The sequence below is a fragment of the Qipengyuania sp. HL-TH1 genome (assembly GCF_036365825.1).
Classification (GTDB): Bacteria; Pseudomonadota; Alphaproteobacteria; order Sphingomonadales; family Sphingomonadaceae; genus Qipengyuania; species Qipengyuania profunda.
Genome location: NZ_CP142675.1, coordinates 3,115,346 through 3,171,460, shown reverse-complemented (window position 1 = coordinate 3,171,460; position 56,115 = coordinate 3,115,346). Strand labels below are relative to the sequence as shown.

At 60.7% G+C, this 56,115-nt stretch carries 56 protein-coding genes (2 of these 56 only partly in view); 35 read left to right on the top strand and 21 right to left on the bottom strand.

The annotated features are described in order from the left end of the window. The 4 genes in view from trbE to trbB are tightly spaced (at most 3 nt apart) and all read right to left on the bottom strand, a layout consistent with a single transcriptional unit that may run on beyond the window. Positions 1 to 2,123, bottom strand: the 5' portion of a protein-coding gene (gene trbE, locus VWN43_RS16200) for a conjugal transfer protein TrbE (protein ID WP_050599506.1). 352 nt of this gene lie to the left of the window's left edge; only the first 2,123 of its 2,475 coding nucleotides appear in the window; its start codon is at positions 2,121 to 2,123; its stop codon lies beyond the left edge, outside the window. A 3-nt stretch (positions 2,124 to 2,126) separates the two neighbouring features. After that, on the bottom strand, positions 2,127 to 2,402 hold the full coding sequence (locus tag VWN43_RS16195; RefSeq protein ID WP_050599507.1) for a VirB3 family type IV secretion system protein: 276 nt from the start codon (positions 2,400 to 2,402) through the stop codon (positions 2,127 to 2,129). Further along, a complete protein-coding gene (locus VWN43_RS16190; RefSeq protein WP_442969035.1) occupies positions 2,402 to 2,731 on the bottom strand; it encodes a TrbC/VirB2 family type IV secretion system protein in 330 nt (109 codons plus the stop codon). The genes VWN43_RS16195 and VWN43_RS16190 overlap by 1 nt, the downstream gene beginning before the upstream one ends. Continuing rightward, positions 2,731 to 3,711 (bottom strand): P-type conjugative transfer ATPase TrbB, encoded by a 981-nt coding sequence (gene trbB / locus VWN43_RS16185; protein WP_050599509.1) that lies wholly within the window; start codon positions 3,709 to 3,711, stop codon positions 2,731 to 2,733. The genes VWN43_RS16190 and trbB overlap by 1 nt, the downstream gene beginning before the upstream one ends. Before the next feature lie 318 nt (positions 3,712 to 4,029). On the opposite strand from trbB, the gene VWN43_RS16180 reads away from it, so the two are divergent. The 4 genes from VWN43_RS16180 to VWN43_RS16165 all read left to right on the top strand — a co-directional run bounded on the left by VWN43_RS16180 (position 4,030) and on the right by VWN43_RS16165 (position 7,158). Next, positions 4,030 to 4,653, top strand: coding sequence for a type IV toxin-antitoxin system AbiEi family antitoxin domain-containing protein (locus VWN43_RS16180; RefSeq protein ID WP_063504975.1), 624 nt, complete (start codon positions 4,030 to 4,032; stop codon positions 4,651 to 4,653). Beyond that, entirely contained in the window at positions 4,646 to 5,512 is an 867-nt protein-coding gene (locus tag VWN43_RS16175) for a nucleotidyl transferase AbiEii/AbiGii toxin family protein (protein WP_050599511.1), read from the top strand. The genes VWN43_RS16180 and VWN43_RS16175 overlap by 8 nt, the downstream gene beginning before the upstream one ends. 276 nt (positions 5,513 to 5,788) lie before the next feature. Next, positions 5,789 to 6,511, top strand: a complete 723-nt coding sequence (locus VWN43_RS16170; RefSeq protein WP_063512440.1) for a cytochrome c oxidase assembly protein — start codon at positions 5,789 to 5,791, stop codon at positions 6,509 to 6,511. After that, entirely contained in the window at positions 6,508 to 7,158 is a 651-nt protein-coding gene (locus tag VWN43_RS16165) for a cytochrome b (RefSeq protein WP_050599076.1), read from the top strand. The genes VWN43_RS16170 and VWN43_RS16165 overlap by 4 nt, the downstream gene beginning before the upstream one ends. Here the strand turns inward: VWN43_RS16165 and VWN43_RS16160 are convergent. Then, a complete protein-coding gene (locus VWN43_RS16160) occupies positions 7,082 to 7,783 on the bottom strand; it encodes a c-type cytochrome (protein ID WP_320181088.1) in 702 nt (233 codons plus the stop codon). The genes VWN43_RS16165 and VWN43_RS16160 overlap by 77 nt on opposite strands. A gap of 251 nt (positions 7,784 to 8,034) precedes the next feature. On the opposite strand from VWN43_RS16160, the gene VWN43_RS16155 reads away from it, so the two are divergent. The 11 genes from VWN43_RS16155 to VWN43_RS16105 are packed head-to-tail and all read left to right on the top strand — an operon-like array spanning position 8,035 to position 17,649. Further along, a complete protein-coding gene (locus VWN43_RS16155; protein ID WP_197459409.1) occupies positions 8,035 to 8,229 on the top strand; it encodes a hypothetical protein in 195 nt (64 codons plus the stop codon). Continuing rightward, positions 8,222 to 9,268: a cytochrome c oxidase subunit II gene (locus tag VWN43_RS16150; protein WP_224801993.1), complete on the top strand. Its 1,047-nt coding sequence runs from the start codon at positions 8,222 to 8,224 to the stop codon at positions 9,266 to 9,268. The genes VWN43_RS16155 and VWN43_RS16150 overlap by 8 nt, the downstream gene beginning before the upstream one ends. Continuing rightward, positions 9,265 to 11,802: a cbb3-type cytochrome c oxidase subunit I gene (locus tag VWN43_RS16145; RefSeq protein ID WP_063535109.1), complete on the top strand. Its 2,538-nt coding sequence runs from the start codon at positions 9,265 to 9,267 to the stop codon at positions 11,800 to 11,802. Before VWN43_RS16150 ends, VWN43_RS16145 begins: the two co-directional genes overlap by 4 nt. Further along, the gene (locus VWN43_RS16140) at positions 11,795 to 12,097 is read left to right on the top strand and encodes a hypothetical protein (protein WP_063505649.1); all 303 of its coding nucleotides are present in this window, start codon (positions 11,795 to 11,797) and stop codon (positions 12,095 to 12,097) included. Before VWN43_RS16145 ends, VWN43_RS16140 begins: the two co-directional genes overlap by 8 nt. Before the next feature lie 35 nt (positions 12,098 to 12,132). Then, the gene (locus VWN43_RS16135; protein ID WP_063505650.1) at positions 12,133 to 12,567 is read left to right on the top strand and encodes a DUF2231 domain-containing protein; all 435 of its coding nucleotides are present in this window, start codon (positions 12,133 to 12,135) and stop codon (positions 12,565 to 12,567) included. Then, positions 12,564 to 13,940, top strand: a complete 1,377-nt coding sequence (locus VWN43_RS16130) for a PQQ-dependent sugar dehydrogenase (RefSeq protein ID WP_050599081.1) — start codon at positions 12,564 to 12,566, stop codon at positions 13,938 to 13,940. Before VWN43_RS16135 ends, VWN43_RS16130 begins: the two co-directional genes overlap by 4 nt. A gap of 37 nt (positions 13,941 to 13,977) precedes the next feature. After that, positions 13,978 to 15,132, top strand: coding sequence for a L,D-transpeptidase family protein (locus VWN43_RS16125; RefSeq protein WP_233996537.1), 1,155 nt, complete (start codon positions 13,978 to 13,980; stop codon positions 15,130 to 15,132). Beyond that, complete coding sequence (locus tag VWN43_RS16120) at positions 15,129 to 15,542, top strand: protein-L-isoaspartate O-methyltransferase family protein (protein WP_063505652.1); 414 nt, start codon at positions 15,129 to 15,131, stop codon at positions 15,540 to 15,542. The genes VWN43_RS16125 and VWN43_RS16120 overlap by 4 nt, the downstream gene beginning before the upstream one ends. Positions 15,543 to 15,554: 12 nt before the next feature. Further along, positions 15,555 to 16,298 carry a ZIP family metal transporter gene (locus VWN43_RS16115; protein ID WP_063505653.1) on the top strand — a complete coding sequence of 248 codons (744 nt, stop codon included), beginning with the start codon at positions 15,555 to 15,557 and terminating at the stop codon, positions 16,296 to 16,298. A 1-nt stretch (position 16,299) separates the two neighbouring features. Beyond that, on the top strand, positions 16,300 to 17,340 hold the full coding sequence (locus tag VWN43_RS16110; RefSeq protein WP_063505654.1) for a sodium:calcium antiporter: 1,041 nt from the start codon (positions 16,300 to 16,302) through the stop codon (positions 17,338 to 17,340). Between the two features lie 36 nt (positions 17,341 to 17,376). Continuing rightward, positions 17,377 to 17,649, top strand: a complete 273-nt coding sequence (locus tag VWN43_RS16105; RefSeq protein WP_082835581.1) for an SDR family oxidoreductase — start codon at positions 17,377 to 17,379, stop codon at positions 17,647 to 17,649. A gap of 134 nt (positions 17,650 to 17,783) precedes the next feature. On the opposite strand, the gene VWN43_RS16100 is transcribed toward VWN43_RS16105, so the two are convergent. Then, positions 17,784 to 18,149 carry a PRC-barrel domain-containing protein gene (locus VWN43_RS16100; protein WP_082850799.1) on the bottom strand — a complete coding sequence of 122 codons (366 nt, stop codon included), beginning with the start codon at positions 18,147 to 18,149 and terminating at the stop codon, positions 17,784 to 17,786. A 300-nt stretch (positions 18,150 to 18,449) separates the two neighbouring features. Between VWN43_RS16100 and VWN43_RS16095 the strand changes: the two genes are divergently transcribed. Continuing rightward, entirely contained in the window at positions 18,450 to 18,758 is a 309-nt protein-coding gene (locus VWN43_RS16095; RefSeq protein ID WP_156488983.1) for a hypothetical protein, read from the top strand. Positions 18,759 to 18,895: 137 nt separating this feature from the next. Here VWN43_RS16095 and VWN43_RS16090 read toward each other — a convergent pair whose 3' ends face one another. After that, the gene (locus VWN43_RS16090; protein WP_156491280.1) at positions 18,896 to 19,201 is read right to left on the bottom strand and encodes a hypothetical protein; all 306 of its coding nucleotides are present in this window, start codon (positions 19,199 to 19,201) and stop codon (positions 18,896 to 18,898) included. 196 nt (positions 19,202 to 19,397) lie between these two features. Here VWN43_RS16090 and VWN43_RS16085 point away from each other — a divergent pair, with 196 nt between their 5' ends. From VWN43_RS16085 to VWN43_RS16055, 7 genes are all read left to right on the top strand, one after another. Continuing rightward, positions 19,398 to 19,874 carry a hypothetical protein gene (locus VWN43_RS16085; protein ID WP_063505656.1) on the top strand — a complete coding sequence of 159 codons (477 nt, stop codon included), beginning with the start codon at positions 19,398 to 19,400 and terminating at the stop codon, positions 19,872 to 19,874. 43 nt (positions 19,875 to 19,917) lie between these two features. Further along, positions 19,918 to 21,156: an MFS transporter gene (locus tag VWN43_RS16080; RefSeq protein ID WP_050599275.1), complete on the top strand. Its 1,239-nt coding sequence runs from the start codon at positions 19,918 to 19,920 to the stop codon at positions 21,154 to 21,156. Positions 21,157 to 21,282: 126 nt separating this feature from the next. After that, on the top strand, positions 21,283 to 21,927 hold the full coding sequence (locus tag VWN43_RS16075) for an SRPBCC family protein (RefSeq protein ID WP_082835583.1): 645 nt from the start codon (positions 21,283 to 21,285) through the stop codon (positions 21,925 to 21,927). Next, a complete protein-coding gene (locus VWN43_RS16070) occupies positions 21,927 to 23,108 on the top strand; it encodes a zinc-dependent alcohol dehydrogenase (RefSeq protein WP_063512919.1) in 1,182 nt (393 codons plus the stop codon). The genes VWN43_RS16075 and VWN43_RS16070 overlap by 1 nt, the downstream gene beginning before the upstream one ends. 2 nt (positions 23,109 to 23,110) lie before the next feature. Continuing rightward, on the top strand, positions 23,111 to 23,905 hold the full coding sequence (locus VWN43_RS16065) for an SDR family NAD(P)-dependent oxidoreductase (RefSeq protein ID WP_063506041.1): 795 nt from the start codon (positions 23,111 to 23,113) through the stop codon (positions 23,903 to 23,905). A gap of 45 nt (positions 23,906 to 23,950) precedes the next feature. Next, positions 23,951 to 24,568 carry a flavodoxin family protein gene (locus VWN43_RS16060; RefSeq protein WP_063506042.1) on the top strand — a complete coding sequence of 206 codons (618 nt, stop codon included), beginning with the start codon at positions 23,951 to 23,953 and terminating at the stop codon, positions 24,566 to 24,568. A 43-nt stretch (positions 24,569 to 24,611) separates the two neighbouring features. Continuing rightward, positions 24,612 to 25,481, top strand: a complete 870-nt coding sequence (locus VWN43_RS16055) for an SDR family oxidoreductase (protein ID WP_063506043.1) — start codon at positions 24,612 to 24,614, stop codon at positions 25,479 to 25,481. Between the two features lie 87 nt (positions 25,482 to 25,568). Here the strand turns inward: VWN43_RS16055 and VWN43_RS16050 are convergent, their stop codons facing one another. Next, a complete protein-coding gene (locus tag VWN43_RS16050; RefSeq protein ID WP_050599070.1) occupies positions 25,569 to 26,066 on the bottom strand; it encodes an MgtC/SapB family protein in 498 nt (165 codons plus the stop codon). A 251-nt stretch (positions 26,067 to 26,317) separates the two neighbouring features. Here VWN43_RS16050 and VWN43_RS16045 point away from each other — a divergent pair, with 251 nt between their 5' ends. Together VWN43_RS16045 and VWN43_RS16040 are read left to right on the top strand one after the other, a co-directional pair. Continuing rightward, a complete protein-coding gene (locus VWN43_RS16045) occupies positions 26,318 to 26,539 on the top strand; it encodes a hypothetical protein (RefSeq protein ID WP_050600379.1) in 222 nt (73 codons plus the stop codon). Beyond that, a complete protein-coding gene (locus VWN43_RS16040; protein ID WP_050599068.1) occupies positions 26,539 to 26,748 on the top strand; it encodes a hypothetical protein in 210 nt (69 codons plus the stop codon). Before VWN43_RS16045 ends, VWN43_RS16040 begins: the two co-directional genes overlap by 1 nt. 363 nt (positions 26,749 to 27,111) lie before the next feature. On the opposite strand, the gene VWN43_RS16035 is transcribed toward VWN43_RS16040, so the two are convergent. From VWN43_RS16035 to VWN43_RS16010, 6 genes are all read right to left on the bottom strand, one after another. Continuing rightward, positions 27,112 to 28,830, bottom strand: coding sequence for a RyR domain-containing protein (locus VWN43_RS16035; protein ID WP_063506044.1), 1,719 nt, complete (start codon positions 28,828 to 28,830; stop codon positions 27,112 to 27,114). Between the two features lie 8 nt (positions 28,831 to 28,838). Continuing rightward, entirely contained in the window at positions 28,839 to 29,552 is a 714-nt protein-coding gene (locus tag VWN43_RS16030; RefSeq protein WP_063506045.1) for a hypothetical protein, read from the bottom strand. Further along, on the bottom strand, positions 29,552 to 35,362 hold the full coding sequence (locus VWN43_RS16025; protein ID WP_063535431.1) for a hypothetical protein: 5,811 nt from the start codon (positions 35,360 to 35,362) through the stop codon (positions 29,552 to 29,554). Before VWN43_RS16025 ends, VWN43_RS16030 begins: the two co-directional genes overlap by 1 nt. Positions 35,363 to 35,371: 9 nt before the next feature. Continuing rightward, on the bottom strand, positions 35,372 to 35,791 hold the full coding sequence (locus VWN43_RS16020) for an NYN domain-containing protein (protein WP_320181090.1): 420 nt from the start codon (positions 35,789 to 35,791) through the stop codon (positions 35,372 to 35,374). Next, entirely contained in the window at positions 35,788 to 35,973 is a 186-nt protein-coding gene (locus VWN43_RS16015; protein ID WP_320181091.1) for a hypothetical protein, read from the bottom strand. Before VWN43_RS16015 ends, VWN43_RS16020 begins: the two co-directional genes overlap by 4 nt. 62 nt (positions 35,974 to 36,035) lie before the next feature. Continuing rightward, positions 36,036 to 37,415: a type IV secretory system conjugative DNA transfer family protein gene (locus VWN43_RS16010; RefSeq protein ID WP_320181092.1), complete on the bottom strand. Its 1,380-nt coding sequence runs from the start codon at positions 37,413 to 37,415 to the stop codon at positions 36,036 to 36,038. Positions 37,416 to 38,161: 746 nt separating this feature from the next. Between VWN43_RS16010 and VWN43_RS16005 the strand changes: the two genes are divergently transcribed. The 9 genes from VWN43_RS16005 (at position 38,162) to VWN43_RS15965 (ending at position 47,336) form a co-directional block, all read left to right on the top strand. Beyond that, positions 38,162 to 40,276: a hypothetical protein gene (locus tag VWN43_RS16005; RefSeq protein WP_156488956.1), complete on the top strand. Its 2,115-nt coding sequence runs from the start codon at positions 38,162 to 38,164 to the stop codon at positions 40,274 to 40,276. A gap of 155 nt (positions 40,277 to 40,431) precedes the next feature. After that, the gene (locus tag VWN43_RS16000; protein ID WP_050600381.1) at positions 40,432 to 40,827 is read left to right on the top strand and encodes a YybH family protein; all 396 of its coding nucleotides are present in this window, start codon (positions 40,432 to 40,434) and stop codon (positions 40,825 to 40,827) included. Next, positions 40,824 to 41,315: a YybH family protein gene (locus tag VWN43_RS15995; protein WP_063512585.1), complete on the top strand. Its 492-nt coding sequence runs from the start codon at positions 40,824 to 40,826 to the stop codon at positions 41,313 to 41,315. The genes VWN43_RS16000 and VWN43_RS15995 overlap by 4 nt, the downstream gene beginning before the upstream one ends. After that, positions 41,315 to 41,899, top strand: coding sequence for a VOC family protein (locus tag VWN43_RS15990; RefSeq protein ID WP_050600383.1), 585 nt, complete (start codon positions 41,315 to 41,317; stop codon positions 41,897 to 41,899). Before VWN43_RS15995 ends, VWN43_RS15990 begins: the two co-directional genes overlap by 1 nt. A 99-nt stretch (positions 41,900 to 41,998) precedes the next feature. Continuing rightward, a complete protein-coding gene (locus tag VWN43_RS15985) occupies positions 41,999 to 42,997 on the top strand; it encodes a methyltransferase (protein ID WP_063505749.1) in 999 nt (332 codons plus the stop codon). Positions 42,998 to 43,093: 96 nt separating this feature from the next. Then, entirely contained in the window at positions 43,094 to 44,908 is a 1,815-nt protein-coding gene (locus VWN43_RS15980; RefSeq protein ID WP_063512584.1) for an SMP-30/gluconolactonase/LRE family protein, read from the top strand. A gap of 1 nt (position 44,909) precedes the next feature. Continuing rightward, positions 44,910 to 45,677, top strand: coding sequence for an SDR family NAD(P)-dependent oxidoreductase (locus VWN43_RS15975; protein ID WP_197458252.1), 768 nt, complete (start codon positions 44,910 to 44,912; stop codon positions 45,675 to 45,677). 10 nt (positions 45,678 to 45,687) lie between these two features. Further along, a complete protein-coding gene (locus VWN43_RS15970; protein ID WP_050600388.1) occupies positions 45,688 to 46,092 on the top strand; it encodes a nuclear transport factor 2 family protein in 405 nt (134 codons plus the stop codon). Continuing rightward, the gene (locus VWN43_RS15965) at positions 46,089 to 47,336 is read left to right on the top strand and encodes a DUF418 domain-containing protein (RefSeq protein ID WP_063507170.1); all 1,248 of its coding nucleotides are present in this window, start codon (positions 46,089 to 46,091) and stop codon (positions 47,334 to 47,336) included. Before VWN43_RS15970 ends, VWN43_RS15965 begins: the two co-directional genes overlap by 4 nt. 306 nt (positions 47,337 to 47,642) lie before the next feature. Here VWN43_RS15965 and VWN43_RS15960 read toward each other — a convergent pair whose 3' ends face one another. The 3 genes from VWN43_RS15960 to VWN43_RS15950 form a co-directional block, all read right to left on the bottom strand. Continuing rightward, a complete protein-coding gene (locus VWN43_RS15960; protein WP_050600390.1) occupies positions 47,643 to 48,566 on the bottom strand; it encodes a HEPN domain-containing protein in 924 nt (307 codons plus the stop codon). Positions 48,567 to 48,739: 173 nt separating this feature from the next. Continuing rightward, positions 48,740 to 49,180, bottom strand: coding sequence for a hypothetical protein (locus tag VWN43_RS15955; RefSeq protein WP_050600391.1), 441 nt, complete (start codon positions 49,178 to 49,180; stop codon positions 48,740 to 48,742). Further along, on the bottom strand, positions 49,177 to 51,168 hold the full coding sequence (locus VWN43_RS15950; protein WP_253520290.1) for a conjugal transfer protein TraG: 1,992 nt from the start codon (positions 51,166 to 51,168) through the stop codon (positions 49,177 to 49,179). The genes VWN43_RS15955 and VWN43_RS15950 overlap by 4 nt, the downstream gene beginning before the upstream one ends. 228 nt (positions 51,169 to 51,396) lie before the next feature. Here VWN43_RS15950 and VWN43_RS15945 point away from each other — a divergent pair, with 228 nt between their 5' ends. Continuing rightward, complete coding sequence (locus VWN43_RS15945; protein ID WP_320181093.1) at positions 51,397 to 52,314, top strand: DMT family transporter; 918 nt, start codon at positions 51,397 to 51,399, stop codon at positions 52,312 to 52,314. 55 nt (positions 52,315 to 52,369) lie between these two features. Here the strand turns inward: VWN43_RS15945 and VWN43_RS15940 are convergent, their stop codons facing one another. The 4 genes from VWN43_RS15940 to VWN43_RS15925 form a co-directional block, all read right to left on the bottom strand. After that, positions 52,370 to 53,098, bottom strand: a complete 729-nt coding sequence (locus tag VWN43_RS15940) for an RES family NAD+ phosphorylase (RefSeq protein WP_198143449.1) — start codon at positions 53,096 to 53,098, stop codon at positions 52,370 to 52,372. Further along, on the bottom strand, positions 53,073 to 53,504 hold the full coding sequence (locus VWN43_RS15935) for an antitoxin Xre-like helix-turn-helix domain-containing protein (protein ID WP_050600394.1): 432 nt from the start codon (positions 53,502 to 53,504) through the stop codon (positions 53,073 to 53,075). The genes VWN43_RS15940 and VWN43_RS15935 overlap by 26 nt, the downstream gene beginning before the upstream one ends. A gap of 72 nt (positions 53,505 to 53,576) precedes the next feature. Continuing rightward, positions 53,577 to 55,322 carry a relaxase/mobilization nuclease domain-containing protein gene (locus VWN43_RS15930; RefSeq protein WP_320181094.1) on the bottom strand — a complete coding sequence of 582 codons (1,746 nt, stop codon included), beginning with the start codon at positions 55,320 to 55,322 and terminating at the stop codon, positions 53,577 to 53,579. 240 nt (positions 55,323 to 55,562) lie between these two features. Then, positions 55,563 to 56,115 carry the 3' portion of a lytic transglycosylase domain-containing protein gene (locus VWN43_RS15925; protein ID WP_320181095.1) on the bottom strand. 128 nt of this gene lie beyond the right edge of the window, so 553 of the gene's 681 nt are visible here — the last part of the coding sequence; the start codon falls outside the window, past its right edge; it ends in the stop codon at positions 55,563 to 55,565.

Here is a 56,115-nt window from a genome sequence, read left to right as displayed (position 1 = left end):
GCCCGCTCATTGGGCAGAAATATGCGGGTCGGGCAGCTTTCGATAATGGCGGGCGCAATCGCCGATGTTTCGATATCGGCGAGGCTCTGGGTCGCGAAGACCACGCTCGCATTCTTCTTGCGCAGCGTCTTGAGCCATTCGCGCAGTTGCGCAGCGAAGGCAGGGCTGTCGAGCACCAGCCAGCCCTCATCGATGATGAGGAGGGTAGGCGATCCGTCGAGCCGCCCTTCGATCCGGTGAAAGAGATAGGAAAGGACCGCAGGCGCTGCCGCCGAGCCGGTCAGCCCTTCTGTCTCGAACGCCTGGAAGCGCGCTTCACCGAGCCGTTCGCTTTCGGCGTCGAGCAGCCGTCCGAACGGGCCGCCGATGCAATAGGGCGCGAGCGCCTGCTTCAATGCCTGCGACTGGAGCAGAACCGCAAGACCGGTAAGCGTCCGCTCCGCAACAGGCGCTGTGGCGAGCGACGTCAATGCAGTCCACAGATGATCCTTGGTGGCCGGATCGACCGCAACACCTTCCGAGGTAAGAATAGCCTGCAGCCATTCGGCGGCCCAGTTTCGTTCGGCCGGTTCGTCGATGCGCGCAAGCGGCTGCAGGAGGACGCCATTGTCGCTGTCCTGCGAAAGGCTTGAACCGAGATCCTGCCAATCGCCGCGGCAGGCAAGCGCTGCGGCGCGGATCGAGCCACCGAAGTCGAAAGCGAATATCTGAGCGCCGGCATAGCGGCGAAACTGCATCGCCATGAAGGCCAGCAGGACAGACTTGCCGGCGCCGGTTGGGCCGACCACCAGGCTGTGACCGACATCGCCGACATGAAGCGAGAAACGAAACGGGGTGGAGCCTTCGGTCTGCGCGTAGAACAATGGCGGCGCATCAAAATGCTCGTCGCGCTCCGGCCCAGCCCAGACTGCCGAAAGCGGCAGCATGTGCGCGAGGTTGAGCGTCGAGATCGGCGGCTGACGAACATTGGCGTAGACATGGCCCGGCAGGGAGCCAAGCCAGGCTTCGATCGCGTTCATGCCTTCTGTCACACAGGTGAAGTCGCGGCCCTGGATGACTTTTTCGGCGAGCCGCAGCTTTTCGGCTGCGAGTGATGCGTCTTCATCCCAGACAGTGACGGTTGCCGTGACCAATGCCAGCCCGACATGGTCCGACCCCAGTTCCTGCAGCGCTGCATCGGCATCTTCGGCCTTGTTGGCTGCATCGTTGTCGACAAGCACCGAGGCCTCATTGGTCATCACCTCCTTGAGGATCGCGGCGACCGACTTGCGCTTGGCGAACCATTGCCGCCTGATTTTTCCGAGCAGTTTGGCCGCGTCGCTCTTGTCGAGCATGATCGCACGGGTCGACCAGCGATAGGCGAAGCCCTGCGCGTTGAGGTCGTCGAGCAGTCCCGGAAATGTCGCGCTTGGAAACCCGACTACAGTCAGCGTGCGCAGATGCGCTGCGCCAAGCCGCGGTTCGAGCCCTCCGCAGAGCGGTTCATCGGCGAGCAGCGCATCGAGATGCATCGGCGTTTCGGGTACGCGAACTTGCTGCATGCGCGTGGAAATGCAGCTGTGAAGGTATGTCAGCGTTGCTCCATCATCGAGCCATTGGACTTCAGGAAAGAAGCCTTCGAACAGGCGCAGCAAACGGTCCGTCCGGTCGATGAAGCCATCGCGCAGTTCACGGGGATCGACGCCTTTCTGGGCCTTGCCTTCATACATCCAGCTTTCGGCGCGGGCGGCATCTTCGGCGGGCGGCATCCAGAGCAGCGTCAGAAAATAGCGGCTTTCGAAATGCGCGCCTTCTTCGGCAAACTGGGCCGCGCGTTCGCGCTCGACCAGCGCAGAAGCAGGATCGGGAAAATCGCATGCAGGATAGTCCTGCGCAGGTCGGCGCACTGCCTCCGCGAAGAGCGCCCAGCCCGAGCCAAGGCGGCGCAGCACACTGTTGAGCCGTGCGGTCGTTGCAACCAGCTCAGCAGGCGTTGCGCTATCGAGATCAGGTCCCCGGAAGCGCGCGGTGCGCTGGAAACTGCCATCCTTGTTGAGCAGCACGCCGGGACCGATCAGGGCCGCCCAGGGCAGGAAGTCCGCCAGCCGTTCGGCCTTGTTTCGATATTCACGCAAGCTCAGCATGGCTTAGACCTGCAGATGCGCGGGGAAGCGCAAGTGCCGCCGGGCGACATCCACGAATTGCGGGTCGCGCCGCGCCGCCCACATCGCGGCCATATGGCCCAGCGCGAGGAAGGCTATCCCTGCGATCCACAATTGCAGACCGAGCCCGATAGCTCCTGCAAGTGTCGCATTGGCAATCGCGAGCCCGCGCGGCGCACCGCCCAGCAGGATATGCTCGGTCAGTGCCCGGTGGACGGGAACGGCGAAGCCTGGCGGCAATCCAGTTGAACCGGCGCCCATCAGACGAGCGCTCCGCCGCCGAACGAAAAGAAGGAGAGGAAAAACGAGGAAGCTGCAAAGGCAATCGACAGGCCGAAGACAATCTGCACCAAGCGCCGGAAGCCGCCCGATGTATCGCCGAAAGCGAGAGCGAGACCGGTCGCAATGATGATGATCACCGCAACGATCTTGGCGACCGGCCCCTGGATCGATTCCAGGATCGCCTGCAGCGGCGCTTCCCATGGCATCGACGAGCCGGCGGCATGGGCCGGCGCGGCAAGCGTAAGTGCGACAACACCGGCAAGAGCGATAGCGGAAAGGCGCGATCGCGCCCGCGACAGAATAATCATCATGAAGGGTCTCCTTGGGTATGGGGAAGAGGGACGAGGACGTATTCGCCCGAAGCATCGAGAGCGCGGACCTTGGCCAGTTCGGCGAGCCGCCGTCCGGCGCCATCACGGACCAGCACAGCGATGACGTCGATGGTCTCGGCGATGAGCGCGCGCGGTACGGTCACCACGCTTTCCTGAATGAGCTGTTCGAGCCGCCGCAGCGTGCCGAGCGCAGAGCCTGCGTGGATTGTGCCGATCCCGCCTGGATGACCCGTTCCCCAGGCCTTGAGCAGATCGAGCGCTTCAGCGCCGCGCACTTCACCGATGGGAATGCGATCGGGTCGCAGACGCAGCGCCGAGCGGACCAGATCGGACAGAGTTGCAACGCCATCCTTGGTCCGCAGCGAGACGAGATTGGGCGCGGCACATTGCAGTTCGCGCGTGTCCTCGATCAAGACAACCCGGTCGGGACTCGATGAGATTTCGGCGAGTAAAGCATTGGTAAGCGTCGTCTTGCCGGTCGATGTGCCGCCCGCGACCAGGATGTTCTTTCGCTCCGCAACCGCAGCGCCAAGCGCCTCGGCCTGCCATGCATCCATGATTCCCGCCGAGACATAGTCGGCGAGCGTGAAGACGGCGACAGCAGGCTTGCGGATGGCAAAGCTCGGCGCGGCGACCACCGGTGGCAGAAGACCTTCAAAGCGTTCGCCGCCATCGGGAAGCTCTGCCGAGACGCGCGGAGCTCCAGTATGCACCTCGGCGCCGACATGATGGGCAACGAGCCGGATGATCCGCTCTCCGTCGGCGGCGCTCATCAGGCAGTCGGTCGCGGCAAGGCCTTCGCCCAGCCGGTCGACCCACAGACGACCATCGGGATTGAGCATCACTTCGATCACCGCAGGCTCTTCAAGCCAGCGTGCGATCTCGCAGCCAAGCGCCGTGCGCAGCATGCGCGCGCCGCGCGACAATGCCTCGGACCGGATCGGAATAACGCTCATGAATTGCCTCGAATTGCGGCAACCGACCACCGGCTGCACTCGCGAGGCAGATCAAAAGGACATCAAAATGCTGTCAGGCAACAGGAATTTGCGCGAAGCGTAGAGTAGAGTGAAATTGGCCGGAAAGGGCGGTGCGAATCCAGCAGGCACGGTTCTCGTGTCGATGCCGCCCTCGTTTGCTGGGTTGTGAATTTCTCGTGTTTGCCCCCAATGGCGCCTGCTCATGGTATCTTAGGCGTTCCCGATTTTCGGAGACCCTTCACCGTGACTTGTCACAAAACCTCTGATAGGGGCATGTCGAGTGCAAGGATTTGTGACATGAAGGCGGCGACCCAACCCACACAACGTGAGATCATGCGCGGGCTCTTTGCGCAGCAACCGATCCTGCGCGCGCGCGAGCTGCGCGAAGCGGGTGTCGATGGAAAAACCATAGCCCGGGCGGTCGACGATGGAGAGATCAACCGCATCTCGCGCGGGCTCTACCAGACCGCCGACGCAGACATCGATGCCGACCAATCGCTCGCTGAAATTGCAAAACGCATCCCCAATGGCGTGATCGCCATGTTCTCAGCGCTCGCCTTTCATGAACTGACCGATCAGATGCCGCGCAAAGTGTGGGTTGCTATCGGCAGCAGCGACTGGTCTCCCGCCCCCTCCTATCCCCCTACACGCACTGTTCGATTTAGCGATTCCTATCACCAGCAAGGGATCGAGCATCACAAGGTCTCCGGCGTATCCGTTCCGATATATTCTGTGCCGAAGACGCTTGCCGATATGTTTCGAAACCCAAAGCTCGTCGATCGATCAGTCGCAATTGAGGGACTGAGGGCCGCGCTTGAACAGCGCAAGGCCACACCGGCTGAAATCTCTCAGGCCGCGATTGAAGGCGGAGCCTGGAGCACGATGAAGCCTTATCTCGAGGCGCTGACCTCGAATGGGTGAGAAGCCCATCAATCTGGCAAAATCGGTCAAAGACCGGCTGCTCAACATCGCACGTGCGAACGGCCGGGTGTTTGAAGTTGTCCTCGTTCGCTTTGCGCTCGAACGCCTGCTTTATCGCCTGTCGCAGTCCGCCCATCGTGATCGATTCGTCCTCAAAGGCGGAATGCTGGTTACCGTCTGGCTGGAAAGCGAAAGCCGCGAAACCCGCGATGCCGACTTCCTGGGTCATGGCGATGAAGGCCCCAAGCAACTCGTTGCGGACTTTCGGGAGATCATGAGCATCGCGGTTGAGGATGGCATAGAATTCGATCTCGACGCTCTGAAAGCCAATCCCATCAGAGAAGAGATGGAATATGGTGGGACGAGGCTCAAGACCTTCGCCTATCTCGAGCGAACGAGGATCCCGGTCACCATCGACATCGGATTTGGTGACGCCCTTGCCCACCCATCCCATGAACTCACCTACCCGACATTGCTCGATCTTCCACCGCCCGACATTCGCGCCTATCCGCCTGCCACAGTGATAGCCGAGAAATTTCAGGCGATGGTTCAGCTGGGCATCGCGAACGGACGTATGAAGGATTATTACGACCTCTGGGCGATGCCCCAGGCCCTCGACGTCTCGGACGACGAGCTCGACGCTGCCATAGCGGCGACATTCGCACGCAGAGGAACTGAGATTCCAATCGATCGCCCGCCCGGCCTGTCGGAAGAGATGGCGCAGGATGGTACCAAGCAAGGCCAATGGGCCGCATACGCCGAGTCAATCGACCTGGAAAAAGTCAGCCTTGAGGAAGTGATCGAAACCATCTGGTCGATGGTCGGATCCGCTTGCAAGCGGATCGCGCAATCGAAGTAGCTTGTATGGTTTGTCCGCTGTTGGGCCGGTAGCGGACTGTCGGCTTCAGACGCGATTGTAGCCAAAGCCGACCTTCACCTGGCTCACGGGTATGATCAGAGCGAATGCGGTTCACCGATTATGGCCTACCTACATGCTCTCGGGACCCTAAATTCTGTCCGAGCGTCTTTCATCCTAGATTGCGATCGCTTTCTGCTCATTGCGTCGGTTTGCAGGACACCAATGACTGTTGTGAGCATGCAATTGCTGATCTAACCACACGCTCACGGGAGACGGATGCTGCACGATTGGTTGCCCTATTGCGGAAAAGCTCCAGATCCTGGGGGCTGGTTAACCAATTGGAATTTCGCACCCGAATTGGTCGCCTGCCTTCTGGTCGTGGTAGGGGGCGCATATTGGCAACGCGAAAGTCTGAGAGCCACGCCGACATACGCAATCCTGATCGTCTTCTGCCTTCTCTACATCAGCCCCTTCTGCGCGCTCGGATCCGCATTGTTCACAGTTCGCATCATCCACGATGTCATACTCGCAGCGGTCTTCGCCCCACTGCTCATTGCGGCCTTTCGGCTCGAGGACAAGAGCTTGCCCGGGACGTTGACCGTATGGACTGCGGTACATGCCATCACCTTCCTGGCCTGGCATGCACCTCCATTGTACGAACTCGCGATGCGTAGCGACGCGGTTTTCTGGCTCATGCAAATCAGCATTGTCGCCACGGCAGCAGCATGGTGGGTCAAGGTCATTCGATCGCCGTCTCCAGCTGCCGCGACAGGGCTGTTGGCGACGATGGTCGCAATGGGGGCACTTGGCGCGCTACTTACCTTTGCGCACCGTGCGTATTATGCCCCACATTGGCTAACGACCCGCTTGTGGGGTCTCTCGCCAATAGAGGATCAGCAGATTGCGGGTATCATTATGTGGGCCCCCGCGAGCCTGGTCTATCTAATCGCTGCATTGACGATACTCTATCGATCGCTTGGTAACAGAGCGGCTGCATGAGGCTTCATGACCTGATCCGAAGATGGGCGGTCAGTTATACCGAGCATGGAAAGTATTCTCCGGTCGGTGTCTGGTTTCACTGGATAATGGCAGGGTTGGTTCTCTTTCAGCTCGGCTCAGGCTGGATGATGTTGCGCTATCCCGTCGGGGCAAGCAAGCTTGCCACCTACGAATTGCATAGCGAGCTGGGGCTGACCATCCTGTTCCTCGCCATCTTAAGGTTTGGCTGGCGCCTTTTTGTCCCCGATCCGGTCAACGACGCCGATGCGCCAGGCTGGCAGAGCACGGCAGCACATATCACACAGTACCTTTTCTATGGCCTGTTCGCGCTACTTCCGCTGAGCGGATGGGCGATGTGGTCGGCGATACAGCCGGTGCAGCCTCTGCGGCTTGCCGGATTGGTCGCTATACCCCCGATGCCCTTTCATACACTCTCCCCAGCGTGGCAGTATCAGGTACTCGACTGGGCGGAGAGCCTTCATGTGCTAGGCGTTATCGGCCTCGCATTGCTGGTGCCGCTGCATGTCATTGCGGCATTGAAACACCATTTCTGGGATCGCGATGATACAGTCAGGGGCATTCTTCCGGAAATCCGAGACGACGAGACGGCTCCGGACCATACGCAATATACGCCGCGAGTGGGCTAATTTCGCTCTCTTGCAGCTTGCTGGCCGCATCGTGCATGACGTTTAGTGCATCGCCGTATCGCTCACCGTTGCGCCAGCGGCGCAATTGTTCGGCGTGGTACTCAGCGCTTTGACCGATCAGGGGTGGGTTGCCGCCACCCGAGCCCAGACCGGTTTCCCCATGGCAAGATGCGCAGGACGATAGAGCGCGTTCGGGTAAGCCTGCATGGTAGATCTCGTATGCTTTCGCAATTTCGCACGAGGGTTCAGTCAAAGTCGTGCTTCCCTCCATGCCCTCGGGAAAGTCCATGGCCGCGTAATAGGCTGACACAGCCAACCGCTCCTCGGAATTTAGACGGCCTGCAAGCCAAGTCATTTGGGGATGGCTACGTTGGCCGTCCGCGTAAAAGCCCAGCTGCCGCACAAGATATCCCGTATCCATGCCCGCTATTCTCGGCACCAACGCTCCGTCGCCGCCGCCGTCCAGCCCATGACAAGTGTGGCAAGCGGCCTGCGGACCCGCGTCCCCGCCTGATAAGGCAATCAATTCGCCGGTGTCGTCGAATGGATCGTCGATCGGGGCAGGAGTGCATGACGCCAGCGCCATAGCAAAGGCGGCGACGGACAGGTTAGAGCGGAAAAGCATCGTCTGGCGGGAACGAAGCATGCAATTGTCCGGTTCCCATGGGAATGGGGAGTGTGGAGCATCGGAATTGGAAAGCCATCGTGGCCGGCGTAGCCTTAGCCGCTTGTGCAGCGCTTGCCGCATGCAAGGACCCGGTCGAGACGCGGCGAGAGCCGGCTATCGGACCGAAGGATCGCGGCTTAATAGCAATCAAGCGCGCAGGCTGTGGATCTTGCCACGAAATTCCCGGGCTGGACTGGCCATCCGGGCGCTTGGGACCATCGCTTGATGGCTTCGACGATGTCGGCTTGATAGCTGGCCAATTGCCGAACCGGCCGGACGTATTGGCGGCCTTCATCCGCAACGCACCTTCCGTGAAGGAGGGCTCTTCCATGCCGCCAATGCCAATTAGCGAGGCTGAGGCGGCAGATATCGCAGCCTATTTGTATGGTCTCGACCATGATTGACGCACTTTGGGGTTGGCCACCTCCGGTACTCGACCCGGCAGGTCCGTATTCAGGCAAAGTTACAACCCTGGCCTGGTCGCTTTTCGGTTTGGGCGCTTTCGTCACATTGGTCGTGGTGTTTGCTCTTTGGGTCGCCATCAAGGGACCAGACAAGTGGAAAGCGAAGCTAGGAGGCGAACGCGCGATCTTGCTCGGCGGGGTGGCCTTTCCGGGCGTCGTATTGACCGCGCTACTGGTGTGGGGACTCACACTTACGGCCAGCCTGACAGAGCCGATCCACGGGGACGAGATGCGTATTCGCGTTACCGGTGAAATGTGGTGGTTCCGTGTGCAATATCTGGACCCATCGGGCGCGGTTGTGATGGAAGATGCGAATGAGATTCACATTCCCGTCGGACGTCCGGTGGTGCTCGAACTGGAATCCGCCGATGTGATTCACAGCTTTTGGGTGCCGCATCTATCGGGAAAGAAGGACATGATCCCCGGGCGACGCACACTGCTGCGGATCGAAGCCGATCGCCCAGGAGAATTCGGCGGGGTGTGCGCGGAGTATTGCGGGCGGCAACATGCGCTGATGGGCTTCGTTGCCGTAGCGCATGAGGACGACGATTTTCGAGAATGGTATGCCGAGCGGAATGAGCGCCTCGTTTCAGCGGGCCTCGACATAACGCGGCAAGTAGAATCATCGTCCGGATCAGGGACGCAGGGTTCGGAGCGATCAACAGTTACGCGTACGGGTGCGGGCGCTAACACAAATTCCGGTCAGCAGTCCGGAAGAACACTATTCATGCAGTCCGGGTGTGCTGCCTGCCATCGTGTCGCAGGGACTGAGGCAAACGGCCTCGCTGGCCCGGACCTCACCCATGTTGGGTCGCGCCGGACGCTGGGAGCGGGTATTTTGCCGAACAACCGCGGGACGCTGATTGGTTGGATCGGCGACAGCCAATCGCTCAAGCCTGGCAATCGCATGCCGAGCTATGACATGCTCAATGCCGACGAGCTCGAAGCTATCGCCATCTGGCTCGAGCAGCAGAAATGAGATCCGAGACGGGTTTCGATTATTCGCTCTATGAGCGCTTCCCCACCGAGAAGCGTCCCGATAGCGAAGTCGAAGAATTGAACCGCATCTGGCGCGCGCCCAAGGGGTGGGCACGTCTTACCGCGGTCAATAACAACTACGTTGGCTTCTGGTACGTCGTCACTGCTTTCGGCTTCTTCTTAGCAGCAGGAATTCTGGCGCTGGGCATGCGTGTGCAACTCGCCGCTCCGATGCAGGATTTCCTCGGCGTCGATACCTATAACCAGTTCTTCACCATGCACGGAACGGTGATGATGTTCCTGTTTGCCGTGCCAATGGTGGAGGCGATCGGGATCATGCTTTTGCCGCAGATGCTGGCGGCACGCGATCTACCGTTTCCCAGGCTGTCAGCATTCGCCTTCTGGGCCTATTTCGTAGGCGGAACGATGTTTTTTCTCTCGCTGTTCGTGGGGTTGGCGCCCGACGGCGGCTGGTTCATGTATCCCCCGCTGACGAGCATCGCCTTCAGTCCCGGTATCAATACAGACTTCTGGTTGCTCGGCATCGGCTTCATCGAGATCTCGGCCATTGCCGGAGCGATCGAGATCATCGTGGGTGTGCTGCGCACCCGCGCGCCGGGGATGACCCTCGACAAGATGCCGATGTTTGCGTGGGCCATGCTGGTGTTCGCGGTAATGATCGTGGTCGCTTTCCCCAGTGTGATCCTGTGCACGATGCTGCTGGAGATCGAACGAGCTTTCAATTGGCCTTTCTTCGATGCGCTACGCGGCGGCGATCCCATGCTGTGGCAACACCTCTTCTGGTTTTTCGGCCATCCAGAAGTCTACATTATCTTTATCCCAGCCGCGGGTCTGATGAGCATGATGGTGGCCGCAGTCGCCAAGGTGCCGCTCGTTGGGTACCGCCTCAACGTTCTGGCGCTGGTCGCTACCGGCTTCATCAGCTTCGGCGTCTGGGCGCATCACATGTTCACTACCGACATGCCGCGCGTCTCGGCAGGCTATTTCTCCGCCGCCAGCATGGCGGTCAGCCTGCCGGCCGGCATCCAGGTGTTCTGCTGGATTGCGACGCTTGCCAGCGGCAAGATAAGATGGACCACGCCTGCGCTATTCGTAGTCGGCAGCGTAGTGATTTTCACGATGGGTGGGTTGACCGGCGTTATGGTGGGCATGGTGCCCTTCGACTGGCAGGCGCATGACACCTATTTCATCGTCGCCCACCTCCATTACGTGCTGATGGGCGGCATGGTTTTCCCGATGTTCGCCGCGTTCTACCACTGGCACGGCATGACTAGCAGCCGGGCGCTATCTGAGCGTGTCGGGAAGTGGGTCTTCGGGCTGATGTTCGCGGGTCTTCACATCACTTTCTTCCCCATGCACCTGACCGGCTTGATGGGTATGCCGCGCAGGGTCTATACCTATTTGCCCGGGCGCGATCTCGATCTGCTCAATCTGGTGTCCACCATCGGCGCTTTCGTGATGGCCGCTGGGATACTCCTTTTCCTGTTCGATCTCGCGCGCCGCTTTCGTTTCACGGTTCATGACGATGCAGGCAATATCTACGGGGGCGGTACGCTCGAATGGCTTCCCACCGGTTTGTACTCCACTCGCTCGATCCCGCTGGTTACGTCTCGCGAGCCTTTATGGGATCGCCCCCAAATCTCGAAGGAAGTCGAAGAAGGGCGCTATTTCCTCCCGAACTCTGCCACTGGTCAGCGCGAGACGTTGATCACCTCGACCGTGATGGCTGAACCACAGTACGTTCAACTCATGCCCGGCCCGTCGCCATGGCCATTGTCAGCAGCTGTGTTCACCGCTCTCTTTTTCCTCTCGCTGACGGTGCAGGGCTACGCCTTTGCAGTGTTTTGCGGGATTGTAGCAGTGCTAAGTACGCTTCGATGGCTTTGGGAAACCGACCGTCCCATCAAACAGGAAAGCGCCGACATCGGCGGCGGTATCGAAGTTCCGATCGCCATCACCGGGCCGAAAAGCCACGGCTGGTGGGCGTTGAACACTTTGATGGTCGTAATCGGCATGATCGGCTTCATGGCCGTGTTCGCCTACCTCTATCTCTATGGCATCAATCCCGAAGTCTGGAGTGCGCCTCCGCCGCTCGGCGCAACTGCAATCATTGTCGGGATAGAAGCGGCGGCGCTTCTTGCGGCCTGGGGCGGGCGTCGGTTTCTCGCATCGAAAGAAGGGCGGCTTGCCGAAGACCTGCCCTGGATGCTGGAGGCACTTGCTGCGACCCTGCTGGTCGGAGCCTTATACCTCGATGTGACTGGATGGCTCGCGACGGGTCTTGAACCCACCGCGAATGGGATGGGTGCGACTGTTTTTATGCTTTCGGTGCTTCAGGGACAGGTGGTCGTGGTCGCTGTCATCATGGCCACCTATCTCGCTTTTCGCGAAGCGCGGGGAATCATGACCACTCCGACAAACGTCACCATGGATATTGTCGCACGTTTCATAATGTTCTGCGCGCTGCAGGGCATGGTCTTTACTCTCTTGCCGAGGGTGTTCCCCGGTGTCTGAAGCAAAGAACAGCGAGATTGGCGAGCCCATCGACCGTCCTTCGATCTATCGCACGCTTCTGATCGCCTTCGTGATCTGGTCGGCGCATTTCGCTATCAGCTACACCGGAGTGCTGGTTTTCCCCGATGACGGGATCGCGCGGATCATCGCGATAGGAGCTGGTCTCATCGCAATCGCCGCATTGCTGGGACAAGTCCTGAGGCTACGTGCTCCACGCTCGCCGCTCGCTCTCGGCGCCCTCGGTCTGGCTGGGGCGGGTGTAATCTTCGGCACCTTCCCCGCGATTGTTGGTTAGTCAGAGTGGCAAAGCCGGAAGAGGAGATTGCCCGCATGGATCGCACAGTCACTAATTCTCGTTCTTTTGCAAATCCCTTGCACGCGATACTGCTCGCCTTTCCCGTGGCGCTTTATCCTGCCGCTCTACTTACCGATATAACCTATCTGAATACGGCGGAGATCCAGTGGTCCAACTTCTCGTCCTGGCTCATTGCCGGGGCAGACCTGTTCGCTGGCCTGGTCCTCGCCTCGGCACTGCTCGCCCTCTTCTTCGGACGAGCTCGACACGCGAAAGGTCGCGGTACGCTCTATCTGATTGTCATCGCCGCAATGTTCGGTCTCGGTGTGCTGAATGCTTTCCAGCATGCTCGTGATGGCTGGCATTCCGTCGGCACTTTGGGCCTCGTGCTTTCGATACTGTGCTCGATCCTGGCCTTGATCGCAGCGTTTGTCGCCTACAGCACCCAGACGGTGGAGAAACGTGCATGAACCGCCTAGCCTATCTCGTCTTGCCGCTTACTTTCGCGCTTGCCGCGTGCCAGGTCAGCAGCGATCCCGATCTCGATCAGACTGGCGAGCGTCCCGAGCTTCCCGAACAGAACGATGCTCTCGTGCCGGCGATGGAAATTCCGACGCCGGAAGGATGGGGGGACGAACTACCCATCGTACCCGAGGGGTACACTGTTTCCGCCATTGCACAGGATCTGAAGATTCCACGGCAGACGCTCGTGCTGCCCAATGGGGACATTCTGGTCGCCGAGGGTTCTGGCGGCAAGGCGCCAAAGTTGAGGCCCAAGGATGTTATCGCAGGCTGGATAAAGAAGCGCGGCAAAAGCCCGGTCGAAGGCGGAGACCGGATAACGCTGCTGCGCGATGAGGACGGAGATGGGCAGACCGATCTCCAGACTACTTTTATCGAGGGTCTCGATGCACCCTACGGCTTAGCTTTCGTTGATGGCACGCTCTACGTAGCCAATCAGGGAAATCTGGTAAGCTTTGAATATTCCGAGGGAGCGACCAGTATCGCGGGATCTGGCACCGAAGTTACAAAGCTCCCTGCCAAGATCAATCACCATTGGACGAAGGCGATGACCGCCAGCCCCGATGGCTCGAAGTTATATGTAGGCATTGGCTCGAACAGTAATGTCGGCGAACGCGGCATGGATGTGGAAGAGGACCGTGCGGTCATATGGGAAATAGACCGCGAAACGGGCGCCAGCCGGATTTTTGCCTCCGGCATCCGCAACCCCACAGCACTCGCTTTTGACCCGTGGAACGAGCAGCTTTGGGCGGTCGTCAACGAGCGTGACGAACTTGGACCGCAACTCGTGCCTGATTACCTGACTTCCGTGCGCGACGGTGCCTTTTATGGCTGGCCCTACAGTTACTACGGTCAAAACGTCGATCCGAGGATCAAGCCGGCGAGGCCCGACCTGGTCAAAAAGGCCGTAGTGCCTGACTACGCGCTGGGCTCACATGTTGCCGCACTTGGTGTCGATTTCACAACCGACGGTGGCTTGGGTGGCCGGTTCGGCGAAGGTGCTTTCGTCGGGATGCACGGAAGCTGGAACCGCGCCGATCCGTCGGGCTACAAGGTCGTCTTTGTGCCCTTCCGTGGTGGACGCCCGGATGGGCGGCCGATCGACCTGCTCACAGGTTTCTTGAAAGACGGGCATGCGAGGGGGCGTCCGGTGGGCGTGACATACGACGAGGCGCGTGGCGTATTATATGTCGCGGATGATGTGTCGAACACCGTTTGGCGTATCGCCCCACGCGGTGCAGTACGCCGCGCTTCCCCGCAGGACAGGACCCAGGTGCTTGGCGGGGCACGGCCGCCGTCCACAACGTCCACCACGAGGTAATCCGGTTTAGTAGCGCCGCCTGAAATCGGGATGCTGCTTGTGTACGTCGGATGCGCGTCCTTGGTTTAAATGTCAGATCGTACGCTCAACAGCTTTCTCGGAATTGACCAGATCGGAACATCCGCGCGGACAGCCCAGTTACTTAACCATGCTTGGATTTCTTCGCATTGACCGAAATTTGGTGGTGTTGATCGCCACCGCGCTTCTCTGTGTTCCCTCGGTATCGCCGGCCCAGTCAACAACCGATACCGAAGCGGGTATCGAGACGACACAAAGCGAAAGTCTTGATCTGAAAATCCCACCCTCGGTGCCGGAAACGGCATTTTCTGGCGCTCGTTCGCGCGTAGTGCTTGCCGCGCAGGTTATGCTCGATCGAAGCCGCCATTCGCCCGGCGTGATCGATGGTTACATGGGCGGCAACACGATGCGGGCGATCCAGCATTTCCGACGCGCCCGCGGGCTTCCTGCTGAGGGAGGCCTCGATCCGCAGCTGATGCGATCACTGATAAAGTCGCAGAGCGGTGAGATTTTCCAGACCTACACGATCACGCGCGACGACGTGGACGGACCGTTCTTTCGTGTTCCCGACGCTATGTCGGCAATGGCAGCGCTGGAACGTGTTGGCTGGACCTCGCCGCAGGAGCTGATCGCAGACCGGTTCCATATGGATCAGGACCTGCTTCGGGCGCTCAATCCCGAGGCCGATTTCAGCCGCGTGGGGACGCGGATCACTATTGTTGCGCATCGAGAGGAAACACTTCCTTCGCAGGTCGCCCGGATTGAGGTCCGCAAGTCGGACAATTCGGTCGTCGCTTTCGACGAGCGGGGCAATATCCTTGCCAGTTATCCCGCGACGGTGGGCAGCGCGCAATTTCCCAGCCCCTCCGGTTCGATGGAGGTGGTCGCGGTAGCGCCCGATGCAAACTATACCTTCGATCCGAGCGGGCGCGAATGGGGTCCCGACGAAACGCTGATCGTCCCGCCCGGGCCGAACAATCCGGTGGGCGGCATTTGGATCGATCTGAGCAAACCCGGATATGGCATCCACGGATCGCCCGACCCGCAACTGATCGGCAAGACCGCCAGCCATGGCTGCGTAAGGCTTACCAACTGGGATGCGAAGGAACTGGCGGATGCGGTGCGCCAGGGGACGCGCGTGGTGTTCGCCAACCAGGCTGGAGGTGCATCGTGAGCGGCACCGACTATGCTGACCGGCGCCAGTTGATCAACCGCAACCAGATTGCCGCGCGCGGCTTTCGCGACGAGGCGTTTCTGTCCGCCTTTGCCAAAGCCCCGCGCGAGACCTACGTCGATCACCGGATGGATGCGGGGGAAGTCGGGGCAGACGACCGATTGCTCGAGGTCGGGGCGGTAACGGGTTATGCCGCAGCCGTCCTCTCCCGCCCTGCTGGGCAGGTCCATGCGATCAAGTGGCACGAGGCGCTGGCAAGGCAGGCGGCGGCGCGGATTAGGGAGTTGGCCTACGACGATTGCGAGATCATTACGGGAGATGGTCTGAAGGGTCTGCCGAACGAGGCGCCCTTCGACGCGATTTTGGTGGCGGTGCGGTTCGATAGCGTGCCGGACGCGCTCAAGCGGTGATCCGCTGACAGTATGGAGTCTTCTGGCCTTCTTGCGGTACTCGCTCTCGCGCTGCTGCCTTCGCTGGGTAATCTTCTTGGCGTTGCGCTGGCCGAGTGGCGCAAGCCGCCCGAATGGCTGGTCGGCGGCGCGCTCCATGCCGCTGCTGGGATCGCCACCGCGGTTGCCGCAATTGAGCTCATCCCGCGTTCGCAGGAGCGGATCGAGACCTGGCTGTTGGTCGTGGCGCTGATCGTCGGGGCAATCTGCTCCGCAAGTATCGCCAAAGCCACACGAAAGATCCGCGACCGAATTGGTAGCGCCGCAGGCCGTGCGACCACTTGGGGGGCCTATGCCGCAGTGGGCGTTGACTTGCTGACCGATGGACTGATGACCGGCGGCGGGGGAGCGGTGGCGCGCGAACTGGGGCTGCTGCTGGCCCTGTCTCAAGTGGCGGGCAACTTGCCGGGTGGCTTCGCCATCGCTGCGAATTTCCGCTCGGCAAAGATTACGCGCAGGCACCGGCTAAGCGCGCTGGCGATCTATCCGCTGCTTCCGGTGATCGGTGCGTTCGCGGGGTATACCGTGTTGGCCGGAGCGGGGGATGTGCTGACGGGCTTCGTGCTCGCTGTGTTCGCGGGCCTGCTACTGACCGCGACGATCGAGGATATCGTGCCCGAAGCCGACCAGCCCAAGGCTAAGCGCCGTATATCGAGCCCGTCCTTCGCACTGGGCTTCGGAGCACTCCTGTTGACCTCGGCTTATCTTGGACAGTGACATGAGCCTTGCTGGCTTGTCTCTGTTCGCGCTCGTCCCGCTGTTCCTGACCGGAGCCGTGCTCGTCTGGTTCGCCGGAGCACGGCTGGCGGGCTATGCCGACACGATATCGCAGCGGAGTGGCATCGGACAGGCGACTATCGGCGTCATCTTGCTGGGCGCGGTGACTTCGTTGCCCGAAATCACCACCACCAGCGTTGCGGTAATCTCCGACAATCCGCGCATGGCGGTCAATAATCTCGTCGGCGGGGTCGCCTTTCAGGTGGTCGTCATCGCGCTGGCTGATCTGTTCGTGGGCAAAAATGCGCTGACCAGTATGGTGCCGGGGCCGCGCGTTATGCTCAACGCGGCAGTCAGCATCGTGCTTCTGGTGCTCGTGGCGCTGGGCGTGATGGTGGGCGACTGGGAATTATGGGGTATCGGGGTCGGCTTCTTCCCGGTGCTGATCGCCACAATCTATCTTTTGTGCCTCTGGCGGTTAGGGAGGAGCGTCTCTTCGAGAGGCTGGACGCCGGAAGCCTTGCCGGAGGTGGATCGACAAGAAGAAGCTCCTTCCGAGCTTTCCAATATCCGACTTGTCGGCGTCACCGTGACAGCAGCCGTGCTGATTTGTGCAGGCGGCACACTCGTGACATTGGCGGCGGAGGGGATGGCCGAACAAACGGGTACCGATACCGGAGTGATGGGCCTGACCCTACTCGCCTTCGCCACGTCACTGCCCGAACTCAGCACGGCAATTGCCGCGGTTCGCATCCGCCGTGTGGAATTGGCTATTGGCGATATATTGGGCGGAAACATGTTCGATGTGACGCTGATCCTGCTGATCGATATCTTGGCGGCGGGTCCGCTCGTACTCAATCAGGTCGATCGCAGCGCGATGGTGGCCGCGCTCCTCGGCATATTGCTGACCATGCTGGTCCTGATCGGCCTGCTCGAACGGCGGGACAAGGCCATGCTCCGCATGGGCTACGATTCAATCGCCGTGCTTGTCGCCTATTGTGCGGGAATGGCGGCGATCCTGGGCGGCGCCTTTGCCGAATGACTTTCCGACGATTATGGGGTAGAGACCTGCTGTCCAATCCCGTGGCGGAGAAGGCGATGCCAAAGATGTCGATCGACAGCCACGAGGCCGCTACGGGTGAACTGCATCGCGTCCGGGCCGGTTTGGAGACCGCTTATTCCCTCGACGATGCCGGAAGAGGATGTTGCTGAATTCGGCAAGGATTATCCGCTTGGCCGCCCCGCGCAGCCCGCCGAACTTGCGCCGCCATACGTCATGCTGGCGAGCGATGACGCAAGCTACATTTCGGGAGCTACAATCACCGTTACGAGCGGCAAACCAATGATGTGATCATTCGACTCTCTGATATCCGGAATGGGGGCAAGAACTGAGCCTCCGCTAAAGGGCTGTAACCGCGGTCGCGGCCGGAATGACAGTTGCAAAAGGGCCCGACAGTCAAGCCGGGCCCCCCAATGCTCATAGTGCTAAGCTACCTGCGCTGTTTCATAGTATTTGTGAACGCCAGACCGGAAATTATCGTCGTAGGCCTTGTGTCGTTCCTCGGAAGTGAAGCGCGGCCCTTCGCGAAGGGCATCTTCGTCGATGTTAAGGTGGTAGCCACCAAGGTCGGTATCGTAATCGAGCTTCGACCAAGGGACGCAGTGCTTCTCATCACCCATTCCCAGGAAACCGCCGACCGACAAAACTGCCTCTGTTGCCTGTCCACCGCGCTTCTCGATCAATACGTAATCTACGTGGCCGATGTTTTTCCCGCCGCGATCAAAGACGGCTGTACCTTCGACGCGATCACTCGAAATAACAGCGGAATTTTTTTCTGCTTCAGTATGCATTTTGCCACTCCTTTGCTGAAACACACCAGACTACCCGAAAGCACATCGAGAACGGGCCGGTGCTACGGCAAAAAATGCCTTCGATTGAATCTTGATCCGGAACTCGTGGACCCTGTCAGACAGGACGTTCAACAAGTGGGCTAAGAGGGGTACTGTGTGTTTACTTGCGGCTCGCTCTTGATCATGTGCGACCAATGGTTCCCGTCATGCGACCGTTTAACAGCCATTGCCGTTGCCGTAGTGAGTGCAGATGATATTCTAAGCTCGGCCGTTGAGGCGGGGAAACGGTGCGCCAGGGGCGTGGATTTCGTTTCGTCGCCGGAAAGCGGATATTTAAAAGGCAAGGACGGGGACCGGAAATCAATTTCAGAAGTGAGGTTGCTTATGAGTCACTACGTTCTGCATTCTTGGGACCAACGTTCTGCGGCACGCGAAGAGATCGCTTTCGATAGCGTTTCAATTGCTGGGGCGCTGGACAAGGCGAAGAAGGTTGCGCGCGGGACCAAGGCCGACCTTTACGAAAACGGAAGACCTGTCTGCTCTATGGAACTGGTCGGCAAAACGGGGGTCTGGCTGATAGGTAAGCCAAACGAAAGCACGGAAGATTAATCAGGAAGCACTGAGCGCATCGCTGTGATCGGGCTCATATGCGCGTACTTTTCGCCTAGCCGATAAGCGTCGAAAGCGTGCGCCCATAAAATATCTTTTGGTGCCTGTCGGACCATGATTCTTTAGACGCTTTGTCGTCATGCAATATCTGCAGTTTGATCGGACGCTACGATTGAGGAACGGTAGATGACCCCCGAGTTCGCTAAGCTATCCTCCTTGCGGACCAGAGCCAGCATCTGCTTAACGCCCGTATCGGCAATGCGGCGCGCGGCGTTGTGCGAATTGATGATCGCCTCCACCTCGATCCCGTTCATCAGGATCACGCGGCATCTCGTATAGGGATGGACCTCGCGGGTGTCGAAAGGTTTGCTCGTCAATTCCGACCAATTGCGGAACTGACGGTCGATCGGAATGCCTTTTTCTGTAAGTGGATTGAAAGACAAGGGCATCTCCTGAACCTAGTGTTGCAGGTTCGGACGAATGCAGAATCAATTTCAATTAGATCGATAGGTTCCGCCCAAGCTCTGCTTTTGACGATAAGAAATGTTATCTAACACGCTCACATTATTATGAAAAGTCGAGAAACCCGCGGAACAAGGGAAGGCTGGAACAAACTCGAACGTCCGGCGCTCACGGAGTATGACCACGACGAACTTCAGCCAATTGCTACTAGTGGCGCTTGATGACCTGCGGGAGGGCCGTCGCTCACTTGCGTGCAGGATGCAGAAAGTTGCTGTCGCAACAAACGATGCCGTTACGAGAGAGACCTTCCGTACTTTGATTACTCGGTCCAATGAAGAAGCAAACATCCTCGGCCAGATGCTGGGTGATCCTGATGGGAAACCTAATCTCTGGGCAAATGGCATAATGGACGATGCATTGCGCGACGTAGCGTCGACAGCGCAGGGACGGGTGCGAGACGTCGCCGTAATTGGAGCGATCCGCAAATTTCTGGCTGCTGACATCGTGTCGCTGGAAACGGCCATTGCGCTCGATCAGTACGAAGGGGCCGCGAAAAACCAAGCGTTAAATGCGTTTCGCCAGCAAGCTCGGGATACGGACCATCTGCTCCGTGAGCGCTTGGCGGAATTAACCCGGTCGCTTGCTGGGGAATGAGGTAAAGCCTCTTGGCATCTTCACCGAAACCATGCTCTAGCTCGTGCAGCACTGCAGGACAAAGAACGCGTTGAACTCGGCCGAGCGTCTCACGATCGCTGGATTTCTCGCCACTGCAATCGGCTTCGGTCCCGCGAGAGTCGGTCTAGGTCTCTTCATGCCCCAGTTCGCCGATGAGTTCGGCCTTTCGGTGGCCGATGGCGGGCATATCGCGAGTATCGCATTTTCCGCCTTTATGGTGGCTTTGCCAATAACTGCTATCTTTGTTTTTCGGCTCGGACCTCGCACTCCTGTCATTCTGGCCTGCCTGATGGCGTGCGCGGGATCAGTGCTGGTAGCTACTGCATCGAATGCGACAATGCTGACCGCAGGGATAGTCATCGCGGGATCCAGCGCAGGCCTGTGTTGGACCCCGTTCAACGATGCCGCGCGCCACAGTTTAACCGAAGATCGGCGAAATACGGCCCTCTCGATAATCGCGACAGGAACGGCCACCGGCGTAGTAATTGCAGGCGTTCTCTCATTATTTACAGGGATGGGCGCAATCCACTGGCGACACGCTTGGTGGGCCTTCGCCGGCATCGCCCTCTTAGCGGCAATCGTGGCGTGGTTCGGGACCCCGAAGCTCGAACAGAGGCAATCGATGAAGGGGTTCGCCCTTTCGCATTTCTATGGCCGCAAGGCTTGGCCGCTCCACACCCTCGCTTTGGTTTTCGGCGCGACTAACGCGGTCTTCATTACCTTCGCGGCGAAGCGCATAGCCGATACGGGAGGGCTGCCTAGCCTGGTATCGGACGGCGCTTCGGCCGTGGTCTTCATCAGTTACGGTATCCTGGGCTTAGTCGGCGTAGCGGCGGGGCGTCTGGTAGACCGGTTCGGTCTGAGCGGCGTGCTGCGCGTGATTTTCGCGGCTGCCGCCCTCTCGATGGTCCTCATCGCGTTCGCACCCAATGACTGGATCACCGTGATAACCGCAAGCGCATTTCACGGAGCAGCGCTCATGGTCGTCAGCGCGGTGATCTCTTTCTGGAGCCTGAGATTGTTCCCCGGATGGAGCACGACCGGATTCACTGCGGCCCTCATGGCGCTAGCGATCGGGAGCTTGATCGGACCGACTCTCGTGAGCGGAATAGCCGAAAAAATGGGAGGACAGGCGATGTTCGCCATCGCGGCGGTTCCGTCAGTCGTGATTGCTCTTTGGCCCGGGCGTTTGCCCGCCTTGCCGACCATCCGTTCAAGCCCGGCAGGCGATTGCGACCTCGCAACTGCGTCTGACAGATAAACCCGGCCTGAAATTTCACCGAAGAAAGCTCGGTAAAATTGGTCGCAACCCACCAACGCCTCGCCGAGAACGTCCGGAACGGTTTGAGAGGGAATTCGCTGCGTCATCATGTCGCGGAGAAAATCTATGTCTCAAAATTCGAAAATCGGCGCCGGATTGGGCGGCGTCGTTCTTACTGCCGGAGCGATCGCATTCGGAGCGTTCCTGTCCAACAGGCACCAAAATCGCGGATATGGCGATGCCGCCAACCATACCAAACGCCAGCCTGAAGGCGACACCGCGCAGGTCGGCCGATCAGTAACCATCCGCAAGCCGCGAGCCGAAATGTTCGCGTTCTGGTCGGACTTCTCCAACCTGCCGCAATTCATGGAGAATGTGGAAGCGATCGAAGCCGGCGCAGACGGGGTTTCAACCTGGCGGATCAAGGCCCCCGCGGGCCAGACGGTCGCGGTGAAAACCGAAATCGCCAGCAAGAAGCAGGACGAGGTGATCGCCTGGCGCTCGGTCGAGGATTCCGAGATCGAGACCAGCGGCGAGGTTCGCTTCGAGGATGCACCGGGCGAGCGCGGAACCAGGGTCAGCCTGGTGATGGCCTACGACCCGCCCGCAGGCGCGCTCGGCCGAGCGGTGGCGAAGCTGTTCCTGCGCGAGCCGCAGGTTCAGGCCCGGCATGATCTGAAGCGTTTCAAGATGCTCATGGAAACCGGAGAAATAGCGACATCGGCGCGAACGCGGGACGAAACCCGTGCAGCCAAGCAGGAGAACGGATGATGCGAGCACTTACCTGGCATGGAACCAACGACGTTCGCGTGGACACGGTCAGCGATCCGGAAATTATCAATCCCCGCGATGCGATCATCAAGATCACCAGCACGGCCATCTGCGGGTCCGACCTTCACCTATACGATGGCGTCATTCCCGGCGTGGCGCCGGGCGATGTGCTGGGCCATGAATTCATGGGCGAAGTCGTCGAGACGGGGTCTGCGAGCGATCTGAAGAAAGGGCAGCGCGTCGTCGTGCCCTTCACGATCAGCTGCGGCGGCTGTTTCCATTGCAAGCAGCAGCAATATTCGGCCTGCGACAATTCCAACCCGGCTGAAAAGCAGGATATGTCGGCGACGCTCTACGGCCAGCCGATGGCCGCGCTGTTCGGCTATTCGCACCTGACCGGCGGCTATTCCGGCGGACAGGCCGAATACGCCCGCGTGCCCTTTTCCGATGTCGGCCCGATCGTCGTTCCCGACCATCTGGAGGACGACCAGGTGCTGTTCCTCTCGGACATCCTCCCGACCGGCTGGATGGCGGCGGAAAATGCCGACATCCAGCCCGACGATACGGTTGCGGTGTGGGGCTGCGGCCCGGTCGGATTGTTCGCGATCCAGTCGGCCATCGTGATGGGCGCATCCAGGGTGATTGCGATCGACCACTATCCGAACCGTCTCGCACTGGCGAAGCAGCTGGGCGCGGAGATCATCGACTTCCGCGAGACCGATGTGCGCGAAGCCCTGATGGAAATGTCCGGCGGGATCGGCGTGGATGCCGTGATCGACGCGGTCGGCATGGAGTCGCACGGCTTCGCTATCGACAACATGTTCGACGTCGTGAAGCAGAAGGTCGGCATGGGCGCCGACCGCGCGAGCGCGCTGAAGCAGGCGATTCTCGCGGTCCGGTTCGGCGGCAAGGTCTCGATCCCCGGCGTCTATGGCGGGATGACCGACAAGTGGCCGCTTGGGGCAATGATGGAGAAGGGCCTGCAAATCCGCGGCGGCCAGACCCATGTCCAGAAATATACCAAGCCGCTGCTCGAGAAGATCGAGGATGGCACGCTCGACACCACGTTCCTGATCAGCCACCGGCTGCCGCTCGAACAGGCGGCCGAGGGCTACAAGAATTTCAAGGAGCAGCAGAATGAATGGACCAAGGTCATTCTGAAGCCCGGGATGGAGAACTGATCATGGCCGGGAAAATCGACAAGCTGTCCGGGCCGTGCGTAATCACCGGTGCTTCGAGCGGCATCGGGCTCGAGCTCACGAAGCTGGCGGCCCGCGATGGCTGCGACCTGATCCTCGCCGCCGACCGCGATCTTGGCGCGGCCGAAGCCACCGCGCGGCAGTGCGGTGCCGCAGGCGTCGAGACGGTCGAAGCCGATCTCGCCACCCCCAAAGGCCTCCAGGCCCTCGTGACGGCGATCGGCGATCGCACGCCCGAAGTCCTGCTTGCCAATGCCGGCCACGGGCTGGGCGAAGCGTTCCTCGATCAGGAGTGGAAGGACATCGCCCATGTCATCCATACCAATGTGACCGGCACGACATGGCTCCTGCACCATATCGGACGGAAAATGCGGGCGAAGAATGCCGGTCGCATCCTTGTGACCGGTTCGATCGCGGGGCACATCCCGGGCGCTTTCCAGCTCGTTTACAATAGCACCAAGAGCTACGTCGACTACTTCTGCTTCGGGCTGCGCAACGAGCTTAAGGATACCGACGTGGTTGTTTCGTGCCTGATGCCGGGGCCGACCGATACCGATTTCTTCGACCGCGCCGGGATGGAGAACACCGATGTCGGCAAATCGGACAGCAAGGACGATCCCGCAATGGTCGCCGAGGCGGGCTACAAGGCCCTTCTCGAAGGCGACGCCCACACGGTCAGCGGCTTCATGAACAAGATCCAGGATATGTTCGCCGGCGTGATCCCCGACACCGTGCTTGCCCAGATGCACCGCCGCATGGCCGAACCCGACGACCGCTGAGGCCGCACGCCTTCGCGAATCTGCAAGAAACCGAGGAGAACACCTATGCCTCTCACCGCCATCGCCCTGAACTGCTCGCTCAAGAAATCCTCGGGCGAAGCAAGCTCGACCGACGCCATGATCGCCGTGCTGAAAGAGCATTTGGCCAAGCAGGACGTCGAACTGTCCGAAACCATCCGCATCGCCGACCACAACGTCCCGCCAGGCGTGACGTCGGACGAGGGCGAAGGTGATGACTGGCCAGGTATTCGCGAAAAGATCCTGAGCCACGACATTCTGGTCTTCGGCGGGCCGATCTGGATGGGGCAGATTGGATCGGTCGCCAAACGCGTGCTCGAACGCATGGACTCCTTTACCGGCGAGACCGACGATCAGGGCCGGATGCCGAGCTTCGGCAAGGTGGCGATTGCCGCGATCGTCGGCAATGAAGATGGCGCGCACTGGAGCTCGGCGCAGCTGTTCCAGTCGCTCAACGACACCGGATGGACGATCCCGGCGGGCGCGGCCTGCTATTGGGTTGGCGAGGCAATGGGCAGCACAGACTTCATGGAGCTGGAGGAGACGCCCGATGCGGTGACCGAGACCGCGCAGATGTGCGCGATCAATGCCGCGCATCTCGCCAAACTGCTCACAGGCGACACCTACCCCGGGACGAAAGCCTGACGGCACGGAACGCTCACACTCCGAAATCTCTTGGGAGATCATTATGCGACAAGGAACCACCAACCAGATCGAGCCGCCCCTGCCTGAACAGCAACAGCGTGTTCCGGGCGCGACCGAGTCAATGCACCCCAAGCCCGATCACGGCGAAGAAAGCTACGAGGGCTCCGGCCGTCTCGAAGGGAAGAGGGTCGTCATCACCGGCGGTGACAGCGGGATCGGTCGCGCGGTCGCAATCGCCTTTGCGCGCGAAGGCGCGGATGTGCTGATAGCCTATCTCTGCGAGGATCGCGACGCGCAGGAAACGAAGAAATGGGTCGAAAAGGCTGGACGCAAATGCGCCTTGATGCGCGGCGATATCAGCGATGCGGCGCATTGCCGGACGATAATCGACGAGGCTGTCCGCACCTTCGGCGGCATCGATGTGCTGGTAAACAACGCTGCGCACCAGATGACTTTCGAGACATTGGAGGACATTCCCGACGAGGAATGGGAGGGGACCTTTGCCACCAACATCCACGCGATGTTCTATCTCGCCAAAGCCGCTTTGCCCCACATGCGTAAGGGCAGTTCGATCATCAATTCGGCATCGATTAATTCCGACCAACCCAATCCTACCCTGCTGCCCTACGCGACCACGAAGGGGGCGATCCAGAATTACACGGCAGGCCTCGCGCAACTGCTGGCAGATCGGAAAATCCGGGTGAACTGCGTCGCGCCCGGGCCGGTCTGGACACCGCTTATCCCCTCTACGATGCCCGAAGAGGACGTCGCCGAATTCGGGAAAGATTATCCGCTTGGCCGCCCGGCGCAGCCCGCCGAACTCGCGCCGCCATACGTCATGCTGGCGAGCGATGAAGCGAGCTACATCTCGGGAGCCAGAATCGCCGTTACCGGCGGCAAACCGATGATGTGATCTGCCGGCTGCCTGAGTAAGGGGGCGATACAGCGCAGCTGACCAGTTTGGGCTGCTCCGACGAATACGCGGATCTGAGGCGGACGCCTATTCGTCGGGCGACCTTCCGATCGAGCGCGCGATGTTGCGATCCTCCTTGCCGAACTTGTCTTCGGCAACCCGCAGGACTGTGATCATGATCAGGCTGACTACGGTCAGTATTGCCACCAGGGGCCATTGCGCGGCACCGCAGGCGATGCCCACCATGGTCGCTAGCCACAGATGGGCCGCCGTCGTCAGATTGTGGAGCTGGCCCTTGCTGAAGACGATCAGACCGGCCCCGATTATCCCGATGAACGCTCCGGCTGCCTCGAACAGTCGCAGGGGGTCCATCCGCGGGCCGTCGAGCTGATGGTACAGGGCCATGATCGACACCACCATGGCCGCAGCCGAAACACAAATCAGGCCATGCGTTCGCATGCCGGCGGCATGGCCGCGCCATTCGCGATCAAGCCCCAGCACCAGACCGAGAATCGCAGCCACGCCAAGCCGGCTGATGATATCCCAATCGAGCCATTCGAGGGATGTGACAGGGTTGAGTTCCATGATTGGCTGCTCCGCTTTCTGCCCGGATCCCGGGATGGGTCTTTCCGCTCGCCGCAAGCTGATAGGACAATCAACCCGAGTGCTGCAATTGCTGGGTTGGCTGCTCTCTCCCGCCGACAGCCGGCCAGGCCCCTACGATAACCCGTTGCAAACGTGAGACAATATCTTCCTGGGACCCTTGCCCCATACGGGGTCGCTCATATATTTTCTTAGCGCGGACGGGTACTCGACACGAAATGAGGAGAAACGTGATGGCGAAGGGAGACAAGGACAAATACACCGACAAGCAGAAGCGCAAGGCCGAGCACATCGAAGTGAGCTACGAGGACCGCGGCGTCTCGCAGGAAGAAGCCGAACGCCGCGCCTGGGCGACCGTCAACAAGGAAAGCGGCGGCGGCAACAAGTCCGGCTCCGGCCGGGGCGGCCAAGGCGGCAAAAAGAGTTCCAGCGAATACGGAGCGGAAAGCAAGTGATGCATAGCTACAAGCTGCGCGCCCGCGACGATCACAACTCAGTGATTGAAGAGATCGACTTCGAATGTCTCTCGATTGCCGGAGCGCTGGATAAGGCCAAGGCCATGGTCAAAGCCGGCCACGCCGATCTCTACGAGGATGGCATGCCGATCTGTTCGATGGAACTGGTGGCAGAAACAGGCGTGTGGCTGGTTGGTAAGCCGCGGTGATCTGAACGCTTAACGAAATTATAGCCGAGCGCCCCTTAAATCGCGCGCAGTTCCAGCTCTGCGTCTGCTTTTCGAATGCGTCGCGCGCGGCAGCTAAAAGGGGATTCGAAAGCAGCGGTGTACGTCCGGAATTGGGGCGCATAGCAGCCGTTGCACGCGGCGCAATCGACGGCGACGCAATCAAGAGCAGGTTGGATACGGCTACACCGCCTGTCCGGAAGCCTGTGGATAGGCCGATCGAATGACAGAAAAGGGGCCGGAAGCGGAACGTCCGCTTTAGTTCCACTTCAACCGGAAAGCAGACATTCCATTCGTGGCAGCTGACGCGGTTTCCTACGCGGTCAGATGTGAAGTCTAGATTTCTTAACTCTCGTCCTTGCGCGTCTGCGCGATCAGGGCATCAACCTGCGCGGCATCTTTCTCTTTGTCCGAGGCCTCTAATTCTTCCCAAGGCACGAGATCGCGGTGAACCAGCTGCTTTGGGTCAGTGGCGGCCCGGTCGGCCGTGGGGAGCCAGCCGTCCAGCAGGCGCTCGACCGACCAGCGTTCATGCTCGTTGCGGCGCATTTTCTCCTGCGCCGCCGGTGAATCGCTCAGCCGCGCCAGATCCGATTTCTTGATGGGATCATGCTCGGCCGCCGCGCGACTAGCGTGCACATAGGTCTCGTCGAGATGACGCCAGGGCTTGTTGGCCGGCAGGTCCGCCACGTCCGGAAGGCCTTCTTCATAGGTAAGGTGCTTGCGCGCCGCAGCTCGGTCGCGCTGGCGCGACATGAGCGAGCCGGCATGGCGTTGCAGCGCCAGAGAGATGGGTTCCTCGAAATTCATCTCGCCCTCGCGATAAAGCGCACGGACCGAATGGGTCGACCGGGTCACCGGCTGGATCGAGTAGTGTAGCGCCGCCGCGCGCCAGAGATGGAGGCCGATCCGGAACACCGCCTCGACCGTTGCCCCATCGTCTTCGAGATCGATGATGATTCTCGTCAGCGTGGGATCGTTGATCAGCGTGTCGTGGCCGCTGGCAAGGGACACGGGTTCGGCATCCTTACCGAGCACTTGCGGGAAAGCATCGAACGCCTGTCGATGCAGTTCGAACCATCCCTCCCAGCGCAGGGCATAGGCCGGGTCGATGGTGATGCGGGGAGGAGCAAGGCCGACAGACCAATTATGCCGCAGGACGAAGGTCGCGACCTCTTCCAGCAGTCGCGAATGGCCGATGATGCCGACATGTACCCCTTCCTGTTCGAAGTGATGTGCGGCATCAGTCAGGTCCGCATCGGCGAGGACTTCGCGCACGGCTGCCTGGTAGAGCGAGAGGGGGCGCAGCCGCGCGTCGTCCCGTGTCAGGATCGTCCGCGACAGGCGCATCGCACGGTGCATCTGCGCGCTCTCAATCCGGACGAGGATGTCTTCGTGGCGCGAAGTTAGCAGCTCGCCGATCTTGAGCGCCCTCGCGAGATTGTCGGCATCATCCGCGCCCCACACGACGAGCCGCGACGCTTTCTCGGCATTGGACTGGCGCAGGGCCGTCGGCAATTTGGCGTCGATCAGGATGATCCCGAGATTGCCCATAGCCTCGATCCGCTCGGGGCTCGGTTCCCTTTCCGCCTGGATGACGACCTCACCGTCGCTGGTGAGGCGGCGCGCGATACCGTCGCCTTCGCCGGGTTCGGAAAAGAGGATCACGTGGCCGCGGGCCAGCGGGAGCAGCGCATGCGCCATGCGCCGCCGTCCCCAGGCGATGGCGGCCCAGACGATCGCGTAGACCGGTATCGCGGCGCCGAAGAAGCGACCGAACCAAAGCAGCGGGTCGGTGAGGAGCGCGCTTTCCGTCTGGTTGAGATAGCTATCCTGGGGCGCGAGGAAGGTGAAGGGAGCGTAGAGCGCGTCGGCGAGGCGGCGGCCGACATCGGGCTCGGGGCTGGCCTGCCACGCACCAAGACTGGTCAGCGAGAACCAGCAGAGGATGAGCAGCAGGAAGATGACCGGCTTGCCGATCGTGCTGCCATGGCCGCGCTTCGTCGCCCAGACGGCCATACGTGCGGCGAGGTTGGGCGGTGGCAATTGTTCGTCCGTATCCATGCGTTTTCTTACTCCCCGGCCCGCGCGGCGGCCAATTCTTCTCGCCGATCAAATTGCCGCAAAGTCATGCAGACAAACTCGCGTGACAGCGCCTGAAGGTCATCCGTCTTGCCAGCCATCGCTCCGTCTCCCCGAACCTCGCCGTCTGGCGTGACAAGCAGAACCGGAAGCGCCCGCTCGCAAGCCAACTCGACGACATGCCCGGTTCCGCCTTCGCCGCGTGGTTCCTCGCCGTCCCAATAAGCGAGCAGGCCGTCGGCTGCAGTCACCATCCAGCGGGCAAGCTCAGCATAGGATAATGAGGTGGGCGGTTCCGAGGTGTCACAGATAACTGTCTGCCTTGTCGCCCCGTCTGTCGCCCGGTGATAGCGTGCCCGAAGCCCAGCGGTAGCATCGGGCCGCACTTCGAGACCGTCGAACAATGTCGCTTCAAAGAGTGCCGGTGAACAAGGCAGAACATGCCAGTCTTTCGCGGCTGGGAAATCCCGCTTGCGTGTCTCCGCAAAGAGCAGGTCGGCACCAGCCGCCAGTCCGTTGGCGATCAGGGGCGGCGCTTCGTTCCGACCGCACGCCGACCATTCCTGCCCAAGCGTGCGCCACAAGCGGCCAAGCACCTCTTCGAGCGTGGTTTCGGCCCGCGCCGACAAGCGGCGATGCCCCGACACCGCGATGACGGGGGTATCGGGAAGACCGTCTTGCGCGGGCGGAAAGCCCATCGACATCAGCCGTCGCCTTTCAGCCGCTGCAGCAGCGCAAGTGCTCGCGGATTGCCGTTGCGGACCTCCAGTTTGAGGATCGCCAATGCTTCCTGCTTTTCCCTCTGGTCAGCAGATGAATCGGTCAGCGTGGCGACGATATAAGACATGGCCGCAGTGCGATCCCCATTGTCCAGCGCCAGCTTCGACCAGCGTCGCGCTCCGGCCAGATCCTGCGGGCCGCCTTCGCCTTGCATCAGCATGTTCGCAAGATTGGTGCGGGCCTTATCAAGTCCGCCCTCTGCAGCCATGGTCAGGTACTTGCGCTCACTTTCCTTGGATGGAGAAGAAGCGCGACCGGCATGATGCATTATGCATAACGACCAGGCAGACTCTGCAAAGCCCGCCTTCGCAAGCTCCTCGAATATCGCCTCCGCTTCCGCGCATCGACCCTGTTCATCAAGCAAGATGGCCTCATCGTGTCGCCGTGCCATGTCCGTTTTTGATAGGTCCATGAATTCTTGCTCCCTTGTGCTGCTATTAGCCCGATTTGATGGCTCTGATGGCGAGGGCGGATTTTCGATAAGATGGAAGAGATCTGAAAGCTCTCGCTGCGACGACGTATCCACCCCGGCAGCCTCGATCTGGGTGCGGATGGCGTAGTTTTTCGCCCGAACCTTTGTTGCGACATCCGGTTGAGTGAGAACTGCGCTGATGATCGCATCCAGCCAAGGCTTTACCAACACCTCCGCATCTTCCGTCGAAGAACTGACGAAGCGTTCCCGGCGATACGCTTCGAAATCCAGCTCACCGCTAAGCACTTGGTGGAGCGCTGCCAGCCTGTGGGCCAAACCGGCACTCGTTGCGTGCGAATTGTCACTCGCGGCACCACTGATCAGGGCTTCGAGCAGGAACATGTCCTTTTCCGCTTCCTTGATCTTCCCGGTCATGAGATTGGTTTCGATAATCTCGGGCAATTCGCGGCGTTGGTGGGCTGTTTCCTTTTTCTTTGAGAACACCATGCCATGTCCTGCTTCGGGAGGCGACATACCCGCGACCTTGTCGACGAGCCCCAACCGGCGAAGCGCGCGCCGCTCTGGCGCTCCGTGTCGATAGGGGAGTTGTTCGGGGACGATCTCGGCAGAGCCACAATGCAATAACTGTTGCACGCCTTCGCTGCGGATGAGGATCATGAGCATCCCCGCATGGTAGACCGCATCGAGCAGGTCGTATCCGGCGGGGAAGAAGAAGGGCCGCTGGCCATCTCCGTCGCGCATGGTGATTCGGTGGTGATCGAGTGTGGCGGAAAGCCTGCCATGCGAGAGCGTGAAGGTGAGGTCGTCGGGGACCGGCATTTCCCAATAGGTTCCGCCATCGTTCGGTCCGTGAATTTCCTCCATTCGCTCGCGTAACGGCAATGGCAGGGCGATGGCTCCCTCGACAGGCTCTATGGAAATGTTGCCATTCGCCGCGTCGCAGGTGAGATGCTGGAACTGCCCCTTTTCGTCGCGGTAGGCAAAGCCGCGTGTCGTCAGCACGAGGCCTTCGGGGGCGACAATGAACTTGGCTCCGCGAACGCCTTTCTGCGAATCGAAGCTCTGGAACAGGCGCGCTTCGGATCCCTTGCCCCGGTAATGATCCTGTATCGCGGTTAGCCCGATACCAAGGCGCGCGAACCAGGCGGTCGCTTCGAAATGCGCATTGGGCTGGTCGAACATGAGAACCTTGCCGTCGAGCAAAGTCGTGCGCTCGAAGTCCGTCAACAGGCTGTTTCTTGGCACGAGTTTCTCGATCGAACGCCGTCGCAGCAGCAGGATGCCATCAGGAGTCGCCATAATGCGCTTCACGCGGGAGAGGCTTGCAAGCGCCTCCACCTCAGGTTTGTCGTCGCTGGCAATGGGGAAAATGGACGAAGCGATTCCGCCGTTGAGACCTGTAACCAGATGATCGCCGCGGATGGCGAGGTAGGCGACGTTGGGATGGCGTTGTCCGATAACGGGATCGCGTGCAGTGACCATGCAGTCGATGCGTCCCTTGCCGGCTGCCGCGACTTCGCCCAGCGGGCCCGAGGTATTCGCGACGACGAGACCGGGCTCGTTGCCGTTCTGGCCGAACAGAAATGTGCCCAGCGTCGCAAATCGGCTGAAGCCGGCGTTTCGGGAGCGGTCCCGGCGAACAATCTCGCCATTGGCGAGGAGCAGCGACTGACCCGTCAGCCGCGCCGCCGCGGGATTGTTGCTGTCATTGTCCTCTGTGATCCAGCGGATGGTGGCGTCGGCGTCCCAGAGAACGGCGCGTTGATCCTCGAGCGTCAACAGCGCCCGCCCTTCCCCGAGATCGGTACACGTAGCGATGTCCGACACCAAAGGCTCTAGATCGAGTGATTGGCCATCGGCGAACAGCAGTTGGGGACTGCCATTGTTGATCAATATCGCCGCATTGCCGGGCAGATGCGGGCCCGAGATCAGCGAGAGGGCCATCTCGCGCAATGAAATTTGCGCTATCTCGCCGCTCGCATGATCGAGCAGGAAATGACCTTCCGCACTCCATGCCAACAAGAGCGGTCCAAGCGGTGTGACGCCACGCGTCATGAACGATGTCGCGTGCCGAAAAAATCCCTGATCGGCAATGTTAGGCCAATTCTGTTGCTCGATGACCTGGAGCGTGGCCGGGTGGACGATTTCGGTCGCGATTGTCCCATCGTCTTGCTGACGGAACACCAACAGACGCTCATCGTCGATACGCTCCACCCCGCCGACAGCCCGCGCGGGCTTCTCGATCACCATGCTGATGGCTGCAGGATCGAGACGCGCTAGGCCGCCCCCTCTCGACAGGACGAGGATATCGTTACCATCGCGCCGCACCTGCCAAGGCACCCACTTGTCGTTCTCGATCTGGTTGGCGCTGAACAGCACCTTGCCGTGTCGAACCGACCACACAACCAGCAATTGCAAGCCGTAGATCGCGACTAGTCCTTCGCCCAGATTGGCGATGTCGGCTTGCTGGTCGAAGTGCATGTGGCCGCGGCGTCCCATCAATGCCGATGCGAGTTTCTCGGGCCTGAAGCGCCACGCTTCCTCGAGTCCGTCATTCGTGATCTTCACCGATGGCCCCGTCTCGAGATCGAACGGATCGCTTCCCAGCGCATCGCCGCTCGCATCGAAGCGGTGTACCGCGAGGGGGCTGCCGCCGACGACCAGCCAGCCTCCGTCCTCGGTCGGTACGGCGCCGAGGACAGGGCCCGATCCGATGTCGAAACGGTGCAATTCGCGCGCCGCGCTGACGCTCGACAAAGCGAGATCGCCGCGTGGGCCCCAGGTGAGGATGCGCCCGCTTTCCGGGACGATCACCATGCCCTTGATCTCGCCGTGGCCGGGCAGGGTCGCACGGAGGTTTCCGTACTGCCCTTCAACAATGCTGATCGACCCGTCCTTCTGGCCGATCGCCAAGTCTCGCCCAACGGGCTGGATGAAGCTCACATGACGCGGCGAAACGGCGTCCGCCACCCGCACACCCGGAATGCGCGGAGATTGGAAGCATAGCCGCGCGACGCTCTCGTCCTCGCGGAAATGGCCGCGCAGCGGGTTCGAAGCGAAATCGCGCCCGACGCGCTGGCGCAGGTAGAGGGCTCGTTCGCTGGCATCCTCGAGCCGAACAAGATTATGCCGTTCCTCGCCGATCATCTCGGCATATTGGCGGATTACGGGCGAGCCGAGCCAGTCGGCGGCGCGCAAGGCATCGAGTTCGGCCAGCGTATCGGCGAGCATCGCCCGCCCCGTCTTGGCCGCCATGAAGTGCGGATCAAGCAATTGTTTTTCGAGTCTTTCACGCGACGGCGTGCCGAGGGCGGCGGCCTGGAATACGATTTCGGAAAGGCTGTAGGGTTCCTCGTATCCTTCTGTTCTCGACAGTTCGATCCGGTCGGCGGCGAGGTTGAAAAGCCGCTCGTGAGCCCACTGACCGCACGATTCACCAACGCGCTCCCAGACGGCCCGCTTCAGCGCCTGGTGCACGAACGCGTAATGCAGTTCGCCGCCCCGCTCGGTCATCTCCAGCAGCGGAGAAAGCGATCCGACCAGCCTGCTAAACGCGGTTCTCGGTAGCGTGTCCAGCGCGATTCCGTCGGGGAAGGATCGGCGCAACCAATCCATGATCGCGGCATCGTCGCGGACCGCCTCGAACAGCGTTGCTTCGGCAACGCTTCGGCGCGCCGCCGCCAACAATGCGAGAACCGTCTCGGCAAGTCGCCGCCCGTGGCCCTCGCGATCGACGAGATGCTCAATCCAGCTGGCGACCCATGCCTCCAGCCGCGCATCGGTCGGCTGGAGCAGATCCTCGTCGGAGAGCGAGCGCGCGATTGTCGAGGCGATGCGTGTCGCGACGGCCTTGGCGGGCATGTCTCCCAGGCCTTCGAACAGGGTCGCAAATTGCCCCGGCTGCAGTTGCCGCCCGTCGGCTCCCAAAAAGCTCTCGATCGCCTGCCGCGTTTCCTCCTCGTCGAATTCGGCGAGCGGGATCACGGCGTCGTGCGGGAAAATGTCGGCAAAGGCGTCGCGAATACCCTCGTCGCTGGTTGTGATGGCGAGGGTGAGACGCTCGCCCGGTTCGGCCGGGATCCACGAAACGGCTTCGCCGACATCGCGCCAGTCGCATTCGTCGAGCCCGTCGACGACCAGTAGCACATTGCTCGAGAAAGGTCGCTCGAGCCGCCGCCGCAGTGCCGCCAAAGCCTCTTCGCCGCTTTGGTCGACGCCGTCGCCGACAGCGCTGCCCATCAGCCGGGCGAAGCCATCGCCGTCGAGCCGTTGCCTTTCGCGACCCGGACGCAAGACGATGGCGTCCGGCATTCGCTCGACGAGCTGATCGACGACGATGCTCTTGCCACAGCCGCTGGACCCGAACACCAGCAATGGCTGTGCGGCCGTTTGGCCGAGACGCTCAGCCAGTGGCGCTACGCATTTACGCTCGATGAGCGCCGCCGGTCCCGCAGTCGGATCAACTGCGCTCTCGGCGGCATCGTGTCCGCTGGCGGCATGCAGCAGAACCTTGCGCGCCCATTGTTCGAACGCGGCGCGATAGGCTTTGTCGCCGTCGCCCGAGCGCTCAAGATTCTCGATGCGCGCGCCCTTGTCGGCGAACATGCGCTCGACGCGCTGGCGCCAGCGGCCGTAGTGCGGAGACTTCGCCTTAGCCATGCGTCCGAACAGCGAGCTTTTTTCGCTTCGCCACATCGCGCCGATCCGTTCGGCATCCCCGTCGACGAGACTGAGCCCGAGCGCGAGTTCCTGCATCGTGACCGGCGTCGACAGGCGTTGCGCCAGGTCGGGCGACAGGCGATCGAGATGCGCATCGATTACGCTGCGGATGCGCTCCTCCGCCTGCGTCCAGTTGAGGCCCTGCATATCCTCGAAAGTCTCGCGATTACGCAGGATGCGGGTGGGCTGGATGAAATTGGCGTCGGCGCGGTAGAGCTCATCGAACAGCCTGACGGCCTCGTCATCCTCTTCGCCGAGGATTGAGAGGATGGCGCTATGATCCGCTTCGCCGAGCAGGCGGGGCAGGGGGATCCAGCCGGGCCGGTCGCTGCCGAGATAGAGGAAATAGGGTCGTGCGCCCGACGTGCGACTGCGGCGGATCTCGGCCATGCAGATATCGACCGCATGATTATCTAGGCCGGCATCGCGCGACACGCCCCAGCGCAGGTCCAGCAGGTCAATCTCCCGTCCCTCACTCCGCAACTCCTCGTTCAGTGCCGGCACCAGCTCGGTGTTGAGGAACTCGCGTTCCCAAGCGAAGTCGAGGAAGGTCGAACTGAGGAAGATACGATCAACTTGCATGTTTTCTCCTCACTGTGGTCCGTCAGTCAGACAGGCCCGCCTCGCCATCCGCACAAGGTCGAGCGCGATGCGGATATCGATCCCCTTTTCCTCTGCCTGAACCATGAATTCGACATCGCCGTCGTCATCGAAGATGCTTCGTTTGCGGTAGCGCAGGGGGCGCGTAGTCACATTCACGCCGATGCGCTCCATCGCCTGCGTCTTGTTGCGCCAGAAGGCGTGCCAGCGGGGCTGGCGCCGCGCCGACGGCATGCCGGTGTAGAACCGCACCGCTCCGGGCACGAAACCCGCGACTTCGCAGATCTCGCGATGGAGCGTGAACGGATCGAAATTGGGTGTGCGATAGCCGAACAGACGCTTCGCCTGCATGAAAAGGTTCTGTCCGTCGATAAAGCCCACCGCGACCGGGTTCTCTTCCTCGTCGATCAAGGTTTCGCACCATCGCTGGCATCGTCGTCCGGGGCACCGCGCTTCCCGTCGTCCTCCCCGATGCGATCATCATCATCGGTGCCATTATGGGGACCGTCATCGTCCGGCATGGCGAAGGGGTCAGGGATGTCTTCCGGGGGCGTGAATTCTGGGCCTGACAGGTCGAATTTGGCGTCCAGCACCTCGCTTGCGGAAGGCTGTCGCCCCTGCGCCGCTTCGGCCTTCTCGCGAGCCCGTTGCCGCTTCAGCTCAGCCAGGCTTCCACGTTTCGCGGGCTGGGTGGGCGCCCTCGTCTCCCGCCGGTCCTGCGGGTCTTGCTGTAGAACAGGTTATCGTCGAACTGGCTCACGAATGCGGGGTCTTCGAGATAGTTGGGCTTGCGCGCGATGACTGGCTTGTCCCCTGCTATTGCAAGAACCATTTCAGGAAATTCGAGATCCTGAAGGACGCGCCAATCCTCGTAACCTGTCAGCTCGGCACCATCGCGGGCGACGCGCGCATTGGCGAACCCGAAGGCCTGCAACACCTCGCAGTTGTTGATCATAGTCTTCCAATCGTGCGGGTACAGCATTTGCAGCTGGCTGAGATCCTGCCAGAAGCTCCAGGTTCTCAAGCCATACCCCCGAAGCAGCGTGATCGCCTGACGAAGTTGCTTGAGCGGGCCGAGTTGCGCGGCTTCATCGAGGATGAACAATGTCGGCAATTCGGGACGCCGCGAGCGCTGGGTTATGGCCGCCATCATGACTCCGATCCATAGGCGGAGGAGTTTGCCGTGGCTTTCGAGCTTTTCGGGCGGAACCACAACATAGATGGAAATTGGATCGCCACGAGTGATCGCCTGAAGATCAATCGTCGAGCGGCCAAGCGTAGCTTGCGCCCCGGCGCTACGCAGGAAATCGGTGTGCGATTGCGCGGTCGACAAGATCGAGGCCCAAACCTTTGCCTCGGCGGTCGATTTGATTGAACCGCCCTGCCGGACAGCGGGAAGCGGGCTCTTTAGGATCTCCTTGAAGGTGAAGTCTATATCTTCGTTTGTCTGATTGAGCAGGTAGTGCATCTCTTGCAGGTTGCGCAGAACAGGCGGCCTTCCGGAGGCCACGAAGAGTAGCATGGTCGTAATGAGTGAATAAGCTCGGCTGTCCCAAAACGGGTCCTGCGTGTGCTGCTTGGTCACTATCAGCTCGGCAAGTTGCGCGGCACTGTCGACCGCCTCTGGAGAGCGGTGATCGATCAGGTCGAGCGGATTAAGCGCCCCTGTTTCTTCTCCCGTCACTCCAAAGGGATCGAGCAAGAGCACTTTCTGCCCCAGCTCACGGCGACGACGTGCGGTGACCTGATAGTTCTCGCCTTTGGGGTCGATGACGATGGCCGGTCCGGGATATCTTAAAAGAGCAGGAATGATACAGCCCACGCCTTTGCCCGCTCCGGTCCGAGCGAGCGTGATCAGATGACCGTCTCCAGTATGCAAGACCGGTTCGAGCATGTCATCGTCGCGATCTTCGTCCTCGATCGCCTCACCAAACTGAAAACCCATAACCGGACGATGTTTATCCGCCTCGAGCGAATAGCCGATCAGCAGGCCATCAGGTGAGAGTTTGGTGGGGAGTTTAGCGTCATCGCGCATTGTAGATGTCTACTTCCCTCATCCCCGCAAGAAAGACCTCGCCCCATGACCGCTTTTGTCGGCAGCGGTGCGGTCGGACTGATCCTCAGTTGATGTGCTAAGCGCCCAGATCGGAGAGTAAAGAAAATAAAAGCGTGTGCTACCAGCATCTTCCCGTTCTTGCACGTCTCGCAAGCGGGCGAGGGATTTCAGGCTTGGGGATCCTAGCGCCACTCTACAAATTGAATTAATCTCCGACCTGTGCTCGAAAAGGCCACAGCCCGCTGGATCGTTGTCGTTTGCCAAACCAAACAACGCGGGACCAAATTGCGAGCAAGTAGCTTTCATTGCTGTTTGTCGGAATGACGCCGGGGATGTCTGTTTTCAGGAGGCGATATCTGGGACGTCTACGTCTGGAATTGGGGCGCATAGCAGCCGTTGCACGCGGCGCAATCGACGGCGACGCAATCAAGAGCAGGTTGGATATGCCTACACTCGATCACGTATTCGCTGTGGAAGAGTGGCGGAATGGCAGGAAATGGGCCGATTGCGGATCGTCCGCTTTTCTACACCATGAGGCAGAAACAGACATTGCGGAGGCATGTATCTACCGCTCGCTTCGTTCAAGGGTCCGTATCGTTTCTCGGTCCTTGTCGCATGGAAGATATGAGCCGTTCAGCCGGCTAGCGCGACTTCATTGATTTCGCGCGCATTCTCTTCAATGTGCTGTCATCCGTTTAGGATGCTGCCATACTGGGAGGGGCGAGTTGAAAGCAAGCGGGTCCGAGGCGTCTTTCGAGGATGCTCGGAAGCTGAAGATATCTGTCTTCGGCAAGCCCACGATAACGCTTGGCTCCGGAGAAGTCCCCAATCTATCCAACCAGCGCGCCCGCGCCATCCTGGCCATGCTGTGCCTCAATGATGGTGAGGCAATGGACCGTGAGACTATCAGCAGGATGCTCTGGCCGGGTCGTTTTCCCGCTCAGGCTCGTGCCAGTTTGCGTCAATGCCTTCTGGCCTTGAGCAAACTCCCGCCCGAGGGCGAGTGCAGCCCACTCATCAAATCGACGCGCAGCACCATCGAACTCAGTCGAACGCGGATCGATGCTGATCTGTTTGTCCTGTTCGATGCCTTGTCGAACCAGCGCGGTAGAGAAGCCTCACGCTTGCTCGAGGATATCGGCGATCGCCCGCTTCTCGACGGATTCAGTTTCGGTGCCTCATTCGCCGCGTGGCTTACCGAAAGACGCGATGCGATAGAACATCGACTGGATGCGGAAGTGCGCCGGGTCGTCTCATGGCTGAACTCCCGCGATGATCCGGAGACGGCCGCTCGCCTCGAAGCTGCTCTTCAGATCCGGCAGCGCGAAGCGTATCGGAAGCGCGGTGCGGGCTGCAGCATTGCGGTCCTGCCGTTCCATCAGCACGATGAGATCGGCGGCGAGCTTTTCCTGAGCGAGGGCGTCGTCGATGAGCTTTCTTCGCGTCTTGGCAATATCCAGGATATCACTCTTGCGGGGCGCACATCCATCGCGGCGCTTCTGGAGCGAGGCTATACCTTGCAGCAGATGGCGAGCGAGCTGGGCGTATCGCACCTGATCGAAGGTGAGGTGCGGCGAACACATCAGGGGATCTCGGTACGCATCGCGCTGATCGATGGCCGATACGGCACCGAAATCTGGTCCGATTTCGTAAGCGGATCGATCGAGGAATTCATCGGATCGCGCGACATGATCGGTGCCACCGTGATTTCGGCGATCACCCGGACGCTCGGCCTTTCAGCACCACCTTCGACCTCGCGGCGCATGACTACCAATCGCGATGCCTATGCGCTGTATCTTCAGGGGCGCGCGCTGGCACAGCGCGTGGGCGTCGACGGAGCCATGGCCAAAGCCATCGAGTTTTTGGAAGAGGCCCTGGATACAGACCCCGAATTTGCAAGTTGCTGGACCGCGCTTGCCGATGCGCACATCAGCGTCGCCGCTCTCACGCCAAGTGTCGAGCGCGTCAAGAATTCACGGGATGCTGCACAATGCGCGCAGCGCGCCATTTCCCTCGATCCGGGGCAGGGTCATGCCTTCTCGATCATGGGCATTCACGAGTGGACGCAATTCAATCCGGCGCGCGCACTGGAACTGTCCTTCGAAGCTTTTGCCCGGGACCCCAATGATGCCGATGTGATCTCTCGGTTGGGATCGTGCCTTCTCTATCTCGGCAAGACGCGCGAAGGGCTTCCCTTTATCGAGCAATCCGTTGCTCGCGATCCGATTTATGGGCGCAACCACGTGATGCTGTCCTCAGCCTATCTCAGCATTGGCGAGGTCGACAAGGCGATCGCCGCGGGCCGGCGGATGGTCGACCTTGGCTTTCCCGGAATGTGGCTCGCCGTGGCGTACATGGCTGCGGGAGACCACGTGGCGGCGGTCAAGGCGCATTACGACAGCAGGATATATCTAGGGACGACCATCATGCGACCTCCGGGAATGCCGGTGATGGACGATGCCGCGCGTGATGCCTATTTCGACATTGCCGCGCGCGGAATTTTCAGCGGGAAGGCCGCCGATCGCGCGGTTTACTGCAAGATGCTCGACGGTCTGCATGCGACAATGGCGGATCCCTATGACTCGTCAATCGCCTTCCCCGCGATCTGGATGGGCCATGCCGACCTCGTGATGAAACTCTACTCCGAATGTATTCACCCGGCCAACATGTTCAGCTTGATGAGCCTGTGGATCGATATCGACCCGATAAACCGCACCCGCCTCCATCCCGGCTTTATGCAGTTTGCAGAGAAGATCGGTATGGTCGAAGCGTGGGAGAAGTTCGGCTGGCCCGATCTCATTCCGCACGACCCGCGAAACACGTCGTCGGACCCGGATTGACGCTTTTTTGACGGTTGAGCCGATTGACGCTCGGCTCGGTTCGGCAGACAGTTCTCCTCAGTCGCACAACAGATCGACAAGCCTGCCTTAGCCCGGAAAAGCACCGCTTTCCGGTGCCGGCGAAGCTTGGCCCGGTCGTCGTGGGAGGGGGAGGAATGAGCGAGACGCATCCGGCAGGCGAGAACCTGCACAATCTCTATGTGACCGCGATCAATTCGAACGACACGCAGGCGGTCGCAGCACGCCTGTCCGACAACGTGGTGTTTCAAACCCCGGGCGAACCCGAACTGGTCGGCAAGGAAGCTGTGACCGAGTGGGCTTCGAGCTTCTTCGAGGCATTCGAAGCGCACTGGGACAAGACCGAAAACCTCTTCGAGGTTTCGGGCGATTTTGCGATCAGCCGGTACACCTATAGCGCTCGCATCCAGCCGCGTGAGGGTGGCGCGCCGATGGAGGAATTTGGCAAGGGCGTATGCGTTTATCGCCGAGGCACTGATGGCAAGTGGCTGCTCGCGATCGACAGCTGGAGCACGAATGAAGGCGCGCAATGATGCAGCGTATCTGGATATTGGCGGCGCCGCTCCTCCTTGTAACCGGATGCAGCGCCGAACGCGCGGAACCGGTCGACAAGGATGCGATCGCGCAAGCAGTGAAGACCGACGTCCAGTCGATCGTCGATGCCTTCAATGCCCGCGATGCCGATGCCGCGCTGGCGGTGAACGCGCCCGATACGCGGGTCATGTCGCATGGTCAGCCGAACATGGGCTTCGAGGAGAACCTCGCCACGGTGCGCCAGTATGTCAGCGATCCGGCAGTTCATCTGCAGGTGGCGGACGAAGAAGTGGATGTCGCCGATGCAGGGGACATGGCGGTCTACACTGCGACATATGACTGGGAGTTCACCGATCCCGAGACTGGCGACGTGGCAAACGAGCAGGGCAACTGGGTGATGGTCTTCAGGCGCCAGGAAGACGGCTCGCTGAAAATCTACCGCGAAGTCATCTCGGACATTCCAGCGAGCGGGGAAGGTGTCAGCTGATGCCCATGCCGACGCCCAAGCCCGTCCATGTCGTTTACCGGACGTGCCGCTTTGCAGAAATGCTCGACTGGTACGCACAGGTGTTCGGCTCCGAGGTCGTTTACCAGAACCCCGCGCTGGCGTTCATCACTCATGACGACGAACATCACCGGTTCGCCTTTGCCGATCTGAATGTCATCGCGCCCGGCGTCGATCCTGAGGACCGTGGGCGGGTGGGCGTAGATCACGTCGCCTACGACTGCCCGTCGATGCGCGAATTGCTCGAAGCCTATGACGACCTCAAGGCGCGCGGGATCGCACCCTACTGGTGCGTCAATCACGGGATGAGCGCGTCGCTTTATTACGCCGATCCCGATGGCAACCAGCTGGAATTCAGCGTCGATTGCTTCGCCAGCAAGGCCGAATGCACAGCCTATTTCAAAGGCGATGCGATCGGCGAGAACCCGGTCGGCGTGGAATTCGATCCCGATGAATGGCTGGAGAAGCTGCGCGGCGGAATGGCCGAAGCCAAGCTGCTCAAGATCGACCGCAAGGCCCCGGCGTCGCCTATCCGCGGCAAGCTCATGGAGATGACCGATGGCTGACGGGCTTGGCGAGGTTCCAGTGATCGGGCCGATCTCCTGACGATGATCGGCATCTCCACCGCGTTTTTCATGCTGCGCTGAACCAAGAGGAAATCGACCATGTCCCAACAGATCAGTGCGGAAGAGCAGGTTCTCGGCATCGTTACCAACCACTGGCAGGCGCATGGCGTCGGCCTGGCGGCCAAGCTCGAACTGGCCGATCATCTTGCCGACGGTCCGCTGGCGGTCGAGGAGCTTGCCAAGCGTTCCCGGACGCACGCGCCCAGCCTGTACCGCATGCTGCGCGCGCTGGAGAGCACGGGGATTTTCGCGAGCACGGAAAACGGTTCGTTCGAAAACACGCCCGCCAGCGATTGCCTGCGCCGCAACAAGCCCGGCTCGAACTGGGCCTGGGTGCGCTTCACGCTATGCCCCGGCGCCCCGGTTTACGAAGGATGGCGCGGCTTGCCCCTGGCGGTCGAAACCGGCGAACCGGGCTTCGACCAGCTGCACGGCAAGAGCAATTGGGAGAACATGGAGGCAAACCCAGAGGCCTATTCGATCTTCAATCTCGCCATGCGCGATCTTGCCGCCACGATCGGGCCCGCCGTTGCCTCGGCAATCGACTGGAGTCGCTACAACGTAATCGCCGACATCGGCGGCGGTATCGGGTCGCAGTTGTCCGAAATTCTTGCGGCGCATCCCAATACCAGAGGTATTCTTTTCGATCTTCCGCATGTGGTTGCCGAAGCGCCGAAGAACGAACGGTTCGACGTGGTAGCCGGCGACTTCTTCGCGAGCATTCCGGTCGAGGCCGATGCTTATGTGCTGCGCTGGGTACTGCATGACTGGTCCGACGAAGAATGTATTCGCCTGCTCCGCAACGTGCGAGAAGCGATGCAACCCAAAGCGCGATTAATGATCGTGGAATCGATCATCCCAGGCGGTTCGCAGTTCGACATGGGCAAGTGGATGGATCTCAACATGATGGTCATGGCGACCGGCAAGGAACGGACCGAAGCCGAATTCGCGGCTCTTCTCAAGAATGCCGGTTTCGAGCTCATATCTATCGAACCGACTGCGTCGCCCCTGTCGATCCTGGTCTTTGAGCCCGCGTGATGAAAACCGATCAAGCACTGGAGGAAGTCGATGTCTAAGTATCGGAAGAACGCATTTGTCCGATCTAAGTCTTTGGGCGCGCTTCTAGCAGCCACGATGCTAGCCTCTCCGTCAGGAGCGCAAGAGAGCGATGTCGCTACGACCACCGGCGGGGGCGATGCGAATATCGGCTACGTGACGGGCGATCCCGATACTTGGCCAGCGGAACTCGAGGCTACGGTAGCAGCCGCCGAGAATCACAAGATCCTGCTCGAGAACGATCAGGTTCGCGTTCTGGAAGTGACGCTGGCACCGGGTGAAGTAGAGCCCTTGCATTTCCACCGCTGGCCCAGCGTGTTGTATCTCCAGCAGGCCGGCGACTGGATCGACCGCGATGCCGAGGGCAACGTGATTTTCGATTCACGCAAAGTGCCACCAATGCCCTTTCCGGTGACGCTTTGGAAGGGGCCTGAAGCGCCGCATTCTCCCGTCAACCTGAGCGACGACGTGACAGTCCGTCTCATCCGGGTCGAGATCAAGCCGCAAGAGGCGTGGGCTCCTGGCGGGCCAAGCGATGAATACTCGTTTTTTCCGGCCGACCGCTCGCTCACCCACGCCGAAGACGGGGTCGTCCTCCCCGACGGCAGGTTGTTGGTCGGGGATTGGGATCACGGTCTCGTTACCCTGTCTGCCGACGGCACCAAGACGCCGTTCGGCGATTTCGCGCGAGCGGGCTTCAGGTCGAAGCCGGACCCCATGTGGAACAGCCCGAACGGCGTATCCTGGGAGCCGGACGGTCGCCACGTGCTGGTCGCCGACATAACCGGCGGACACATTTACCGCGTCGATACCGAGACCGAAGCGGTGACGCGGATTTACGATCACCCCTACGGGGTAAACGCCGTCGTGCGCGACCCGACCGGCGCGATCTGGTTCACGCAGTCGACCGAGAACGCAGCAGGCGAAGGCAGCGAAGCGCGGATGTTCGCTGCGGCCGACAAGCCGCTTGGCGACGGGGCTGTTTTCCGGATCGCGCCCGAACAGGTTGGCAAGCCCGAGCCAGTTGCCATCAAGGTGGCCGACGGGCTCGACTTCGCCAATGGTATCGCCTTCGACGGGGCGCGGGCGCGACTATATGTCGCCGAAATCGTGCGGAGCCGCATTCTCAGCTTCGCGGTGGACCAGGCGACGGGCGAATTGAGCGACCGCCGCGTCCTCGCGACCCTTCCCACGCCCGATAATATCGAGCTGGATCGCGATGGCATGCTGTGGGTCGCCAGCCCCTTCGCGAACGCCGTTTATGTGGTTGATCCCGATACCGGCGATCGGCGCACAATGTTCAATCCTGCGCCCGAGACGAGCGCTCGCATCGTTACCGAGACCTATCGACGGCTGGAAGCGGGCGAACCGATCCTGCCGCTTCTGACACCGGAGATGTGGGAGCCGATGCCCGGCCTGCTGACCGGCATCATCCTGGCACCCGATGGGGCGGTTTACGTCTCGAACCTCGGCAATGCGCTGGTGAAGCTCGAACGAGCCGATACGGCCCAAGTCGATTCCTCTCTGGACAGCGTGCTGGCCAACCGGACCGAGGTTGTTCTCGAGGCGATCAAGTCGGGAAATACCGAGCCGATCCTCGCGCTTTACACCGACGATGCCGTCTTTTCGCCCTCGGGGTATACGCTGCTGAGCGACCGGACGGCACTCGCTGCCTTCTGGGAAGGCGTTGCCGAAAGCGAGGCCGCCGATGCGACGTTCGACGTCGTGTCGATAAGGCGCCTCGGGCCCGACGCCTTCACCGAATTGCAGAAATACGAAGTGTTCGACGCCGAGGGCACCTCACTCTTCGGTGGTTATGCCTTGCTGCTCTGGGTTCGCGAGGATGGCCGCTGGCGGATGGCTGCCGATGTCTCGAACGAAGGGAACCCGTAAGGTGTCCGTTTTCGAGGGAAAGGTCGCCATTGTCACCGGTGCCAGCAGCGGGATTGGCAAGGCAACGGCGCTGATCCTGGCCGAGCGCGGAGCCACGGTCGTGGTCGCGGCGCGCCGCACGGAGGTGCTCGACGAACTGGTCGCGCAGATCGAACAGGCGGGAGGCAAGGCAAGCGCTGTCGTCACCGATGTCGCACAGGCCAGCGACGTCGAAGCGATGGTGGCGCATGCGGTAGACACGCATGGACGGCTCGATCTTGCCGTCAACAACGCGGGCATCGGTGCCGAGGTCTATCCGCTGATCGACACGCCAGACGATTACTGGGACCGCGTGATGGCGGTAAACCTTCGCGGCAATTTCCTGTGTCTCAAGCATGAAGCGCGCGCCATGCTGGCGGCGGGCAATGGCGGATCGATCGTCAATATCGGATCGGTCAACACGTTCCTGGGTTGCCCCGGAGCCAGCACATACACCGCGTCCAAGGCCGGCCAGTTGGGGCTGACGACCTCCGCCTCCGCAGAGCTGGCCGAACACGGCATACGCGTGAATCTGCTGTGCCCCGGCGTCATCCACACGCCGCTGCACGAACAGATCAAGGGCAATCTCGGCGCCGAAGCCTTCGATGGCATTCGTCAGCGCAAACATATGCGGCGCTTCGGGGAGCCAGAGGAAATAGCGCGCTGCATCGCCTTCCTCTGCTCCGAAGATGCCAGCTTCGTGACCGGCACTACACTGACACCCGACGGCGGCTTCCACCTATCTTTGTAAGGAGCACACCATGACCAGGGCACTGGAGATCGTGCAGCAATTCTATGCTGCCGTCGGCACTGGCGACAAGGACACAGCTGCATCGCTGATGGCCGATGACGTCCGCTGGATGGAGGCGGAGAACTTCCCGCTGGCGGACCGCAATCCCTATGTCGGCGCGCAGGCCGTGCTCGAAGGCGTCTTCGCGCGGTTGGGCGACGTGCTGGACGATTTCGGCGTCGAGCCGGGACGTTTCATCGCGGACGAGACCAGCGTCGTGATGGAAGGCCGTTACACCGGCACCGGGAAGGCGACCGGGCAGCCCTGCAACCCGCAGGTTGTCCATGTCTGGACTGTCGAGGATGGCAAGATCGCTACCTTCCAGCAGCATATTGATACACTCGCTGTCGCGCGGGCCACCGGCAAAGCGCCATGAGCGAGGCGGTCGCCCCGATTACTGCGAAAGACAGGGTCGGGGAGCTCGACGTGCTGCGAGGCTTCGCCTTGCTCGGAGTAATGACGATCAACCTGTGGGAATTTGGCGGCGAGAGCGTCACCATCACCGCCGATCAACTTGCCGCATTACCCAACGCCGCGCTCAACAGCTCGATCGAATTCTGGCTGCGCCTGTTCGTTTCCGACAAGGCCAACACCCTGTTCGCCTGCCTGTTCGGCATGGGGTTCTGGATTCAAATGGAGCGCCTGGAAGCACGCGGCGCACCGTTCCGCTCGATCTACTTCCGGCGTGCCGGCATCCTCCTGATCTTCGGCTGGCTGCACTTCTTTCTGCTGTTTTCCTGGGATGTCCTGCATGTCTACGGGATCGCCGCTTTCATCCTGCTGTTCAGTCGCAAGCTGTCAGCGCGCACGATGCTGGTCGTCGGAGGGGCGCTGCTCCTGTTTGCCAAGCCTCTGATCTCCGGTGTTTTCGAGTGGTCCGGCGTTTCGGTCACGCTCGATGCGATCACTTCCGCCGATAGCGAAGTCTTGGCCCGCCAGGCCGCAGCGCAGTCAGGCGATTTTGTCACCTTCATGAGCTTGATGGCGGAAAACAACTGGCTCGGCTGGATCATGAACGGCGGCCTCGTTGCCTGGATCGCATACGCTACCGGGAGGTTTTATATCGGCGCGTGGATCGCGCGAAAGGGGTGGATCCAAAACGCCTCGACGAATCTCGCGCCGTTCCGCCGGGTATTGTGGCCCACCCTGGTGCTTGGCCTTGCGCTGGAAGCGACCCATCTCCTTACCGAGAATGCCGAGCCGGGCACCACGCTCTCGGCGATCAGCGCATGGGGCGGCATTCTTCACGCCTTGGCGACGCCGCTGATTGCAATCGGCTACGGCTGCGCGCTCATTCTCCTTTTCAATGGCCGGTCCGCCAAGTGGCTTGTCGCCCCGTTCGGAGCGGTGGGGCGGATGGCGCTGACCAACTATGTGCTTCAGAGCATTGCGATTGTCCTGATCCTCACCGGGGTCGGGCCTGGACTCGCCTTGGCTGGCAAGGCCGGCATCGCCACCTTCCTGCCACTGGTGGCGATTTTCTACGGGGCGCAAGTTCTGATCAGCAATTTCTGGCTCAAGCGCTTCTCTTACGGCCCGCTCGAATGGGTCTGGCGCGCGCTAACCTATGGTGAGCGGCCCGCGATGCGGCGATCGACCTCCGCCATGATCGCGCAATAGCCAGCGCCCCGCTTTCTGCCAGTCCACGTGCCCCGCCCATCTCGCTCTCATCGAGATGTGAGAGCGTTTCTCCTGTGAAGAGGAGAACGGCAAACCAAGCCGCTGCTGCGAACATGAGGGATCCGCCACGTGCCGGACGGGCACCTGGGGTGTTTGTCGTTCCGGCAAATCGCCCCATCGCATCCGAGCAAATATGACGATCGAAACGACCGCTTTGGTCCTTTTAAGTGCAGCCACGAATGACCGAGATTAGGGCGCAAAACAGTCATAGTGTGAAGTGTAATCGGGCCCGCTGGCAAGCCACGGTCAAGCGACTGCTTCACTCTTGAGCTTCTCAAGCCTTACCGAGCATATATCATGGACAACGCGGCCGAGCTCCTCGACCTGCTCTCCGAGCCATTCGAGTTCCTCCTTGGTGATGCGGTAGTGCTGTGAGTAGCGGGCCTTCACGTAGGCTTCTTTGAGCTTTTCAAAGCGCGCCCGATCGCGGCGCGTATCGCGTGGCCAGACATAGGTGAGGCGTGGATCAATCCTCTCCGCTTGGGTGCGCAGAAAACCGAGGTTGTGCACGTGCGGCGTGTAGAAGGTGCAGACCAAAAGCACGCAGTGATAGAGGAATTCGGCGGATTGATGCATGTCAAACGCTGCCGGTTTTAGAAACCCTCGCTCTCGACCCACCTTTGATAGCTCGTATCGCTGCATCGCGGTTGGAAACCACTCGTCGAAATACTCCTGCGCCATCGCGAGTGCCTGCTCGGGCGTTTTGGGCTTAGGCTTATGCAGTTCGGTGTCGTCTGCCTGGTAGAGCGCCACCCCGTCTTTCGCGACATCCATGAAGAAGTAGCGCCCGTGCGCGAGGCCGTCGTTCACTTCCTGCAATGTGTGGACGATAAAATTCACCGGCGTGTTGAGGGTCTTGGTGACGCCGTATTCGCGCATCAGCCGGTCATCGAGCTTGGACCAGTACTTGATGCGGTCAACCAGACGCTTGTCATTGACGATAACAAGCAGATCATAGTCAGACTGGTAGCCCTTTGCAGTATGGGGTTCATCGACCCATGTTCCGCGTGCATAGCTGCCGTACAGAATGACCTTGAGGATGCGCCCGGCCTTCTTCCAGTCGTGCCTCGCCAGCGCGAAGGCGTCATCGAATTCTTCGAAGATAAGCTGCACCACGCGCTCAAGCTCGCGCTGTTTTTGCGGTGGCAGATGATCGAGTTCGGTGCGCATTACACAACCTCTAGCAAGCAGTTGGAATAGTTGCACCTATAGACTGGCGCGTCGGCAATTCGCCCTGCTCCAGAGCGCATCTCTCCTCCTTCCCAACTGAAGCATTTGACCAAGGTCTGCGCGTCTTTGCGCGCGAAGTTGCCGTGAAGACACCGAGGCGCGCTTCCAATGGCCTATTGGCCATTTTCCGCCTCATCATGTTGTGGCTCCCGACGAATAAGCTCGTCGGACAGGTGCTTTCCCGTTTCCATTCTGCGGGCCAGCGCCTCGACGAGATGACTGAAGCGTTTCTCGGCGTCGGCCCGCGCAGCAGCAGAGGCACCGGCACCAAGCGCGGGCGTGACTTCGAGCCAGCGCCGCAGGTAAAGAGCAAACGCCTCATTTCCGACCTCGACGTGATAGTCGAGCTTGTCGATCTGCCGCGAAATCCGGTCCAACCGCCGGCTGAATGCCGCCTCGAGTCTCTCCGAACCATCGGGCGACAAGAACGAAGCGATCGCGGCTTCGACCACCGAAGCCTGCGATACACGCTTGCGTCCAGCGAAGTCGGCCAGTTGCCGCGAGAGAGCGGGCGGCAGGCGAAAAGTGTGCTTGATGCGGTTGCCCTTGCTCACAATTCGATCCCGTCATCGGGATCAAGCGCCGCCCGCTGTGCATTGGCGCGCATCTGGTCGGCGATCCGGCGGTTTCTGCTCGCCTCTTCGTCATCGCGCCGATCGTCGAACTCGAATTCATTGCGCGGTGGCGATGGCGCGGGCGCAATATCTTCGTGCTGGGGCAGTTCAGGCTCGCGCCGGACACCGCCATCGGCAACTGTGTCGCGATCTTCCAGCTCAGCGGCATCCGACGCCACAAGCGGGCACTTGAGTGCGCGCGCAATCACCCCTTCCCATTCTCCGGCGTCGGGCTCACTGCACGATTGTTCGGCCACCGGCGGCGGCTCAACCCGCTTCGCCAATCTGGGATCGGCATAATAGCGCGCTTTCTTCGCCCGGATCGGATGCGCGCCTGCAAGCATCACAATCTCATCGGTATCGGGCAGCTGCATGATCTCGCCCTGGGTGAGCAAGGCCCGGGCGGTTTCGCTGCGCGAGACCATCAGATGACCAAGCCATGGCGAGAGCCGGTGCCCAGCGTAATTCTTCATCGCGCGCAGTTCGGTCGCGGTGCCAAGCGATTCAGAAATGCGCTTCGCCGTGCGCTCGTCATTGGTCGCAAAGCAGACCCGGACATGACAATTATCGAGGATCGCGTTGTTCTGACCGTAAGCCTTCTCGATCTGGTTGAGCGATTGCGCGATCAGGAATGCCTTGATGCCGTAGCCTGCCATGAAGGCAAGCGCGCTTTCGAAAAAGTCGAGACGACCGAGCGCCGGAAATTCGTCAAGCATCAGCAGCAATCGGCGTCGATCCGATCCTTCGTTCAGGTCTTCGGTCAGGCGGCGGCCCAGCTGGTTGAGAATGAGCCGGATAAGCGGCTTGGTGCGGCTGATGTCGGACGGCGGCACGACGAGATAGAGTGTGACGGGGCGCGCCGGATCGACGAGATCGGCGATCCGCCAGTCGCATTGCCGCGTGACTTTGGCGATCACCGGATCGCGGTAGAGACCAAGGAAAGACATCGCGGTTGAGAGGACGCCCGAACGCTCATTCTCCGACTTGTTAAGCAGTTCGCGTGCGGCGCTCGCCACAACCGGGTGGACGCCTTCCGCTCCCAGATGCTGCGTTGCCATCATTGCGGTGAGCGTCGTCTCGATCGAGCGTTTCGGGTCGGACAGGAACGACGCCACTCCGGCCAGGGTCTTGTCAGGCTCGGCATAAAGAACATGGAGGATCGCTCCGACCAGCAAGGCATGGCTTGTCTTTTCCCAATGGTTGCGGCGTTCGAGTGAGCCTTCGGGATCGACCAGCACGTCGGCGATGTTCTGGACGTCGCGCACTTCGTTAATTCCCCGGCGCACCTCCATCAGCGGATTGTACGGCGCAGAGGCTTCATTGGTCGGATCGAACAGCAGGACCCGACTGAAACGCGAACGGAAGCCTGCGGTGAGATCCCAGTTTTCGCCTTTGATGTCGTGAACGATGGCCGAATGCGGCCAGGTCAGCAGCGTCGGGACAACGAGGCCGACACCTTTGCCGCTGCGCGTCGGGGCGAAACACAGCACATGCTCGGGTCCGTCATGCCGTAAATAGAGATTGGCATGGCGACCGATCACTGCGCCTTTGCCGCCGAGTAGCCCTTCGCGGGCGATCTCGGAGCGGGTTGCCCAGCGCGCGGAGCCATAGGTCGCGCTGGTCCGGGCCTCGCGGGCACGCCAGACCGACATGGCGATTGCCACAACCACCGCAATCAGACCGCCCGATGCGGCGATCATCCCGCCGGTTTCGAATATTCGCGGAGCATAGGCCTCGAAGCTGAACCACCACCAGAAGATCGAATATGGCGGATAGACCGGCTGACCAAACGCGGTGAACCATGCTGGACCGAGCTCTTGCTGGTAGCCGAGCGTTGCAGCAGTCCATTGGGTGGCCGCCCAGACTCCTGCAAGCGCCAGCGCAAATACGGCCAGGATCTGGCCCCACAGGATCTTGGTTGCCGACACAGTCGCCTCCTTTCGCTCAATAACAGGAGGCAGTTGTAACGCCGGTATCAAGTTCGAATGCGTGTGATCGGGGTCCAGCGTAGCCAAAGAAGCAGGAGGCGGGGTCGTGGCAAGACGGATCAATCCAGCGCGGCTGGCACGGAACCCGCTTGCTGGACCCTGTGCCGGATAAGACAACAAGGCTATGATTTGCGAACGAAACCCGACATGTTAAGTCGTTCCAGTATCATGGTATCCGAGAGACCAACGACCACTCCTGCGATTGTCGTGCAGCTTTTGCTAGGCATGGCACTCTTTGGCAGTGCAACGCCGCTCAGCAAGTTAATCGGGCAGCAGTTCTCGGTCTTCACAGCGTCATGCATGCGCATGCTGATCGCTTGTCTGGTCCTTGCTCCATTCACATGGTTGCTGACGAAAAGGTTTGCTCGTGCGAAGCGGTCGGACTGGTTGGTGATTGTCGCGATCTCATTATTCGGGATGGTCGGTTTCACCGCAGCCATGCTTTTTGGCATGCGTCTCACCACAGGCGTGATCGGCTCCACGATCATGAGCGCGACACCGGCAGTGACTGCCGCCGCGGCCGTAGTTTTCTTCGGTGCCGCAATGAACTGGCGCACATCAGGAGCATTGGCCCTTGCGATCGCGGGGATCGTAATGATCAATCTGCTGCGAACCGGGGGAAGCGGAGCCACCGAAGCGCCGATCCTTGGCGCAGCGCTTGTCGCAATGGCTGTGTGCTTCGAGGCAGCCTACACCCTGCTTGCGCGCAAACTGTCCGACGGGATCAGCTCACTGGAAGCCACTCTGGCAGCATCGCTCATTGCCGCTTTGCTCTTCGTTGCTCTGGCTTTTGTTTTCGACTCTCGACCGTTTGATTTTTCCGGCATAGGTCGGGATGGTTATTTTGCGCTGGCCTTTTGGGGTGCGGCCACAGGAGGGCTCGCTCCTGTTCTATGGTATAATGGTGCCCGCAAAGCGCCAGGAGCACTCACGGCAGGTGCGATGGCAGTCATGCCCCTTAGCGCGCTTGTCCTATCTTACGTCCTACTTGGCGAATCCTTTCGCTGGTCTCACCTTTTGGGCTTCGGGTTGGTTTTCGCAGGGCTTGTCCTGATGATAGTCGAGCATGCGAAATCGGCGGATTAATGAGAATGAGATGTTCGTCCCACCCAACCCCTGAGACAGAATGAGCGTCTAGAACCTACGCGGCCTCCCATGTAAATTCAGGACTACCCGACCAGGTCAGACGGTACATGGCGCCCTGAGTCACCGACTGAACGACATTGGGCCATAGCGCCGCGATGCAAATCCCTTCCGGATGGCGAACCGAGGGATAGATGATGCCGTTGTGACCCTCGGCACGAGCCTGCGCCGCCAGCGCGTTGCCGACCGGATAACCCTTTTCAGCATTTGGATGGAGGCCGGGATGATCGGACGTGCCGCGCAGGTCGACAAAGATGCCGGACATACTTGCAATCATCTCGCCATATTCCACCACGGCATTGAAATCGGCTGCATCCGCCAACGCCTGAGTCAGGTGATGTCCGACCTCGGCGAGGCAGGTTTCGACCGCCAGGGCCGCGTACCAAGCCCCACGATCCGCGGGGTTAAATCGCCCCGGCTCGCGTGGTTTGGCGTAAGCGAAACTCGCATTGATGAACTTGGCATGCGGCACGCCGTGCACCAATTCTTCGGCGCTAAGGCCGCCATGGCCGCGCTCCTCGGCTATCAGGCGCGAGCTAGTCGCCCCTTCGATCTCCGCAAGCAGCGTAAGTTCATCGTCATCGTCAGTGAGCGGCGCCATCGCCGCGTCGCGCAGGCGCGCACTCGAAACCAGCCGAATGGTGCGCTCGAACGCTTCTCGTTTGGTAGCCAGATCGGCCGACGGCGGTTCGGGATCGCTCTCAGAGCCCGCCACGAAGCGCGTCAATATACTGGCGGGTTTCGAGCATACGCGGGATACCGCCTTCGATCATTGCCTGGACTGGCGAAAGCCGGTCGAACACAGGTGCCGTATTGACGAGCCTGGGCCAGCGGTCGGCCATGTCGTCGGCAAACAGCAGATGCAGCCCCTTGAACAAGCCGATCAACGCCGAAGCGCGCGTCAACTGGTCCTGGCTAAGCGCGCCTTCCCAAGTTCCGGCCTTCATCCGGTCCCAGGTACTTTCAGAGACACCGAGCAGCGCAGCGCCCTCGGCATTACTGCCACCCCAAGCGTCGACAAGTCGCAGAACGGCTTTGACTGCCGCGCCCGTCAGGCGGTCACGATCATCACTGGCCGCGAAGGTCTGAATGCCTCGCGGTGCTTCGGCTTGCTCTAATGCTATACTTGCCATATCGCATCTCCTGACGCTTGTTTACGCATCACATGGTGTTTCGTCAAGGACAGATTTGTCTGCACAGCCCCGTCAGACAGAAGGCCCCCGTGAGCGCGTGAAGCTCCAGTCAACACTGCCGCGCTCGTTGACCCTGCCTGCGACCGTCTGGCCCAGATGGCGCTCCAGATCCTGCCGCCAGGGGACGAGTTGGAAACCCACACCGTTGTCGATCATCGCGAACCGGCCCGAAGCGAGTGTGACGCGTTCCCGATACACGCCTGCGACATGATCCCCGGAAGTCGCGCTCTGCATGGTGCTTCCGTGACGCGAGGCGAGCGCATCGCTCGCATTGGCCAGGTCCCGGTCACGCAAAGTGCCAAGCAGATTGCGAGCATAGACGATCTTTTGCCCCTGACGCTTGGCTAAGCCTTGCTCCAGGAGGACATCGGCCCGTTTAGCCAATGCCTCGCGTACCTCCGACCCGAACCCGCCTGCCACGGTTTTGAGGCGGGGCGATACGAGTTGCCGATCAAGCCAGGTCGCACCGCCTGCACCGATCTGTCTTTCGAGAGTGAAGTCGGAGCGAACAAGCAGGCTCATCTGCTGCCGGCCTTTCCGATCGGTCCATGCGCTCGTCTCCACGATGGCACCTGGCGCGGCATCACCTGTCCGCTCGAGGTCGGGAAAACGCAGGTGATGAATGCGCCCATCGGCCCCGTCGACGATGGCAAAGGCCTTGCCAGTAAGCTCGTCATGCAGCCCGCGCTCGACGAGCCTGCCAATCACACGCTCACCGTTCGCTTCGTCATGCAAAGCCAGCCGCGCCGGGTCCGCATCAAAGCCTTTGCCGGTCATGGCCCGGTGCATCGTTTTGATGATGTCGCCGCGTTCTCCAAGTGCCCGAAGCGTGGGCTCGATATCGGATGCCAGCGTCCAGCTTGCTGGTCCCACCTGCTCAGCCAGTCCCATGCGTTCGAGCACCTGGGCGCGACCAATCAAGATCGAGCGATCCCTACGTGCGTCCGAACCGGCTTCGGGCCGCAGATCGATCTCGCCAAACGCGCCGCGTTGCTTGTGCAGGCGGCGATCGAGACTGGTCCAGCGTTCAGCGTCAACCTCGCGCGCCAGAGCATTGAGGATATCACGTTCGCTGCGCGGTCCCAGCTCGATGGTCACGCGTTCCTCGGCGCGGGCGCGCATCCCCTCGCTGATATAGGCGCGGTCGATCACAAGGTCCTCGCCGCCTGTTGCGACGCCGCGAACCAGCACATGGATATGCGGATTGTCGGTGTTCCAGTGATCGACGGCCACCCAGTCAAGGCTGGTGTCGAGATCGTTGGCCATGTCGGTCATAAATTCACGCGTGAAGGCGCGCAGGTCGCCCATCTCGTTGGCATCCTCAGGAGAGACGATGAAGCGGAAGTGGTGCCGGTCGTCCTCGCAGCGCTCGGCAAAGCTATCCCCATCGGCCTCGTCTGACGTTGCATCGAACATCCGGCCCTGCGATCCGTCGCGCGTCGCTCCCTCGCGCTGAATATAATTTATATGACGCGCGAGCGGCGCGGACCTGGTCTGGGATTGCCATTGACGAACAACGCGGGCCTTGATCAGGACACGCCGCCCAAATGCGCTTCTGCTGCGCGTCAGCGCAGCGAGCTTGCCGCGTCCATAATGTCCCGTGCCGCGACCGCCTGAGCCGCTTGCCTTGAACCGTGTGTATCCCGGCTTGTGAGAGACCTGAGCTACCCGGCCGAGGAGCGTCTTGGCCTTCTTGTAGGAGCGAGCGCCGCTGTCGCGCGAACGCCCGGGCTCGATATTGAAATCATCGTCAGCCATGCCGCGCAACAAGAGGCGATGGCGCCTTCGCCTTTGAAAACACACAGAAAATCAGCAGTAGCGACGGCACTGTAGTCGTCCAGACGGCGCTAATTACCCAGAAAAACCAACCACATGCAGCCCGGTCGACGGCGCTGCTTTTATCTTGCCATCCTCTCGTACCCTTTCTGACCAGTCCGCAACTCAGTCGCAAGTCTTCGCTAGCGGGCGACGCAGAACGCAGGGATGCGGGCCTGGCTGTCATTGGTCGGCGACCGCGGAGACGGGAGCGAAAAGATCATGCGCGGGCCGTTGCGGACGAACAAGAGCGTTGCCCGAGGCCTCCGGGAGACCCGGATCGCCGGGCGCATAATCCGAAGCGGAAACAGGTTCAGCGGGCGCGCCCGGAGCGCCCGTAGGGTGCGAACCCGCCGCGACAAAGATGCGCCCGGGCTGCAGCAGGGGTGCGATCTTCGCGACATAACGGCGGGTCTCGAGGGGAAGCGAGCGCCGTCCGGCAAGCCAGGCCTCGTAGCGTCCCGGCCCCGCATTATAGGCTGCAAGAAAGCCAGCTGCACCGTAGCGGTCATACATTTCTCGCAAGTACGATGTGCCCGCGAGGATATTGTCGCGCAGGTCGAAAGGATCGCTGCCGAGCGAGTACCGGCCGCGCTGGCGCACCCAGGTGCCGGGCATGAGCTGCATCAATCCCATCGCGCCCGCCGAGGACACTGCGCGCGTCCGGCCCGCACTTTCAACGCGGATCACCGCATAAATCCAGTGCTGGGGAATGCCGAAGCGCTGCGAGGCCTCG

Excerpts from the sequence above, each read along its gene's own strand:
- VWN43_RS16075 (WP_082835583.1), top strand. The coding sequence starts at position 21,283 with ATGTCTCAAAATTCGAAAATCGGCGCCGGATTGGGCGGCGTCGTTCTT.
- VWN43_RS16175 (WP_050599511.1), top strand. The coding sequence starts at position 4,646 with ATGGGTGAGAAGCCCATCAATCTGGCAAAATCGGTCAAAGACCGGCTG.
- VWN43_RS16070 (WP_063512919.1), top strand. The coding sequence starts at position 21,927 with ATGCGAGCACTTACCTGGCATGGAACCAACGACGTTCGCGTGGACACG.
- VWN43_RS16170 (WP_063512440.1), top strand. The coding sequence starts at position 5,789 with ATGCTGCACGATTGGTTGCCCTATTGCGGAAAAGCTCCAGATCCTGGG.
- VWN43_RS16045 (WP_050600379.1), top strand. The coding sequence starts at position 26,318 with ATGGCGAAGGGAGACAAGGACAAATACACCGACAAGCAGAAGCGCAAG.
- VWN43_RS15995 (WP_063512585.1), top strand. The coding sequence starts at position 40,824 with ATGATGCAGCGTATCTGGATATTGGCGGCGCCGCTCCTCCTTGTAACC.
- VWN43_RS16150 (WP_224801993.1), top strand. The coding sequence starts at position 8,222 with ATGATTGACGCACTTTGGGGTTGGCCACCTCCGGTACTCGACCCGGCA.
- VWN43_RS16055 (WP_063506043.1), top strand. The coding sequence starts at position 24,612 with ATGCGACAAGGAACCACCAACCAGATCGAGCCGCCCCTGCCTGAACAG.
- VWN43_RS15930 (WP_320181094.1), bottom strand. The coding sequence starts at position 55,322 with ATGGCTGACGATGATTTCAATATCGAGCCCGGGCGTTCGCGCGACAGC.
- VWN43_RS16025 (WP_063535431.1), bottom strand. The coding sequence starts at position 35,362 with ATGCAAGTTGATCGTATCTTCCTCAGTTCGACCTTCCTCGACTTCGCT.
- VWN43_RS16060 (WP_063506042.1), top strand. The coding sequence starts at position 23,951 with ATGCCTCTCACCGCCATCGCCCTGAACTGCTCGCTCAAGAAATCCTCG.
- VWN43_RS16115 (WP_063505653.1), top strand. The coding sequence starts at position 15,555 with ATGGAGTCTTCTGGCCTTCTTGCGGTACTCGCTCTCGCGCTGCTGCCT.
- VWN43_RS16050 (WP_050599070.1), bottom strand. The coding sequence starts at position 26,066 with ATGGAACTCAACCCTGTCACATCCCTCGAATGGCTCGATTGGGATATC.
- VWN43_RS15990 (WP_050600383.1), top strand. The coding sequence starts at position 41,315 with ATGCCCATGCCGACGCCCAAGCCCGTCCATGTCGTTTACCGGACGTGC.
- VWN43_RS16130 (WP_050599081.1), top strand. The coding sequence starts at position 12,564 with ATGAACCGCCTAGCCTATCTCGTCTTGCCGCTTACTTTCGCGCTTGCC.
- VWN43_RS15970 (WP_050600388.1), top strand. The coding sequence starts at position 45,688 with ATGACCAGGGCACTGGAGATCGTGCAGCAATTCTATGCTGCCGTCGGC.
- VWN43_RS16040 (WP_050599068.1), top strand. The coding sequence starts at position 26,539 with ATGCATAGCTACAAGCTGCGCGCCCGCGACGATCACAACTCAGTGATT.
- VWN43_RS16135 (WP_063505650.1), top strand. The coding sequence starts at position 12,133 with ATGGATCGCACAGTCACTAATTCTCGTTCTTTTGCAAATCCCTTGCAC.
- VWN43_RS16030 (WP_063506045.1), bottom strand. The coding sequence starts at position 29,552 with ATGTCGATGGGCTTTCCGCCCGCGCAAGACGGTCTTCCCGATACCCCC.
- VWN43_RS15945 (WP_320181093.1), top strand. The coding sequence starts at position 51,397 with ATGGTATCCGAGAGACCAACGACCACTCCTGCGATTGTCGTGCAGCTT.
- VWN43_RS16035 (WP_063506044.1), bottom strand. The coding sequence starts at position 28,830 with ATGGATACGGACGAACAATTGCCACCGCCCAACCTCGCCGCACGTATG.
- VWN43_RS16110 (WP_063505654.1), top strand. The coding sequence starts at position 16,300 with ATGAGCCTTGCTGGCTTGTCTCTGTTCGCGCTCGTCCCGCTGTTCCTG.
- VWN43_RS16000 (WP_050600381.1), top strand. The coding sequence starts at position 40,432 with ATGAGCGAGACGCATCCGGCAGGCGAGAACCTGCACAATCTCTATGTG.
- VWN43_RS15980 (WP_063512584.1), top strand. The coding sequence starts at position 43,094 with ATGCTAGCCTCTCCGTCAGGAGCGCAAGAGAGCGATGTCGCTACGACC.
- VWN43_RS15935 (WP_050600394.1), bottom strand. The coding sequence starts at position 53,504 with ATGGCAAGTATAGCATTAGAGCAAGCCGAAGCACCGCGAGGCATTCAG.
- VWN43_RS16195 (WP_050599507.1), bottom strand. The coding sequence starts at position 2,402 with ATGGGCGCCGGTTCAACTGGATTGCCGCCAGGCTTCGCCGTTCCCGTC.
- VWN43_RS16145 (WP_063535109.1), top strand. The coding sequence starts at position 9,265 with ATGAGATCCGAGACGGGTTTCGATTATTCGCTCTATGAGCGCTTCCCC.
- trbB (WP_050599509.1), bottom strand. The coding sequence starts at position 3,711 with ATGAGCGTTATTCCGATCCGGTCCGAGGCATTGTCGCGCGGCGCGCGC.
- VWN43_RS15965 (WP_063507170.1), top strand. The coding sequence starts at position 46,089 with ATGAGCGAGGCGGTCGCCCCGATTACTGCGAAAGACAGGGTCGGGGAG.
- VWN43_RS16180 (WP_063504975.1), top strand. The coding sequence starts at position 4,030 with ATGAAGGCGGCGACCCAACCCACACAACGTGAGATCATGCGCGGGCTC.
- VWN43_RS16100 (WP_082850799.1), bottom strand. The coding sequence starts at position 18,149 with ATGCATACTGAAGCAGAAAAAAATTCCGCTGTTATTTCGAGTGATCGC.
- VWN43_RS15960 (WP_050600390.1), bottom strand. The coding sequence starts at position 48,566 with ATGCGCACCGAACTCGATCATCTGCCACCGCAAAAACAGCGCGAGCTT.
- VWN43_RS16190 (WP_442969035.1), bottom strand. The coding sequence starts at position 2,731 with ATGATTATTCTGTCGCGGGCGCGATCGCGCCTTTCCGCTATCGCTCTT.
- VWN43_RS15985 (WP_063505749.1), top strand. The coding sequence starts at position 41,999 with ATGTCCCAACAGATCAGTGCGGAAGAGCAGGTTCTCGGCATCGTTACC.
- VWN43_RS16085 (WP_063505656.1), top strand. The coding sequence starts at position 19,398 with ATGACCACGACGAACTTCAGCCAATTGCTACTAGTGGCGCTTGATGAC.
- VWN43_RS16160 (WP_320181088.1), bottom strand. The coding sequence starts at position 7,783 with ATGCTTTTCCGCTCTAACCTGTCCGTCGCCGCCTTTGCTATGGCGCTG.
- VWN43_RS16010 (WP_320181092.1), bottom strand. The coding sequence starts at position 37,415 with ATGCGCGATGACGCTAAACTCCCCACCAAACTCTCACCTGATGGCCTG.
- VWN43_RS16065 (WP_063506041.1), top strand. The coding sequence starts at position 23,111 with ATGGCCGGGAAAATCGACAAGCTGTCCGGGCCGTGCGTAATCACCGGT.
- VWN43_RS16165 (WP_050599076.1), top strand. The coding sequence starts at position 6,508 with ATGAGGCTTCATGACCTGATCCGAAGATGGGCGGTCAGTTATACCGAG.